Source organism: Pseudomonas capsici (genome assembly GCF_017165765.1).
In the GTDB taxonomy this organism is placed as follows: Bacteria; Pseudomonadota; Gammaproteobacteria; order Pseudomonadales; family Pseudomonadaceae; genus Aquipseudomonas; species Aquipseudomonas capsici.
On sequence record NZ_JAFGZD010000021.1, the window covers coordinates 1 to 55455 of the forward strand.

The following is a 55455-nucleotide window of genomic DNA, read 5'->3' on the forward strand; positions in this document are numbered from 1 at the left end:
CCTTTGCAACTTCAACCACTTGCGCTTCGATCAACTTCGCGCTGCTCGTCAGCGGGAGGCGAATTCTACAGCACCCGAAGGCGGTGTCAAACCCTTTCTCGCACCGCTGTCGATCCAACCGCGACCAAAACCCTTCCAGACTGACTCAACGAACCGTTAAAAACTTGCAAACTATTGATTTACAAGTACTTTTCAGCTCCGTCTGCGCCGGAAGTGGGGCGAATTATAGAGAGATTAAATCGCCCGTCAACCGTTAATTTGAACTTTCTTCCAAAACCAGGGTAATGCGCCCGAAAGCCTTCTTACCCGCCTGGCAGACATGAGTCGCTCCGACCTTGAATACAAAGGCGCGATCCACAACCTCACCATCTATACGCACGCCGCCGGAAGCCAGCAGATCACGAGCGACCGCAGAGTTCTTCACCAGACCTGCCTTATTAAGGACGGCCGCGATGGGCATATCTTCAGGAGCACCGACCGAAATTTCCGGCAAATCGTCCGGCAGCTCGCCATCCTTCATACGGTTACCCGCCGAACGATGTGCAGTTGCAGCCGCTTCTTCACCATGGAAACGAGCAACGATCTCTTCGGCAAGCTTGATCTTGATGTCACGCGGATTGGCACCCGCCTCACACGCCGCCTTGAATTCATTGATCTCTTCCATGGAGCGGAAGCTCAACAGTTCGAAGTAGCGCCACATCAAGGCATCGGGAATCGAAACCAGCTTGCTATAGATGACACCAGGAGCTTCCTGGATACCCACATAGTTACCCAGCGACTTGGACATCTTCTTGACGCCGTCCAGACCTTCCAGCAAAGGCATGGTCAGAATGCATTGCGCTTCCTGGCCATATGAACGTTGCAGCTCACGCCCCATCAGCAGGTTGAATTTCTGGTCAGTGCCGCCAAGTTCGACATCCGCACGCAGCGCGACCGAGTCATAGCCTTGCACCAGCGGGTACAGGAACTCATGAATGGCGATTGGCTGGCTGCCTTTATAGCGCTTGTCGAAATCATCACGCTCCAGCATCCGCGCAACGGTGTACTGCGAAGACAGGCGAATGAAGTCTGCCGGGCTGAGCTTGTCCATCCAGGTGGAGTTGAATGCAACTTCGGTCTTGGCCGGATCGAGAATCTTGAAGACCTGAGCCTTGTAAGTTTCGGCGTAATCCAGAACCTGCTCGCGCGTCAGCGGAGGACGAGTTGCGCTCTTGCCGCTCGGGTCGCCGATCATTCCGGTGAAGTCGCCGATCAGGAAAATGACCTGATGCCCCAGATCCTGGAACTGACGAAGCTTGTTAATAAGGACGGTGTGTCCCAGATGCAGGTCCGGCGCAGTTGGATCGAAACCCGCCTTGATACGCAGCGGCTGACCGCGCTTGAGTTTGGCGACCAGTTCGGCCTCGACCAGGAGTTCATCCGCGCCACGCTTGATAAGCGCGAGCTGCTCTTCAACCGACTTCATATCAGCCCCCAATTTAAAGGGAACCAACCATACAAGATCAGAGCCCAATTACAAGTTTTTGCCCGGCACACGCCCACGAATCTGACACCGATACGTCAGCAGGGTTGCTTCGAGCCGGTTTTGGTTATATTTTATACAGTTATTTCATCTTCATCATGTCATTCATCTTTTCCATTTCACCTTTTTCAAAGTCAAATTACCTATGATCGACACGCCACCGCCTAAAGCGCCTCCGCTTTATCCGAAGAGTCACCTGCTCGCTGCCAGCGGCATCGCCGCCCTGCTGAGCCTGGCACTCCTGGTATTTCCTTCCAGCGAAGTTGAAGCAAAACGGACAAACCTGGTTCTCGATCTGGAAGCACCCGATCAGAACGCACAGAATCAAGACGCTCAGCAAGCCGTTCAAGCCACACCTGACAGCACTGTTTCTCCATTTGCCCAGATCGACAACGGCGAAGATCAGACTCAGGAAAACGCATCAGCTCAGCAAACCCCGGCGACCGATATAAAGAGCCCGTATCACAAGGAAGTTGTGGTCTCGAAGGGCGACACCCTGTCGACACTGTTTGAAAAGGTAGGACTGCCTGCCACGACCGTGCATGAGGTCATGGCCAGCGACAAACAGGCCAAGCAGTTCAGCAAGTTGCAGGACGGCCAGGTTCTACAGTTCGAACTGACCCCTGACGGCCAGCTCAAGCAACTGCACAGCAAACTCAGCGAACTGGAGACCATCAGCCTCTCCAGGACGGACGCCGGTTTCACGTTCGGCCGTGAAGTCAGCAAGCCTACCGTACGTGAAACCTATGCTCACGCCGTCATAAACAGCTCCCTGTCCCAGTCGGCACAGCGTGCAGGCCTCTCCCACAGCATGACCATGGACATGGCCAATATCTTTGGCTACGACATCGACTTCGCTCAGGACATCCGCAAGGGCGACGAATTCGATGTGGTTTATGAGCAGAAAGTCATCAATGGCAAGACCGTAGGCACCGGCAATATCCTGTCCGCACGCTTCACCAACCGCGGCAAGACCTACACCGCCATTCGCTACACCAACAAGCAAGGCAATACCAATTATTACACCGCTGACGGCAACAGCATGCGCAAGGCCTTCATCCGCACTCCGGTGGACTTCGCACGTATCAGCTCGATGTTTTCCCTGGGCCGCAAGCACCCGATCCTGAACAAGATCCGTGCTCACAAGGGCGTCGACTATGCTGCGCCACGCGGTACACCCATCAAGGCAACCGGTGACGGCAAGGTCATCCTGGCCGGGCGGCGCGGCGGATACGGCAACACCGTCATCATTCAGCACGGCGAGACTTACCGTACGCTGTACGGACACATGCAAGGCTTCGCCAAAGGCGTACAAACCGGCGGCAGCGTCAAGCAAGGTCAGGTGATCGGCTATATTGGAACAACCGGCTTGTCGACAGGCCCGCACTTGCACTATGAATTCCAGGTCAATGGCGTGCACGTCGATCCACTGGGTCAGAAACTTCCGATGGCGGACCCGATCGCCAAATCCGAAAAACAGCGGTTCATGCAGCAAAGCCAACCGTTGATGGCGCGCATGGACCATGACAAGGCCACCACGCTGGCCTCCAATAAAAGGTAATCCATGGCCTTCTTCTATATAGGTGTGATGTCCGGCAGCAGCCTCGATGGGATAGATATCGCCCTATTGGAGCAGGATGACCGTCCAAGGCTTCTGGCAACTCATTACATTCCGATGCCGGAAGATCTGTATACCGAACTGCTCGGCCTGTGCTCCAGCGGCGCAGATGAACTGGCACGTGCCGCCATTGCCGAGCAGAAGTGGGTAAAGCTGGTAGCACAAGGCGTAGCGACCCTGCTGCAAGAGCAGAACATGGTTGCAGGTCAGATACGTGCCATCGGCAGTCACGGGCAGACCATCCGTCATGAGCCGGGACGTGGCTTCAGCATTCAGATCGGCAACCCTGCCCTGCTTGCCGAGCTGACCGAAATTACCGTGGTCAGCGACTTCCGTCGTCGCGATATCGCAGCAGGCGGCCAGGGTGCGCCACTGGTGCCGGCGTTCCATGAAGCGCTGTTCGACGACAACAAGGACCGTCGTGCCGTGTTGAACATCGGCGGCTTCAGCAACCTGAGCATCATCGAATCGGACCGCCCTGTTTCCGGCTTCGATTGTGGACCGGGCAACGTGCTGCTGGATGCCTGGATTCAGTCGCAGCGTCATCAGAGTTTCGACAGGGATGGCGCATGGGCTGCCAGTGGCCAGGTCGATCCTGCGCTGCTCAAGGGATTGCTGAGCGATCAGTTCTTCCTGACCAAAGGTCCGAAGAGCACCGGTCGTGAAGTCTTCAACCTGGGCTGGCTGCATCATCACCTGTTCCAGTTGCCAACCATCGCGCCGGAGAACGTACAGGCCACCCTGCTTGAGCTGACCGCATTGACGATTACAGAATCTCTGCAAGCGGCGCAATCAAGCACTACAGAGCTTCTGGTGTGCGGCGGCGGAGCCCATAACGTGGCGCTGATGGACAGACTGGCAGCGCTGTTGCCTGAAACGAAAGTCAGCAGCACGGCAAAATTCGGTGTAGACCCGGACTGGGTCGAAGCGATGGCGTTTGCCTGGCTGGCGCATTGCTGCCTGGAAAGCGTACCGGCCAACCGGCCAACCGTGACCGGGGCCAGAGGGCTGCGAGTCCTGGGCGCCATCTATCCCGCCTGACCTGAGCCACAACGAAAAACGCCGCGCATATGCGCGGCGTTTTCGTATGGAGCACGATCAGATGGAGAACGAAGAACCGCAACCACAGGTGGTAGAAGCGTTCGGGTTCTTGATCACGAAACGCGAACCTTCGAGACCTTCCTGATAGTCCACTTCCGCGCCCGCCAGATACTGGAAGCTCATCGGATCGACAACCAGGCTGACGCCTTCGCGCTCGACGACGGTGTCGTCATCCGCCACATCTTCATCGAAAGTGAAACCGTACTGGAAACCGGAGCAACCACCGCCGGTTACGAAAACCCGCAGTTTCAGGCGATCATTGCCTTCTTCATCGACCAGGGTTTTCACCTTGTGCGCGGCTCCTGGGGTGAACTCCAGAGCTGTAGGAGTAAAGGATTCGACGCTCATGTCAGATATCTCCCGGCGTTAAGCCGTCATAATGCGTAATGACGGACATTATCCGCTTCTCCTAGAAAACTGGTCAACTATTGAAGTGAAGAGCAGCGGCAAGCGGTCAAGCTACAAGCCGCAAGTGCTTGTAGCTTGTAGCTTGTAGCTTGTAGCTTGTAGCTCAAGGCATCATGCCGGCATGCGACAGGCCGGCACGTTCGTCCAGACCGAACATGATGTTCAGGTTCTGTACTGCCTGACCCGACGCGCCCTTGACCAGGTTGTCGATAACCGACAGCACAACGACAAGATCGCCACCCTGCGGACGATGCACCGCAATACGGCAGACGTTCGCACCACGCACGCTGCGGGTTTCCGGATGGCTGCCGGCCGGCATGACATCCACGAAAGGTTCGTCGGCATAGCGCTTCTCGAACAGGGCCTGCAGGTCTACCGATTTGTCGGCAACGGTTGCGTACAGCGTGGAGTGGATGCCGCGAATCATCGGTGTCAGGTGCGGCACGAAGGTCAGGCCGACATCGCCGCCTGCTGCACGACGCAGCCCCTGGCTGATTTCCGGCAGGTGACGATGGCCTTTGACTGCATAAGCCTTGAAGCTTTCATTGGCTTCGGAGTACAGCGAACCCAGGCTCAGACCGCGACCGGCGCCACTGACACCCGACTTGCAGTCGGCAATCAGGCGGGAGTTATCGGCAAGACCTGCTTCCAGCAAAGGCAGGAAACCCAGCTGAGTTGCGGTTGGGTAACAACCCGGCACCGCAATCAGGCGGGCATTTCTGATTTGCTCGCGGTTGACCTCAGGCAAACCGTATACGGCATCCTTGAGCAACTCAGGCGCGCCGTGAGGCTGACCGTACCACTTGGCCCATTCAACCGGATCCTGGAGGCGGAAGTCTGCGGAGAGGTCGATAACCCGGGTGCCTGCAGCGAGCAGCTCGCCCGCCAGAGCATGAGCGACACCGTGAGGCGTGGCGAAGAACACGACGTCGCATGCGCCGAGCGTCTTGACGTCCGGCACGCTGAAAGCCAGACCATCGTAATGGCCTCGCAGGTTGGGGTACATGTCGGCTACTGCAAGGCCGGCCTCCGAGCGAGAGGTAATAACGACCACTTCTGCTTGCGGATGCTGTGCCAACAGACGCAGCAGCTCGACCCCGGTGTAACCCGTGCCGCCGACGATACCGACCTTGACCATAACCTGCCCTCAACGAAACAACTGGAAAGCCGTCGATGATATGAGCCTATGGCCTCTGCGACAACCGACAACGTGACGTATGACCGCGCAACCCACTACTATTTGTCCACCGTGAACCTGGGGATAACCGAAAATGCTCTTTTTATGGGTCAAAGCGCTTCACATCGTATCGATGGTCTGCTGGTTTGCAGGTCTGTTCTATCTGCCGAGGCTGTTCGTCTACCACTCACTGAGCGAAGACACGATCAGCAAGGAACGCTTCAGCGTGATGGAGCGCAAGCTGTACCGAGGCATCATGGGGCCTGCCATGATTGCCACACTGATTTTCGGTGGCTGGCTGGTCAGCTTCAGTCCGTCAGGGTATTTCAGCCAGGGCTGGATGCATGCAAAGCTGACGCTGGTTGTCCTGCTGATCGGTTACCACCACATGTGCGGCGCGCAGGTGAAACGCTTCGCACGAGGTGAAAATGGCCGCAGCCATGTGTTTTACCGCTGGTTCAATGAAGTCCCTGTAGTGATACTGCTGGCTGTTGTCATTCTGGTCGTCGTCAAACCGTTCTGATCCCTATCGGGCAGCCACGCCATGATCCATAGTGACTGCCCGCGCTGCACCTTATACCGAGACAAGGAAGCCCTTGATGGCCGATACCCACTTCAAGATCATGTTTGAAGGGCAATTGCGTAATGGCGTTGAGCTGGAAACAGCAAAACTCAACCTGGCCCAGTTGTTCAAGAGTGAAACCTCGGCAGTAGAGAGACTGTTCAACGGCAATCCTGTATCCCTCAAGCGCGGGCTGACTCAGGCCGATGCCCAGAGATATATCCAGGCGCTCAATGACGCTGGCGTCGAAGCACGCATTGAGCCCGACCCGGCAATCAGCCTGAGTCTGGATGAAGTCAGCGAGTCCAGACCCTATCGCACGCCTGCAGAGCCCGAGCCAGCCCCCTCGCCCTATGCGCCTCCCAAGGCAGCCGTCACACCCGACCTGCCCGCCTATTCGCCGCTCAAGGTGTTCAGCGTTGAAGGCCGCATAGGTCGCTTGCGCTATCTGGCCTGGAGCCTGGTGCTGGTAGTCGCGGGCCTTGCGACCATGGGTGTCTGCGTTGCGGTGATGAGCGTTTCACTGGTGGGCGGTGGACTGTTGAGCACTGTAGCCGTCGCTGCATTCTTTGTCCTGAGCGTGCAGATGGGGGTTCAACGCCTGCACGATGCAGGCTGGAGCGGCTGGCTCCTGCTGCTTAACCTGGCTCCCTTCATAGGCGGTATCTTTCCCTTCCTGATGATGATCGTACCGGGTACTGGAGGCCCCAATAAATATGGTGCGCCACCGCCTCCGAATTCGAGGTCCGTGAAAGTGCTGGCCTGCCTATGGATTGTCTTCATCAGCCTGATCCTCTCGATCGTGCTCAACAATGGTCTCGATATCGTGAAAAACGAACTCGAAACCACGGCCAGCGAATACGAACAGTCCCTGCCCTATGATGACGATTCATACAGCGATGAAGCCCAGCCTGCCCCATCGGTATCCGGACAAAGGCTTTAAACAGCCAGTCAGCAATACGTTGCTCATGAGCCGGTCCGCGAAATACCGGTTGCAATACGTTCAATGGAGAAATGCATGACCCGTTACGCCCTGATAACAGGCGCTTCCAGCGGTATCGGCCTGGCCATGGCCGAAGCCCTGGCTCGTCGCGGGCACAATCTGCTGCTGGTTGCCCGCCATCGCGACCGCCTGGAAAGCATCGCTATCGAGCTGACCCAACGCTTTGGTGTGGAGGTACTGTTTCGTGCGTGCGATCTGGGTGAGCCGCTGCGTCTTTCGGGCTTCCTTCTGGAGCTGGAAGATGGCGACCATCAGATTGACCTGCTGGTCAATTGCGCCGGCATCGGGACGTGCGGCCCGTTTCTGGCCCAGGAATGGGCTGCCGAGCAAGACCTCATCGACCTGAATATTCTCGCCCTCACTCGCCTGTGCCATACCGTTGGCAACCTGATGGCGCTGCAGGGCGGCGGGCAGATTCTCAATGTAGCCTCGGTGGCTGCCTTCCAGCCCGGGCCATGGATGAGCACTTATTACGCAAGCAAGGCTTACGTGCTGCACTTTTCCGAAGGCTTGCGCGAAGAGGTAAGGAAAAACGGGGTAAAAGTATCGGTCCTGTGTCCCGGTCCGACCCGTACGCCGTTCTTTCGCACGGCTCAGCTCAAGGTGAATGACGAGAAGATGATGACCCCCGAAGAGGTGGCACTGTATACCGTGCGCGCGCTGGCAAAAAACAAGGCTGTTATCATCCCCCGGCTGCGCAACCGGTTATGGGCCTTCAGCCCGCGACTGGGCTCGCGCTGGCTGGTTCGTCAAATCAGCGGCTATATCAACAAGGCCTGCTGCCCACGCTGAGTGACAAATAATTATCGCTCGGTAAACTCGACCTCATTGGTACCGGCCAGTCGACCGGCCATGACCCATCCACCCAAAAGGAGCAAACGGCTGTGGATACTTTGTTTACCAGGATCATCAACCGGGAAATCCCGGCCAATATCATCTACGAAGACGATCAGGTACTGGCTTTCCACGATATCGCCCCTCAGGCGCCCGTACACTTTCTGGTCATCCCGAAAAAGCCCATTCGCACCCTCAATGACCTGACCGAAGAAGACAAGGGGCTGGCTGGCCATATTCTTTTCACGGCCCAGCGTCTGGCAAGGGAACAGGGCTGCGAAGAAGGTTTCCGCGTCGTCATGAACTGCAATGAGCTGGGTGGACAGACCGTCTATCACATTCACATGCATGTTCTGGGCAAGCGCCAGATGAACTGGCCGCCGGGCTGAGTCCGTATTTTCAATAGCTTGCATCCTGTCGGGGCCGCGAGTGCTCTGTTCAGGGGGTTCGACAGGATGATGCAGCTCAAGCCTGGCCGCTCCGATTGGGGTAAACTGGCCAGCATGGACCTATCCGGAGGTGCCCATGGCTACCGAACGTCACTACTCTCCCCTTGATCGTCTTCTGTTGCAGGCCGACAGCGCAATGCGCACGTTGCTGCCTTCCAGCGGGCATTCTCATCGGCCTTCGCCCGCCATCCTGCGCCCCGAACACAAGATGAACGATGTCGACACTCGTCATGTAGCAGGTCTGATGCGCATCAACCACACCGGCGAAGTCTGCGCACAGGCGCTGTATCAGGGCCAGGCCTTGACCGCCAGGCTGCCCAAGGTACGCAAGGCCATGGAGCATGCCGCCGAAGAAGAAATCGATCATCTGGTCTGGTGCGAACAACGCATTCATCAACTGGGCAGTCATACCAGCGTGCTCAACCCGCTGTTCTATGGCTTGTCCTTCGGCATTGGCGCAGCGGCCGGTCTGATCAGCGACAAGGTCAGCCTGGGTTTCGTGGCCGCGACCGAAGATCAGGTCTGCAAGCACCTGAACGAACACCTGGACCAGATACCTGCCGAGGATCAAAAGTCCCGGGCGATTCTGGAGCAGATGCGCATAGACGAAGAACAGCACGCCGAAACCGCACTGGACGCCGGAGGCTTTCGCTTTCCGGCACCGGTCAAGTTCGGCATGAGCATCCTGGCCAAGGTCATGACCAAGAGCACGTACCGGATCTGACTTTCAGCCACGCACAAAAAAGGCGCCTTGATCGGCGCCTTTCTTGTTTGCAGTGAAATCAGACAGCCACGTTGCGGCCGTAGAAGATTTCCAGCATTTCGTGCTTCACCTTGGCGGTGACCTGTGCACGCTGTTCAGCGGACAGGTTGCTGGTCGCGTCGCCGAACAGGTAGTTATCCAGTTCGAACTCCTTGAGCAGCATCTTGGTGTGGAACAGGTTCTCCTGATACACGTTCACGTCGGTCATCTGGTAACCGTTGCGAGTATCTTCGGAGAGGTAGTTCTGGATCGAGTTGATCTCGTGATCGATGAAGTGCTTCTTGCCTTCTACATCGCGGGTGAAACCACGCACGCGATAGTCGACCGTCACGATGTCGGACTCGAACTTGTGGATCAGGTAGTTCAGCGCCTTGAGCGGTGAAATCACGCCACAGGTCGACACATCGATGTCCACGCGGAAAGTCGCGATCCCATCGACCGGGTGAATTTCCGGATAGGTGTGAACCGTGATGTGGCTCTTGTCCAGGTGGGCCAGAATGGTTTCCGGCAGTGGACCTGGCGACTCTTCGATCTGGCTTTCGGTAGGCGTTACCGGCTGCTCGGAGATCAGAATGGTCACACTGGCACCCTGCGGATCGTAATCCTGACGGGCGATGTTCAGGATATTGGCACCAATGATATCGACAACATCGGTCAGAATCCGCGTCAGACGTTCGGCGTCGTACACACTGTTGATGTACTCGACGTAGGCCTGCTGGTCTTGCGGGGTTTCCGCATAGCAGATGTCATAGATATTGAAGCTCAAGGTCTTTGTCAGGTTATTGAACCCGTGGAGCTTGAGTTTGCTTTTCACCGTTAAAAACTCTCTATATGTGTGCGGCGCCAGCCGCGTGATCAAGCATGCCCGTCAGATGAGCGGCGCTCAGCTGCGTAGGACGGTTAACACCTCTTCGCGTTGGCGATTTTGGTTGTCTGTTCTGGCGCAGCAGCAGAAAACCAATGCATGCCGCGCCTGAAAAAGTCGCGCATTATGCAGACGTCGGAAGCCGTCTGCCAGAGTGTGCGCCGTTTTTATGATCGTTGGATGTCTATATCAGCCCAGTTCGACAATTTCATAGTCGTGGGTGATCTCTACACCGGCATTACCCAGCATGATCGATGCTGAACAATACTTCTCGGCCGAAAGCTCGATGGCACGCTTGACCTGGGCTTCTTTCAGACCGCGGCCCTTGACGACGAAGTGCAGGTGGATCTTTGTGAAAACCTTGGGGTCTTCGCTTGCACGCTCGGCCTCGAGGAAGGCTTCGCAGCTTTCGACAGGCTGGCGGGACTTCTTGAGAATGCTGACGACATCGAAGTTGCTGCAACCGCCCAGACCGATCAGCACCATCTCCATCGGGCGTACGCCCAGATTGCGACCGCCGCTTTCAGGCGGGCCGTCCATTACCACCACATGACCGCTACCGGACTCGCCGAGGAACATGGCTTCGCCAGCCCATTGGATGCGTGCCTTCATCACCAGACTCCACTGCTAAAAAAGGGAGCCAGCTTAGCACAGGCCCGGGAATCCGCTGGAGAGGCCTCAGAAAATGCTTTTTGCGGCCAAGATGTAGGAAAGGTCGCAAATGTTCTCAAACCCTCGTCGAAAAGCTGGCGAGAATGCCAGTGCAGCCGATACCTATAAAAGTGCCATTTGGCGAAGGGTCTTTTTTCGGAATACACGCATGGTCGCAATCACAGTGACACCCAAAATAAAGAGTCTCGAAAAGCTTCTCCCTCATGCACAACGCCGTCGCTGCGCCGCCAAGAGCAATATCATCTGCGCTGGCGAGAAATCCGAGTCGTTGTTCATCATTCTCAAGGGTTCGGTAACGATCCTGATCGAGGACGATGAGGGTCGGGAAATGATCGTCGCGTATCTCAACAGCGGGGATTTCTTCGGCGAACTGGGCCTGTTCGAACAGGCAGGCCATGAAACCGTGCGCAGTGCGTGGGTTCGCGCCAAGACCGAATGCGAAGTGGCCGAGATCTCTTATTGCAAGTTTCGCGAGCTGACGCACCAGGAGCCGGAAATTCTCTATGCCCTGGGCGCCCAGATGGCTGATCGCCTGCGCAATACGACGCGCAAGGTCGGAGACCTGGCATTCCTCGACGTGACCGGAAGAGTGGCCCGCACGTTGCTGGATCTGTGTCGGCAACCGGATGCCATGACGCACCCCGACGGCATGCAGATCAAGGTGACCCGTCAGGAAATCGGACGTATCGTGGGCTGTTCGAGGGAAATGGTCGGGCGCGTGCTCAAGTCTCTGGAAGAGCAGCAACTGGTCGACGTCAAAGGCAAGACCATGGTGGTGTTCGGAACCCGCTGACGCCGGTGCTGCTCAGAGCCTGGCCAGCATCTGCCGATAAGACTGGTTCAAGCGTTCGAGCACATCGAAGCCGCCTTCGGGAAAGGCTTCATACAAGGCAATATGGCTTTGGGCTCGTACTCGCGCTTCCAGCTCGCACAATTCGTTGAAGCGATTGACCGCAGCCACCATCTGCTGACGTTCGTTATCCAGCAACAAGGCGCCATGAGCCAGCACCACAGGACGTGTTCCACCCTGGCTTTGACGCCAGCGCTGGGCGGTGCCGACCATCTTGCGGCCATCGAGGTTGACGTTGAAACGGCCGTCGCAGAATGCGCCGTCCACGTCCCCCAGAGAAGCCTGGCCACCCAGTTCGGTCAGCAGATCCAGAATCGGCTGGCACAAACGTCGGTAGGCGTTTTCTATTCTGTCACGGTCGGCATCCGTGCCGGGCTGTGCGTAAACCAGAGCAATGTTCACGGTTGCAGAAGACTGCGGCACCGGTTCACCGCCCGTTTCACGCAGCAGGACAGGCCAGCCGCTGTCTGCAAGGGTTTCACTGGCTTCGGTAAAACCCGGCAGGCGACTCATCCGGCGTGGCATGACCAGCGCCCGATCATTCGGGCGCCAGAACAGCAGCCCATGATCCGCGTCACCGGCACACACCGAAGCCAGCAGGTCCTGTTCGGCCTGCAGGCCTTTTTCGATGCAGATGTCGACGACCGTCATGGTCTACGACTCAATCAAGAGCCGAGCCAGTGACCGGCACGCCACGCTCCGGGAAGAACAGACGCTGCAATTCCGCTCCCGGCTGCTCGGCGCGCATGAAGGCCTCGCCCACCAGGAAGGAATACACATCGCTGATTTCCATCAGCTCAACATCGGCCCGGTTGAGGATGCCGCTCTCGGTAATGACCAGACGATCGCGAGGAATGCGCGGCAGCAGATCCAGCGTGGTTTCCAGGCTCACCTCGAAGGTATGCAGGTTGCGGTTGTTGACACCCACCAGCGGCGTATCGAGGGTTTTCAGGGCGCGCTCCAGCTCATCGCCATCATGCACTTCAACCAGAACGTCCAGACCGACACCCTTGGCAACCGCTGCCAGTTCGGCCATTTTCACGTCATCCAGCGCCGCCACGATCAACAGGATGCAGTCGGCACCCAGAGCCCGGGCTTCGACGACCTGATACGGGTCGATCATGAAGTCCTTGCGGATCACCGGCAACTTGCAGGCCGCACGGGCTTCCTGCAGATAGGCATCGGCGCCCTGGAAGAAATCGATATCGGTCAGGACCGACAGGCAGGTCGCACCGCCAGCCTGATAGCTTTTGGCAATCTCGGCAGGCTGGAAGTTTTCCCGGATCACGCCCTTGCTCGGCGAGGCCTTCTTGATTTCGGCAATCACCGCCGGCTGCTTGCTTCTGGCCTGCTCGATCAAGGCATTGGCAAAACCGCGAGGCGCATCGGCCCCCGCGGCCTGCCGCTCCAGCTCCGCCAGAGTCACAATGGCACGACGAGCAGCCACTTCCTCGGCTTTACGGGCGAGAATCTTTTCCAGTACGGTTGGCACACTCATCCTTCATTCTCCTGCTTGAATACCGCCGTGAAAGCACCCAATTCGTCCAGCTTTTCCCGGGCCAGGCCGGTGTGCAGGGAATCGTGTGCCAGTTCTACGCCTTCTTTGAGGCTGGAGGCATGATCAGCAGCATAGAGTGCCGCACCGGCGTTAAGCACGATCATTTCCGCGGCCTTCTGGCCATGTTCCGTCTTGCGACGCCCAAGAGCGTCCCGAATCAGCTCAAGAGAGGCAGCCGGGCTTTCGACCGCCAGACCATACAGGCTCTGGCTTTTCATGCCCAGATCTTCGGGTTGTACCGAGTATTCGGTGATTTCGCCGTTTTTCAGTTCGGCGACAAAGGTCGGTGCCGCGAGGCTGAACTCGTCCAGACCGTCCTGAGAGTGCACCACCAGCACATGCTTGCTGCCCAGGCGCGACAGGACTTCCGCCAGCGGGCGACACAACGCCTGGTTGAACACACCCACCACTTGATGGCGAACGCCAGCCGGATTCGTAAGCGGGCCGAGCATATTGAACAGGGTGCGCAGCCCCAGGTCGCGACGCGGACCGGCGGCATGTTTCATGGCGCTGTGGTGGGACTGGGCGAACATGAAGCCGATGCCCACGCTGTCGATGCAACGCGCCACCTGGACCGGATCGAGGTTCAGGTACACGCCCGCCGCTTCCAGCAGGTCGGCACTGCCGCTCTTGCCTGACACCGCACGGTTGCCGTGCTTGGCGACCGTGCAACCGGCAGCCGAGATCACGAACGCCGAAGCCGTGGAGACGTTGAAGATGTTGGCACCATCACCACCGGTGCCGACGATATCCACAACCTTGTCCAGCGATTGCAGCTCGACCTTGTTTGCCAGCTCACGCATGACCGAGACGGCACCGACGATTTCATCGATGCTCTCGCTTTTCATCCGCATGCCCATCAGAAAGGCACCGATCTGCGCTTCGCTGCATTGGCCCGTCATGATTTCACGCATGACATCGCGCATCTCGTCGGTGCTCAAGTCCAGATGATTGACGACGCGGTTGAGCGCCGTCTTGATAGTCATTGGCGAACTCATGAGAAGTTCTCCTGACGAGTGCCGCCGGTCTGTTTGAGGAAGTTGGCGAACAGCTCGTGCCCCTGCTCGGTTAGGATCGACTCGGGGTGAAACTGCACCCCTTCGATATTCAGCGTCTTGTGGCGAAGCCCCATGATCTCGTCCATCGAACCATCTTCCAGCGCGGTCCAGGCGGTGACTTCCAGGCAATCAGGCAGGGTGTCGAGCTTGACCACCAGCGAATGGTAACGAGTCACGACCAGAGGATGGTTCAAGCCATTGAACACGCCCTTGTCCTCATGAACGACAGGACTGGTCTTGCCGTGCATGACCTGACGGGCGCGCACCACATCACCACCGAACGCCTGGCCAATGGACTGGTGCCCCAGGCAGACACCCAGAATCGGCAGTTTGCCCGCGAAGTGAGTGATCACCTCAAGCGAGACACCGGCTTCGTTGGGTGTGCAAGGGCCGGGCGAAACGACAATGCGCTCCGGGTTCAAGGCTTCGATCTGAGCAATGGTCAACTCATCGTTACGAATCACTTTAACGTCGGCACCCAGTTCACCGAGGTACTGCACGACGTTATAGGTAAAGGAGTCGTAGTTATCGATCATCAGCAGCATGTTGCTATCAACCTTTTGAATTTACTGACTTTATTCGGCCTTCCGAGTCGAGCCCGCTTGCGTATCCACCAAAGGTCCGGCATGTGACCTGGCGAAATACATCAGGGGAGCGAAGGCATACAGGTACAGGTCCGGGCAGGCCGGAAAAGAAATAGTCAGGCGCGCCAACGCCAACGGGCGTGGGCCTTGATAACGCGCATCAAGAGTTTGCTGACAATCGTCACGGGAGGCGTCTCATCTATACGTTTCGGGACATTAACTTACCGAATCACACGGCGCAATATGATTGTGCCGGGGAAAACAGGTCATGTATCCGGTCAGATGAGCTTTCAGGTGGCAGATCAGTGTCTGCCGGGAGGAAGCCGATACTGCTGACGCAGTCTCGGCATTGGGGAAGGGAGTTCAGCGGGAGATTTCACGGACATAAGCCTGACAGGCCTTGAGAGCAATCAGTCCCTGGTCTCCGTCGTCGGTGATGGCGACAATTCGTTGAGCAGCCGCCGGGTCAAGTTCGGCTCGCGTGATTCCATGAACCAGGCTGCCGGAGGAGGCAGTGGCGGGCTCTCCAGCACCGCTGGCGGGAGCGGCGAGGAGGACTGACAGCCGCAAATCAGAAGTAGCCAGACGACTACGCAAGCGAGCCTGAAGTTTCTGTGCATCGCTCAATTCCTTGTAGTGAGTTGCATCGCTGGTTTGCAGACGGGCCTCCATGTCCCGTCGCAGTTTCTGTTGAGCTTCCTGCCAGGCAATGACGGCCCTGGAAGCAAGCTCACGTTCTTGCAGATGAATCTGTGCCTGCTCGGCCAATTGCTGGCCATAGCTGCTGGCCTGCCATTGCCATGCCGCCCAGGCTCCCACCCCCAATCCCGACAACAGCGCCAGAGCCACTGCGCGCAGATCCAGAACCTTCATGACAACACCTGCAAAGCGCGTTGATAAAAAGCTTCTCGTTCGGCAAGTCCATTGGTGCCGCCATTGATGCGCCTGGTAATCAACAGGAAGTTTCCTTGATCGGCCAAGGCATTCAGCCTTGCCCGATCCCAGAACCAGCCCGCGGACATGGCGGCATGCTCCGGCAGCTCGAGCAACTCGGGATGATTGAGCAGATCCAGCCCCAGTGCTTCCCCGCACGCCACATAGTTCGCCCGGCCCGTGACCTGAATAAGCCCCCGTCCACGATAGAACTGACCGTCACCATCGTCTTCGGGGGTATTACCCAGGCGCAAGGCCAGTTGGCCTGTGTCATAGCGCTTCAGGTAGTCGTCACTTCCCAGTTCACGGACATAGCGCAACTGACCGGATTCGTGACCGATCTGCGCGATGAACGCTGCCACCTGCAAGCGGGTAACGATGCTGTAGCGGGTCATGGCGGCGTTGAGCGCGGAAACGAAAACGCCGGCTTTAGGGCCGGCGTTGGGGAGGATTTGCTGGAGTTGTTGCTGGGTTATGGGCATGTTGCCTCCATACAAAAAAAGCCCCTTGGGGCTATTCGTTTTTCTGGATGTCATTCAGGCCTGTCACTGCACCGCCTTGAACGGTTCACCAGCATTTCCGGCAGTCAGTTCCCTGATCAGATCAATCACGGTGACGACAACCGCCTTCGCCTGCTCGTGCTCACCAGCAGCCACCAGGGCACGCACGCTCTCCTTGGCCGCAAGACGTGCCTCACGGATCTGATAAAGCATGTCGGCGGTATCCGCCGATGCCTGCAGAATCGCCTCCGCCGACTCCTGGGGCGTTCGGCCATTGATGGCATAGGCCGCCACGGCACGAGGAACGGCGTCGGCCGGGTAGCCGGCAGCCTTGAAGGCTTGCGCCTCGGAGACGGCCAGGCTGTACTCAAGAACCCGCAAGGCCTCGAGCGTGCCAACCAGGCGCACCGCGTCGATCTGCTCGCACAACTCGTCGGCAGTCGCAACGATCTGAACGGGGTCGATCAGAATCGGCAAGCCCCACTCATCGTGCGAACGCACTTTGCCCGCTGGCGGGTTGGCGATCACGGACGTGTAGATTTCCTCGGATATCTCCACGGCATCCACAGGGATCTGGCTGCCATGGATTGATGGCAGATATGTGCAGCCGGTGCTTGAACTGTAAAAACGTTGCATGATGCCTCCTTGAATGATTAATAGCCCACACCGAACCAATAGAACCCATAAGGGGGTTCTACCCCGCCGACATAGTTCTGGATGTAGCAGGAAAGGCTCGTAGACGAAAAGCCGACGACCTGAGGTCCGGAGTCGATGTAGCCGTTTGAAGTCGGGTTACTGGCTTGAGCAAGTGCGCACAGGCACGTGGTAGGAAATCGGAGTGGGAAGCTTGTGGTATGCGTGATGTCGAACCCTGCGACAGTTGTATGCCCCCACTGCAAAATCAGCCCTCCAAGCCAACTTGGCAAAGCGATATACCCATTCGCTCCCAGGCTGATCGCAAATCCCTTGCGAAGTTTTCTGGGGGTAACAGCTGTGGCGTCATCCGCCCCTGCATCGACCTCGGCCTGAGTGGCTATCCTCGCCAATCCCCAATTGATTTCTGTGGCCTGTACCGCAAGCGCCTTTAGTGCAGCGATATCGATATTTCCCTGATTAGTCGGCGCGCTCCAGGCTTTGATACACCACATGACTGCCAGGTTGCGTGGACGAGTTTCCGTACCGCCCGTGCTCCCGGAAAACAAACCGGCAATGGATCCGCCAAGTGAACCAGACGACGTTTCCAAATAAGCCTTTGCAGTTGTCGAAGAGGAGCCACCATAAACCTTGCCGAAAAAAGTAGCAGGGGATGCTGTGCTACCGGTCACACCACTGGCACCTGAGCCAGCTCCGACGTTGTCGACAAAACCTGTCTCTTTATGGGCATGAGCTGCCAGTAAGTGATCCTGAAAGGTTCCGAGCTCACGCCCGCCATCAATACCACGACCATGATCCCATCCACGCAGAAACTCACCACGTGACTCAGGAAGACGGAAGTAACCTGCAGGATCACCCGCCTTGTTGTAGCTGGTCCCCAGATAAGCAGCCAGGTCAGGGTAAGCAGCAATACTCTGCAAACTGCCATCGACTTCAAGATACCCGGGCGGAATGGCAGCTTTTGGAAACGGCACCATCATGCCAATCGGTACCACATTGTTGCTTTTCAACAAGGCATCCATTTCTTCCTTGTTGTAAACCCGCCCCTTGGTATAGGCATCGTTCTGGACGATATAGTGGATAGCTTCCAGCAACTGATCCAGATCTTCCTCCTTCGGGTTAATCTGGGCTGCGCGGATAACGGCCAGTAACTCATCGGTAACGGCATTGCCCCAACTTGCAGGAATCAAAGACCCTACCGTTCCATTTGTAACATCCTCATCAACAAACTTCCCATTCACCAGTCCAATACCGGCAACACTTTTTGGATAGTCCACAATTTACTCCTGATAAAGTTAATAAAAACGGCGTCATACGCCGACATTGCCGAGTGAGGCGCACTTCTGCACGCCTCACCAGAACTCATTTACCTCTCATGTACAACTGAACTGCTCAGCGCCAAATAGAGGGGACCAACTCTATCGCCCATGGCAGAACAGACACACAGAGCCATATCGGTTTACATGAACATTTAGAGGTGCGACCAAAACAATCTGCAGACACGTGACAGTCGTCAACTTGCAGCAAGACCTTAAGCCCATCGATTACACACGACAGCTGCGAGTAAACGAGGTCCTGAGTGAGGGGGCGTGTCAATTGTAGAAAGAAAACATTCCGTCAGTGCGGTGTGCTCAATTACTTTCAAGTCCGGCTGGAGCTACGGGACGAAACAGCATGTCGGGAAACTCCGGGGTCTGTGGCCAATCGCGCAAGGCCTGGATATAAATCAAGATCGCGGTAAATTGCTCGGTATCCAAAGTCGTCGACAGGTTCAACTCCAGTTGATCCTTGTGACGATCTCTTACGCCAGACGCAGCCAAAAGCGCTCGATCTCGCCACACCCGTTCCTTCGATTCCAACTGTTCAAAGGTCAAACCTGGGGCCTCAATTGCAACAGGAAAACCATCTGCATTCGCGTGGATGATCTTTCCTGCCGAGTTTGCAGCTCGAAGCTCAACATGCTGCTTATCAGTGATTTCCTTACACTCTTTTCCGTCAGGTTGCATACCAGGCAAATAGAAACCGCCCGTCTCAGCGCAGTAAAAAATAGACATGATTATTTTCCTATCCCGATAATGAAAATATCCCGAAGCCCTGAATAAACCAAACCATTATCCTGGCGATCAAGAATAACGCTGGTCTTTGTAAGATTCCGATACTGCGGAGTGATGTCATCATCCACACGTTCTAATGAAGAATGCACCGCGCCGGTAATTGCATAACACGCATCAGGCCACGTCAGAGGCCACGTAAGCGTAGAAAAGGTATCGGGAGCCAAAGTTGCCCGGCCATACTGAATCAGCAGGCCACCCAACCAGGTAGGAAACAGAACATACCCGCTAGCATTAGTGAAGCTCATCGCAAAACCGAAGCGCATTTTTCTGGGTGTTACAGCTGTTGTGTCATCCACTCCTGCACTCGCCTCGGCCTGAGTGGATAATTTGATTAGTCCCCGGTTTATTTCCGTAGCCTGAACCGCAAGAGCTTGCAGGGCTGCAATATCGATATGTCCCTGGTTGGTCGGATTACTCCATGCCTTGATGCACCACATGACTGCAATGTTTCGACCACGCGTTTCGGAACCTACCCGGGGTGTTCCGTTCACGCCATCAGTTACAAAGGCACCGGTCAGGTTTCGCGGACGGGCCCCCTGTGTTGCTGTACCCATTGCAAAACCCAGCCCAGTGGCACCGCTTCCTCCATCGTCGTTCCCCAGATTTCCGTTCATATGTCTCATTGATTCCTGTCGGAACCCCTGAAGACTGTCAGCCTGATAACTACCTAACTCTCGTCCACCATCTACACCACGACCATGATCCCATCCACGCAGGAACTCGCCACGCGACTCAGGAAGACGGAAGTAACCCGCAGGGTCACCGGCCCGGTTGTAAGAGGTTCCCAGATAAGCCGCCAGATCAGGATAAGCCGCAATACTCTGCAGGCTGCCATCGACTTCAAGATACCCGGGCGGAATGGCGGCTTTTGGAAACGGCACCATCATGCCAATCGGCACCACATTATTGTTTTTCAATAAGGCATCGATTTCTTCCTTGTTGTAAACCCGCCCCTTGGTATAGGCATCGTTCTGAACGATGTAACGGATGGCTTCCAGCAACTGGTCCAGATCATCCTCTTTCGGGGTTATTTGAGCAGCCCGAATAACGGCCAGTAACTCATCCGTTACCGCGTTACCCCAACTGGCAGAAATCAATGATCCCGGTGCACCGGAAACAGTGTTCTCATCAACAAACTTCCCATTTACCAGCCCGACGCTGGGGACGCTTTTTGGATAGTCCACGGTGTTACTCCTCAGTTGAAATTGACAAACTCTAAGGTGTGGGCAGGTGCCGCACGACGGATCAAACACTCGATAGCCGTTCCGGGATTCACGCCAAAACGCTCCCCCCAGTAACTTGCGCCAAAGCGGCGCCCCTGGCGCTTGCGACCGCCTGTATTCAGGACCCACATGAATTGCGCATTCCAGGTACCGAAATGCGCCTTGCCGAAACGAGAACGCCCCATACGGGGCGCTCGGTATTCGGTGACGGTGGCATCGGAATAGCCCTGGCTGATGGCAATGTCGACGTAGAAAGCGGGGTTCTGCCCTCCTACGGCCACCAGCCGTTGTCTCACCGACAAGCGTCGGTCCTCGAACAAAGGGGTCAGGCCAAGGCAGGGATCGGGCAGGTTCATCACCCGTTCCCAGTCTGGAACCAGTTCGCTGACGCTGGCCGGGTCCATTTCGTTGAGCAGAGCAAAAGCACGCCCGTCGATTCGGGCGAACTCCCGGGACAGGCCGGTGATCACCTGTTGCAACTCGGGCACCCGCTCAGGGTCCCAGGCCGGCCCCGAAGGCAGCAGTGCCCGCAGTTGCTCGGCGTACTGACTGGCAGTTCTCAGGACGACCATACAATCCCCCCGAATACCAGTAACTGATTGGGATTGGCCTGCACGTTGGCGACGGGCGAGATCAACACATGATCGGTTTCGCCAGCCGCGCCGCTGATGGACTCGGCGATATGCGTCAGCAACAGCGTCTCGCCAAGCCCTGCTTCACGGTTGTGCAGATCCATCAGTTGCGCCTGGACAGCGGCACGCACGGCTGAGGTATCCGGCATCAGCTTGATCGTATAGACGACGCGCCTCTGTATCGGAGCCAGCACGTACACCTCGGCCGTCACCGGCCTTAACGGCTCGATATAGGCGGCCACTTGGGCAAGCTCCTCAGCATCGGGCACAGGAGTCGCATCATTGTCGCGCATGACAAAAACCGCCACGGTGCCCGGCCCCATAAAACGCCGGACACACCATGCGCGGGTCACCCCTGGCACTTCCATCGCCCAGGTCACGTAGTCATCCTGATTGCCACCATGAGGGATGACCCGGTAGGAACGGATGACTCGGGCGCGCAACGACTCGATGCTTTCCTGGGCGGTACCACCGCTCAGGCCGTCAGCCAGCACAGTGAAGCTGCTGTCAATCCCTTCAATGGGCTGTACGGCGGTCATGACCAGACCGGCATCGGCGTTACCCAGAATGCCCGCTTCCACCGCCTCGACGGTGGTCACGTTATTGCCTGCCACCGTGGTCAGGCCCTGGGTAACGCGATAGGCACGACCATCGCTGAATTGCAGTACGGTGTCGGCATCCAGCACCGCACCCGCTGCCGCCGTGAAACGCACCGAGCCGCTGGCCGGTTGCGCAGCATTGCGCGGTTGCCGGAGCCTGAGGATGGCCTGCCGCTCCAGGGTTTCGTCATCGGCCGTGTCGGGCAGAATCTGGTCGGCGATCCAGCGCTGATAGCCATAAAGCCCATAGGCTGCACCACTGTGGGCACGCGATAACACACGTGCATCGGATTGCCGCAGCGCTTCATCAGCCATGTCGACCTGTATACGGCTGACCAGCGCAGGCAATGTAGGAGTTTCAAACGGCATAGATCACCTGCCACTGTTCGGATGGGTTGAAGCGCACGGTCTGCCCGTTGGAAACGACCAGCACGACGCCGAGATTCAAGCGGTGGTTGTCAACCCGCTCGGTGAGGATTTCGATGTCCTGCACATGGCCGTCTTCGATCAGCCAGAGAAGCGCTTCGCGAGCGTAGAACTCGGCATCCCGTTGCGTCTGAGCGGTGAGTTTCACTCGCCGCAACAGCCACAGACGCGAGCCGATACGATCATCCGTCACCGCCGGATAGGTATCGCCCCACCAGCCATAACGTTCGTCATCGTCGATCTGGTCATCCGGCCCGGCGCGACGCCAGGTGAAGAGGCTGATGATGACCGAGCGCAGCAATGAAGCTTCCAGAGAGCCTGCGATAATCATCAGGCACCTCCCACGGGTGGCCCGCTCTGGCCGTTGCCGCCTTGTACGCCACCGTGCGTATGGCTGATCTGGCTGATGCCGCCCGCAACCTGATCGCCCCGGGAAACGATCTTGCCGGTCTGGGTGATCTGCGGCGTATCAAAGTTCACCGCCACGGCGGCCTTGACGTTCAGGGTGTTGGTTTCGATGTCGATGACCTTGCCGCGCTTGAGGTGAATCCTGTCCCCCTCGTCGGTGTAGATCGCCACCTCCCCCGACTGCAGGGCATTCAGGCGGTAGCGGCGATCCGCAACCACCAGCAGCAGTCCGTGGGACCGGTCACCGCCGATAAACGCTGCAATGCCTTCGGCGCCAGGCAAAGGGTTGCTAGTGAAACCGTAGGGCTCGAAGTGCTCCATATCATCCTTGATTTCACCTGCAGTCAGATGCATTTGCAGTGCCTGCATCTTGCTGCTGGCTCTGGCGAGCACAACCGTGCCACGCGCCAGCATGCGATTGAGTATGCTCATTGGGATTTTCCTTTTCGGGGAGGGCAACGTTGCGTTGCCGCTCTCTACTTTTTGCCAGTCTTGTGCGGGTCGTCGGGTTCGGCGTCGAACATTTCAGGAGGGCCGACCACAAGGGTCGTCAGCGTTCCTTTCTCGTCGAGGCTGTACGTGATTTGCGAGATCAACATGTCCTGATCGAACCCGATCACCCGATCCACGACTCGCACCAGCGTGTTGTGTCGCCAGAGATCGCCATTGGACTGACGCCAGCCTTGTACCTTGTAGGTCGTGACCTGCGCCTTGCCCATGCGATTGCTGCGCTCCCAGTTCGCCCGGCTCTGGGCCAGCTCGGGGGTCACAGGTGACGACTCATGGATGACCAGAACGCGCTTGCGACTGACCCTGGCATCGAGAGCCTGCGCCGACACCTCGCTGGCTTGCTTGCCGAACGTCTTGTCATTGCCTGCGCGTTGCCCGATCACCCGGTACTCGGAAAAAGTGCCGGAGAAATCGAGAGGCGCCGACGCAGAAAGGATGTTCTGACCAAGCTCCAGCCGATCCACTGCCCGCCCCTTGCTGCCTGGCCTGGCCAGTACCAGACGCCCCCACTCATCGTCGGTAGAGAAAATGCGAAACTTCGTCAGGATCCGGTCGATGGACTTGAACACCGTTTCAGCAGGTTCAATGGTGTGGTCGGCAATCTTGCCGGTTTCGGCGATTTCACTCACCACGCCCACCTCGTAAGGAGCCACAAGCGCCTGAATGATGCTGAGCGCCCCTTGGCCCTTCCACTGACCGGGTTTGTTGATCACCGTGCAATCGACAAGATCGGCCGTCAGAGAGCGCCCGGAAATACTCAGGGTGATCGTCTTGTCGTCATAGCTGATGGGGGTCGCAAAGACCCAGCCCGTCAGGATCAGATCACCCCCGATACGAACCTCGCATTTGTCGCCTTGCCCGATCGGCCGGGTGATGTTCTGTCCAGGCCACTGCCAGGTAATGCCCATCGTGAAACTGCGGGCCTGACGCTCGATGCCGGCAGAGATCGAGATGGTTTTCCAGCCACCGTAATCCATACCGCCCACCGACAAGGTGACAGCATTTTCCTTATCCATCGAGTTACTCCTGCGCGACTTTCAGAGTGCCTGGCGGCAGGAAGCCTGGATGCTGGACACGGTTACGCTGCACGACCTCGGTCAGGCGGGTAGCATCGCCGAAGCGGCGATAAGCCAGAACCAGCGCAGGCAGCGGCTCGGCCACCTTGATGTCGACCAGTCGTACCCCGGAAGCAGCCACCGCGTTCAGATGACGGATCAAGGCCTGGCGCAAAGTGTTGAGCACCAGGTAATGCTCCGGGTCAGCTTTCAGCGAAGCCTCCCAGATGGCCGAACTGAGCGTGTCCCGCAACTCGATCACGTCATCGGCGACAGGCACCTGAGCACGATCGACCGGCATTACCACTTGATGCTCCAGTGACGGCGTGGCAATGATCGGCACCGCAGCAGTGGCAACCGGCATGCTCGCCACCACCCTGGCAACCTTGACCAGCAAAGCATCCTGAACCAGATTGGCAGTCGCCTGAGCCGTGGAGCCGGTATCGAGACCGCCGCCCTGATTGACCTGATTGATACTGGCAATGGACTCGGCCTGCTGCGTGGCATCGGAAATCGTCGCCCTGTAATTGACGGACGAACTGTTGCCGCTCGCGCTCGCGCTGGTAGCTGTTCCGGCATTTGTGCCAGTGCCTGAACCTGCCCCCGTGCTCGCATTGAAACTGGCACTTGAGCTGGTACTGGTACTGCTACTGCTGCTGTCCCCATCAAAGCTGGCAAAGAAACTGGAGAACATGGTGCTCAACGCCAGGGGCGCATTGACCAGCGAATGAACCAGGCTGGTCACATCCGAGTAGATCGTCATGAAGGGGGTAAACTGCCGCTGAATCACGGCAAAGATCCCCGACAACGTACTGCGCAGCGCCTGGATATTGATGCGCGCTGCGTCGACCACAGACATGACCGCCTTGTAACGCTTGAGCGCCGAAGCCAGCAAGCCGTCAGAAGCCTGTACGAGCTGACGCCTGGTATTGACCGTTGACGTCGGAAAGCGCAGCGGCTGATCCGGATAGAACTTCAACGACAGCCTGACGACGCCACCTTCAGCCCGGTTGTGCTTCAGGATGCAACCGCCCACCTGCACCTGCATGCGTCCCAACCACGGATGAACAAGCTCGCCTGCCCCCCTGGCTTCAAGAGCCTCCAGCAATCTGTCACGACGCTCGAAACAGTCATCGCCAACCAGGAAGGCCTCCATCGTATAGATTTGGGATTCCTTGCCCAGCGACTCGAAATAAGGCTCGTCGCGTTGTGGAAACTCGTGAAGCTGCCCTTTGCGACCGACCGGAACAGAATCCGTATCGACAAAGAAACCAATACCCCGGAAAGAAGCGGGCATCAGCCTGTCACGCCATGTAGTCATATCCTGCTCCTCCGATTGTTCGGTAGCCAACGCTTGGCGAGATCGTCAAGCCTGGCTGATTGGTCCTCACCTCTTCCGGGCGCATGCCCGCCGGTGCATTGTCAAAACGGATGTTGAGCTCACCTTCAAGACGCCGATTAGCAGCTGCTCCTTGCAGAAGCAGACTGCCGGGTTCAGGCAGCCCTGGAGGAGCCAGCAGTTGGCTGGTCGATGGCACGCCCGTCGCAGCGTTGAGACGTTGTTGATTCCGCTGACTGGTGTCGACGGCATCTGCCATCAGCAACGCGCCAGTACCGCCACCAGGCCCCGCATTGCGCAGCCTTTGTGCTTCGGCAAACTCATTGAGTTTCTTGCTGGTGCCTTTGAGAATCCCCTCCTCCCCGACGCCGAAAAAGCTCAATACCGAGTCGATGCCCGACCGCACATCCGTCCACAGGTCCGTGAACCAGCTTCTGATCGGCTCCCAATGCTTGATGATGATCCCCAGGGGTGACCACTCGAACATGGTTTTCAGCACATCGCCGATGACAAGCGCTGCGGCCTTGATCCCATCCCACAGGCCGCCGTAAAACTCGCTGACCGGTTGCCAGTTCACTGCAATCAACCTCAACGGCGACCAGTCGAACAGGTTTTGCAATACGTCGAAAAACAGCGCTGCGGAGGCCTTGATCCCCTCCCACACACCACCGAAAAACTCGGTGATCGGTTGCCAGTGCGCAACGATCAGCCCCAATGGCGACCAGTCGAACAGGGTTTTCAAGAACTCCAGAACCGGCGTGGATAACGCCACAATCACGCCCCAGAGCGCTGAAAAAACATCGGCCAGTGGCTGCCAGTTGGCCACGATCATGCCCAGAGGCGTCCAGTCGAACGCAGCCTTGAGCCAGTCCCAGGCCACACTGGCAGCCCCTTTGATCGACTCCCAGATGGCCGCAAAAAACGGTGCGACAGAAGACCAGTTGGCAATAAGCGCGCCCGCAGCCAGGGCAATAGCGCGCACGGCGATTCCCACCGGCGACAAACCGATCACCATGCTGAACAGACGAGCAGCATTGGTCGCGGCCAGTACGGCCACTTGCAACACGCCAAAGCCAATCGCAGCGCCTACAACGCCTTTGATGACCTCGGGGTGTTCGGCCGCCAATGCAGCGACCATGGAAATCATGGGACCGATGACGGCCAGCGCATCGTTTATCGCGGGCAGGAAAATGCCACCGACATTGATGCCCAGTCGATCCATGCGGTTTTGCATCTGCTGAATGGCAACTGCCGTATTGAGCGAGTTATCGGCAAACTCCTGCTCGATGGAGCCTGCGGACCTGGCACCCTCTGCCACCTTGGCAAAGTTGGCCTTCAGTCCGTCAAGATTCTTCAGCAACGGTGTTATGGCACCCTGCGATTCGGCTCCGAACAGACTCGAAATCACATCGCCCTGCTTGGCGGGATCAACTTTGGATATGGCACTCAGAACGCTTTCGATAGTTCCGGAAGGGTCCGTCTGCATGCCCTGGCTCAGTTGATCGATATCAAGCTGCAATTCCTTGAAAGCCCCGGCTTTCGCTGGACCGCCTTCGGTCAGCGTTTTCATGAGGCTCTTGACGCCCGTGGTCGCCACATCGGCCGGCACATCCATGCCTGCCAGCGTGGCCCCCATGGCCGCGACTTCCCGGGAGGCCTTTCCTGCAACAGCACCCAGCGGCGCCATTGCAGTAACCATGGTTGCAATTTCTTTCTCCAGATCATTACCGCCCAGGGTGTTGATCTGCTCGGCAAGCTTCTGGACTTCAGGCTGCGTAAGGCTGAGCGAAGACCGCCATTTAGCCATCATTTCGCCCGACTCGGCCCCCGTCTGACCGAAAGCAACGCCCATTTTCACCGCATCGCTTGCAAAGCCTTTCAACTCCTCACGCGGCACGCTGGCTTTGGCGCCCATTGCCACAATGGCCGCAATTCCATTGGCGGTTTCCGGGAGCTGTTCGCTCAGGTCCAGAATATCGGTGCCCATCTGCTGGAATTGCTGCGGTGTCTCAAAAGCCACGACCTTTTTCACATTGGCCATGGATGTTTCAAAACCGATTGCTGCCTTTACTCCGGCAATCAAGGGGCCCGTAAAGGCGTTCCCCTCGATTACACCTGCAAGGTTGATGTTTCCCAGACCGGACCCTTCGAGCCCGGTTCTGAAAGAATCGACATTCTTGCGCATGTTAGCCAGAGCAGGAGACAGCTCATCGACGCCTTTGAAAAGCGTTTCAAGCTTGAGTGGATTTGCCATCACTCCCCCTGCAGGATCTGATTGATACGCTGCGACTGCAAAATCGACTCGGTGATGATGTCCAGATCCCTGGACATCATCAGTTCGGGGTCAATTTTCCAGAAGTACGCGAGGTCGTAGACGACGGCTATCAGGCCTTCGAGGTCTCTGATGCCGCTGCCATGAAAAAACTCGCGACCTTCCAGCTCAGCTTGTTGATATCGGAAAGGTCCAGTTGATCGACCGAGGACGGAGGAATGCCTGCGCAGACCGCGATGTATTTCGCAGCGACGTCAAGATCGAGTGACACCTCTTCGTGCTTGTCGATCTTGTAAGGCAGCGCCTTGATCGCACGCGCTTCCTGCGCCGTAGGGCGACGGAAAGTCAGTTGCGAAAGGGATTCCCCGTGAGCCTCGACCGGGCTCGCCAGTACGAAGACTTCACTCATTGCCAGCTCCCCTGATTACCGTCGAATTTCAGTTCGATGGTGCCTTCTTCGCCCTTGCTGCCCGGCTCATCGACCAGGTACGCGCCCGACAGGACGTAGACCTTGCCGTTCTTGAATTCACAGGTGATGGTCATGTCCACACCGGTGGTGAGCGCTTTCAAGGGAAAGTCCGGGGTGTGGAGCGCAGTGAGTTTCAACCACGGTGCCTTGTCGGTTTCCTTGAAATAACCCGGCAAGACGGTCTCGCGCTTGATGTTCATCAGGGGGGCTTCAACGCCGCCGCTGATGGTCAATTGAGTGCCGTCGACCTTGATGTAGCAAGTACCAGCTACTTTCTGACCCATGTTTTCTATCTCCAGAATGAAAAAACCCGCACAAGGCGGGTTTGAATGTTGAGGTTGAATTTAAGCCGCAGTGTCGTACTGCAGGCGGAACTGATTGAGCAGGGCGAACACGCGCAGACCGTTGATGTAGTCCGGTGGGAACATCACGTTGATACGGCTCGGGTCCTGGCTGTCGCGTTCGACGATCAGATATTCTGCGAACAGTTCTGCGTTTTCCACATGGCCTTCTTCTTCGAGCCTGGCGTACTGAGCGATCAGCTCACCACGAATGGTGACTGGCGTGACGATCGGCTGGCCGGCGCCGAAACGGGTACCGTCGTTGGCCAGCTTGTGGCGGCCATACTTGCTGGTGATCACGCTCTGCAGACGACGAATGATAAATGCCGACTGGTGCAGGGTTTCGCTGTCCAGGTACGAGTTGTCCGCCTGACCGTAGGCGTTCTTCTGGTACGTGGTGATCGAACGCTGAATGCGCACGTAGCCGCCTTCGTAGTAAGCGGTAGCGATGCCATAACGCAGCAGCGACTCGCGCTCGGTGAGCGTGAAGCGCGCACTGGCAGGCGCAGGGTCCAGGCCAGGCAAGGTGCCGGTCTGGGTCGGACGGCTGGCATCAGCAGAAATGAACACGGCAGTACGCGCAGCCAGCGCTGCAGCCTGCACCCACACCGGCTGTGGAACGCCGACTTCGACGCCCTGGATCGTGACATGCTGATCGTTGCGCAACTGACCTGCGGCGACCAGCGTACCGACCGTGCCGCGCTTGGCGCTGTAGACATGGCCATAGAGTTGCTTGGCCCAGCTCCAGCGACCGGTGCTGTCATCCATTGCCGACTTCCAGGCATCCAGCGTGGTGGTATCGGTCCATGGCACGCACAGGAACTCGAAAGGCTCATCGCCCAGCGCGGCCAGTGCAGCCACCTGATCCGGAGTGCCGACACCGCCGGTCAGAGCAGTGGCAACTACGGTCAGACCGGCCGGAGTCACCTCGCCATTGGTTTTACCCAGGCGATTGAAGGCCAACTGGATGTCGTTGCCGCTTTCACCCGTCCATTTGACGGACAGGGTCACGACACCCGCCTCGACCTCGGCCTTGATCGGCAGATCCGGCGTAGCGTTGATTTTCACCGACAACGCGCTGGCTGCCTGGGCAGCGGTCGCGCCATTGACGACAGTGGCCTGCACTCGCACGCCACCGACATACAGGCTCAGAACACCGGACTCGGTGGCAGTGCCTGTAACCGTGATGGTGGCGCTGGCCTTGGAACCGACCGTGTTGAGCAGCGGCAGGCACCAGACTTCACCAGTCGGATCGGCCTTGCGCCAGGTCTCGTACATCGAGGCCAGCATGGAACCCTGGCCGCCAATGTTCTTGGCCAGCGATACGCTGGGCACCAGTACCAGCGAACCGATTTCAGGACCGCTTGCATCGTCATTGACCTGGGCAACGATCAGGCGACGCATGCTCGCCGACGCGCTGTTGGCTGCAGAGTTGTCCATTTCCGCATAGAACAGCGGAACACGAACATCGGATGGAATGTTATTGAAACTGATAGCCATTGTTTGGCTTCCTCTTGATTACGCCGTGACGGCTTTGGTGGTTGGTTGCTCGGTTGCAGTGGTGATGTCGCCGTCGTTGTAACGGCGCTGCCACCATGCGTTGAATCGGACTTCACGACCTTCGGCCGGCAGCAGGTCGCCAGCCTCCGGATCGGGTACAACACGGCCTGGGGCCGGAATCACAGTGATGCGTTGAGTCATGGTGTTACGTCTCCTGAGAACTTCACTTCGATACGCCCATCGGGTCCGGGAGATTTCAGGTTCGGATCTGCCGGATCGATGCAATCCATCTCGAAGGTCGCGCCGGTGAAACCCGGCAGACCATCCAGAAAAGCCTCGTGCCAGGTTTCGGCAGGCTGATCGGATGTATTGCGGCCCAGTTGGAACTGCGCCGCGAAACCAAAGCGCCAGGCCACTTGCGAAGTACTGGCCTGGAGCAGCGCGCCGCCGGTGTACTCCAGCGGCTCGTAATCGCTGCCGACGTTCCAGCCGACCAGCGCACGCCAGAGTTCCGCACGCACGGCATGCAGTTGTTCGCTCGCCACCTGGCCGCCTTCGTCGTTACCGGCGAGCACCACGACCACGTCAATCCGGTCGGTGATGTTCTGGCGGACCGCGTTGGCCAGGTCATTGGCCGTTGCCGAATCGCCCGTGGCGATCACGTAGGCCGAGGGGTAACCGGACGTCGTGCCGTTCAGCGCAGCGTTCCAATAGATACCGGGGCTGATTCGTCCGGCAAAGGTCGGGCATGTCGCCTGCAGATGAGCAACAATCGGGGTGATTTTCATGAGTAAATCCAGAGATGTCGGATATCGAAGGGTTACTGTCTGGCCTTGCTAAGCGCCGCATCGGCCTTGTCAGCCGCACGGCTGGCGGTATTGGCCGCTTCGGTCGCCGCCGATGCGGCACTTTCGGCCTTGTCTACCGCCTGAGTTGCGCTCTGCGCCAGCTTGACCAGGCTGATATCCCGCTTGCCCATGGCCGCGTCGTATGCCTGACGTACTTCGGCCAGTTGCTTGGTGTGCTCGGAGTTGGCCGACCATTGCCCGGCCTGAAACCCCAGCGTCAGGCTGCCCGCCGCCAGCAAGGCGGCGATCACCCAGATCTCCACCCGACGCCACCAGTGGCGGGCTATGAAGTTAATTGCGCATCTGTCCATCCGTGGAACCTCCTAATTGAGAACGCAGCCGGGCAATTTCGGCGCTTTGCGTCGTCACCTTTTCAGTGAGCTGGGAAATCTGGCTGGTCAGGACTTCAACCTTGCCTTCCATCCGGCCCACCGCAGCAGCCAGTTCGTTACGCTCCCTGGCAAACTGGTCAGCCCGGGCTTCAGCCTCCTTGCGAGCCTCACGCTCGGAATCGAGCAATTCATTCAGACGCCGGACAGTGCCGATATCGGCGTTGTCCATTGCCCGGTCGGCGGCGTCTCTGGAAAGAAACTTGCGCAGCCATAAAAAACCACCAAGCAGGATGGTGCCGGTCCCGCCCAGCCAGGTAGCTGTGCCTGGGCCTAGGTCAGTAGGGTCCATCGGTACTCCGTGAATAAAATGCGTGAAATAAAAGGCCGCACAAAGGCGGCCATAGGGAGCAGGGTTGAAAAAAGAGAGTTTCCGAGCGCAATGATTTATTGCTCAGGAATGTTTGATGCCAAACAAGCCAGACCGAAGAAACAGCATGCAAAGGCCCCAGCAGAAGCCAGGGCCTGCTGCACTAATATTGCGTCAGACTGCAAAGTCCCAAGTCAGCGCAATAGCTGCTCCTGCAATATTGGACATGGTCCAGAGGCCATAGCCGGCGGGAATGAACAGCGGATAAGCCAACTGATACTGCAAGTTGTTACTGCCAGCCATGCCACCAAAAATGGTTGCCACCGAAGGATCCCCAAGTCTGGTTGGCGCAGTACGGCTGGTGTAAAGACTAATAGTTCCGCCGCCTGTAATCAGAGTCGCCGTTCGGAGATACACCCCCGCCGTGTTCGCTGCGGGATCAACAACCTGAGTCATCCGGGTTGGATAAACGGTAGTGAAATTTTCTCCTACTTTTACTGCTTCCATATGTCACCTTTCATTAAGTCAAATGAGTAATCGCGGAAAACTCCGCATACATGTCGCTCAACGGCGATGACTCGAGGCTCGTGGCTTTCACATGATTCAATGTTCCGCATCGGGAACACTTGATCTGGAGTTCGGTGTACTCACCCATTCGGGCAAGCAGTCTTTTGCATTTACCGCATCTGAAGTCTTTCAACATCGGCATGAGTCTCTGAAGCTGGCCTTTGCAGAAAAAGAAAACCCCGCCGAAGCGGGGTTGGATGCAAGACCAGAACCTGACAATAGGTTGTTTTGAAGTACGTTCCAGGTTGCTGCCCCCAGACGCAAATCGCATATCGTGGTGCCTTTGTACCCCCCGCCGGAAAGGATGAAAAGGGCCTTTTTGGGGGTGGGACGAGTTCGACCAGACTTCAACCGGAGTTCAGCCAGACTTCGACAATTGCCCCGGATAAACGGTATTTCGCTGGACCTTTCGTGGGTCGATCAACACCTATCGAACAAGGCACAACACCGGTCCGCACAGGAGCGAATTCATTCGCGAGAGGTGTGTACATTCAAAGAATCTCCCACACAGTCTGCACAAATGCGGGACGGGGAGGTTGATAGAAGGAGAAGAAGCGAGGGAGCAGCGTCCCTCTTATAGAACACGGCTCAGAAATGGCCGTGAAGTACATCTACGTTCGCCAGTGCACAAGGCAATTCTGGCAAGCAGGTTCAAAGCAACACTTAACCCGCCTTGCGGCCTGACACCTCGCTAGCCTGAACCTTGTCCTTTCCACCACGACTTGCACTGCGAGCCGCCAGAATCGACAACACCTGCCGGTGCAGCTTGTCCACCCAGTTGCGATAGGTCCTGTCGGCACCCTCATTGATGCCGAGCAGGCGCATCTGCTCACGGGCAGGCAACAAATCCACGTAACGGTATTGCGCCAGCTTTGCCAACTCGGGGCCTCTGCTCTTGGCCGAGCCACGTGCCAACTCCGCCACGGCAGCCTCGACTTCGCTACCGATGTAATCCATGCCGCTGCCATTACCGATCAAGGCTCGTGAGCCCGGCGTGCGACGCGGAATATAAGCGCCCCATTCCATGATGCCTGCCATCGGGCTGCTCAGCCCCCCACCCAGGCCAACCCGCATCCGCTGCTCGCCCCAATTCACCATTACCGCTTCGACTTCATCAATCATCTTGATCACTCGCCATTAAACAGATTGTTTATTTTGCGAGTAAAATACATTTTGTATTTTAAATCCAGAAAAACACACTACACTGTGTCGATTGTCGAACCCCATACAGGCTGTAGTATTTCGCGCATGAAGAAATGGTATGAAATCGCCAGGCAAGCCATGGACAACCAGTCAATCAGCCAGGAAGAAATGGCTGAGCGAATGGGTGTGACACCGGGTGCCGTAGGGCATTGGCTGAACGGAAAGCGTGAACCGAAGATCGATGTGATCAACCGGTTTTTGAGCGAGCTGGGGCTACCCATTCTTGCAACGTCGCTCCCTTCCCATGAGCAGGGGCAACAGAACGTTGCGCCTACCGTTCAACCCTCGCGCTTTTATCGGTACCCGGTGATCAGCTGGGTAGAAGCAGGCGGCTGGAATGAAGCCGTCGAGCCTTACCCGGCGGGCTACTCCGATACCTTTGAACTCACTGACTACAAGGCCAAGGGCCGTGCCTTCTGGCTGGTGGTGCGCGGCGACTCCATGACCGCTACGGCAGGTCAGAGCATTCCGGAAGGAATGTTGATTCTGGTCGACACCGGACTTGAGCCAACCCCTGGCAAGCTGGTGATTGCCAAGCTGCCCGAGAGTAACGAGGCCACATTCAAGAAGCTGGTGGAGGATGCCGGTCGCTATTTCCTCAAACCCCTCAACCCAGCCTATCCAACGATCCCCATCACGGAAGACTGCAAGCTGATCGGCGTCATCAGACAGATGACGATGCGGCTCTAGCTCAAGCTTTCCAGACCAAAGCCCCGAATCTTCGGGGCTTTTCTGTTTTCGTCATTTGCATTCTTTCTGCGCCTTGCAGGCAGGACACATTTCGCTGTTGCGTAGGAAAAACTCCTGAATTACTGTATGCACATACAGTATAAAAAGGAATTGAAACATGTCTTCCCGGACACCTGATATCGCGCAGCAAGATGCTTATCTGGCGTTGGTGCAGCGTATTCAAGCACTCATCACCAGTCCCCAGGCTCAGATCGAACACCAGATTCGTCTGCACAGGGAACCCGGCGAGTCGCTTCTGCACTGGGAGCAGATCGCCGAGCAACTCATGGAAGCCGAAGGCGTCACCGTCACCCGAGACAGTGCAAACGACACCCTGCATCTCGCCTGGTATGTGGAATACGAAGACGACAGCCAATACAGATCGTAGATTTAAAATACAAAACGTATTGCGCACCTACAATACATATCGTATTGTTGTCTCACGTCTCTCATCGCAGATGACCGAGCCATCCAGGCAACACTTGAAGACACGATGGCCCGTGGGAAAGAGACGAAACATGACTCAGACTTTTACCCACAGGGAGTAATCGACCATGACCAACACACTGGATCTGCTTCGCAAAGAGTTCGCCACCCCATGCCCAACCTTGAGCGCAGTCAGGGAGCGGTATTTCTCGCACATCTCGAACGACCGCAATCTGCTGCGCAAGATCAACGCCGGGCGTATCGCCTTGAAAGTCAACCGCACCGGCGGCACACGTCAGGGCCATCCCTTCGTGTACCTGCACGAACTAGCCGCCTACCTGGATGCAATCGCACACGAACAGGCAGCGTGATGTGAATGGAAATGCCAGTAAGCCGGGTTTGGTGATAAAGCCAAACCCGCTGCGATTTGGAGTGACGGTACATCTGTATATACGGATATCAGGCAGCTCTATAGTCATGTCACGCCTTCGCAATTCATGCTTTCAATATCCGCTTTCCCACACCAGAACCGTGGAAACCTGGGAGTACTGAACAGCACTTCCAAATCTCAAAGGTGTTGCAAGGTTATGGATAATTTCTCGAAAAAATCTGTACGTACGCCACCAGCCTCCCCTGTACATAAAGCATCGCCGGGCAGCTCACAGACGCGGCCTCAAGCACATCATCTGCGTGAGCCGCAGCGATGTGATTTCTGTAAACCTTCGGAAACACCCCCTTCAGGATTTTCGATCCGTTCCAGCACCACTGGGCGGTAAGTCCTTTCAGTTCTGGAAGTGGCGAGGATGCTTGCTAGGGTCCCTACAGTGACAAAACAATAAAAAGGGCTTTTCCATGACCGGAATATCACTGCGCATGCCCCTGGCGGCATGTTTATTCACCCTGGCCTGCACTTCGACATTTGCAGCCCCCATGCCTTACTCCACGATGGTCGTGTTTGGCGACAGCCTGGCCGATGCCGGACAGTTTCCGGATCAGGATGGGCCGGCAGGCGCAACGTTGCGCTTTACCAACCGGGTCGGGCCGACCTATCAGGACGGCAGCGGCGAGATCATCGGGCTGAACTCCTCGACGATACTGGGTACGCTGCTCAACATACCTGGCCGTGACCTGAACGCCTCCACGTCTGCGGTCAATGCGGCGCTGGGGATACCGGACGGCAATAACTGGGCGGTGGGCGGAGACCGCACGGATCAGATCTTCGACGCCATAACCTCTCAATCCAGTGTGGTCGATCCCAACAGCGGCACCGTGCTACGAACCCGGACCGGTTATCTGCCAGGCCTCAACTTTCAAGCAGACCCGAACGCGCTGTATTACCTGACGGGAGGCGGCAATGACTTCCTGCAAAGCCGGGTGCTGAGCAGCAGTGATGCAGCGGATGCCGCCGACAATCTGGCCGACAGCGTCCAGGCCCTGCAACAGGCCGGGGCGCGCTACATCATGGTCTGGCTGCTGCCGGACATCGGCCAGACCCCCGCCCTGAGTGGCACCATCCTGCAACCGATCACCTCGGCCCTCAGCGCCGACTTCAACGAGCAACTGATCAGTCGCCTGCAGCAGATCGATGCCCAGATCATCCCGCTCAACGTACCGCTGTTTATCAGTGAAACCCTGGCCAACCCGGCACGCTTCGGCTTCGCAGCGGATCAGGACCTGGTAGGCACCTGCTTCAATGGCTCAGGCTGCGACGAAAACAGTACTTATGGCCTGAACAGCGCCACGCCGGACCCGGACCGGCTGTTCTTCAACGATCGCGTGCACCCCACCACCGCCGCCCAGCGCCTGCTGGCCGACTACGCCTATTCGCTATTGGCCGCGCCCTGGGAAGCCACGCTGCTGCCGGAAATGGCCCTCGGCACCTTGCGCACCCAACAGGATGAACTTCGTTCCCAGTGGCTCGGCGATCTGGGCAATTGGCAGGGCGTTGGCCAGTGGCGCAGCATCCTTGCTGCCGGTGGACAGAAGATCGACTTCGATGCTCAGGACACCTCCGCACAAGCCGATGGCCGTGGCTATAACCTGACGGTCGGCGGCAGCTACCGGTTCGCCGAAAACTGGCGGGCCGGGCTGGTGGGCGGAGCGTATCGGCAAAGTCTGGAGGCCGGCGCACAAGACTCGGAATACCGGCTCAACAGCTACATCGCCACAGCCTTTGTGCAGTATCAGGCCAACCACTGGTGGGGCGATCTGTCCGCATCCGGCGGGCATCTGGATTACGACAAGGCCGAGCGCAAGTTCGCGCTGGGCGCTGGCGAGGGACAGGAAAAGGGCGATACCGATGGCAAGCTCTGGGCCGCAAGCGCACGACTCGGTTTTGATATTGCGGGGTCGGCGAGCCGCTGGCACCTGTCACCTTTTGTCAGCGCCGATTATGCGCACATCGACGTAGACGGCTACTCGGAGCAGAGCAGCCGTTCGACAGCCCTGACCTTCAGCGATCAGACCCGCAAATCCCGGCGCGCGGGCGTGGGGTTGCAGACCGCGTTCGAGCTGACTTCCTCGACCCGGATATGGGGCGAGTTCGCGCATGAACGGGAATTTGAAAAAGATCGGCAGAACGTGACCATGGCACTCAACAGCGTGCCCGGTCTTGATTTCACCCTTGAAGGCTACACGCCACAACGCAATCTGAACCGTGCCACCCTTGGCGTAAGCCAGCAACTGAGCCGCGACCTGACACTGCGCGCTGGCTACAACTGGCGCAAGAATGATGACACGACTCAACAAGGCGTCAGCGTGGCACTGAGCCTCGACTTCTGAAACCTGCCCCATCGCGAGCAGAGCGCTCGCGATGGGGCCTGTGTCAGCGCTCCAGAATCGCGGTAACGCCCTGCCCGCCTGCGGCACAGATCGATATCAGGCCACGGCCTTGCCCTGCAACGGCCAACAACTTGGCCAGGTTGGCAACGATTCGGCCACCTGTTGCAGCAAAGGGATGTCCGGCCGCCAGTGAACTGCCCTTGATATTGAGCTTGTTACGATCAATGGACCCCAGAGGCGCCTCAAGCCCCAGACGAGTCTTGCAGTATTCGGGATCCTCCCAGGCCTTGAGAGTACACAGCACCTGGGCCGCGAAAGCTTCGTGGATCTCGTAATAGTCGAAATCCTGCAACGTCAAACCGTTGCGCGCCAGCAGGCGCGGCACGGCATAGGCCGGGGCCATCAGCAGACCTTCTTCGCCATTGACGAAGTTGACGGCGGCCGTCTCACCGTCGCGCAAATAGGCCAGCACGGGCAAGCCACGCTCTTTGGCCCATTCCTCACTGGCCAACAGCACCAGCGAGGCGCCATCGGTCAGCGGCGTAGAGTTACCGGCTGTCAAAGTGCCCTTGGCACTGCGCTCGAATGCAGATTTGAGACTCGCCAGTTTTTCCAGAGTCAGATCAGGGCGAAGATTGTTGTCGCGGGTCAGGCCCAGATAAGGCGTCATCAGATCGTTCTGCCAGCCCTCGGCATAAGAGGCTGCCATTTTCAGATGGCTCTCCAGTGCCAGTTGATCCTGAGCCTCGCGCTCGATCCCCCAATGCTGCGCCATCAATTCGCAATGCTGGCCCATGGACAAGCCTGTGCGGGGCTCGCCATTGCGAGGCAGTTCCGGTTTGAGGTGCTGAGGACGCAATTGCAGGAGAGCCTTGAGCTTGTCGGCACCGGTCTTGCTGCGATTGATCTGCAACAGGATATTACGTAACTCCTCATTGACGCCGATAGGCGCATCGGACGTCGTGTCCACACCGCCAGCGATACCGCACTCGATCTGCCCCAGAGCAATCTTGTTGGCCACCAGCAGGGTCGCCTCAAGGCCGGTGCCGCAGGCCTGCTGCAAATCGTAAGCCGGTGTTTGTGCCGACAGACGCGAGCCCAGCACGCATTCACGGGTCAGGTTGAAATCACGGGAGTGCTTGAGCACTGCACCGGCAACCACTTCGCCCAGACGCAGGCCATGCAGGTTGAAGCGCTCGATCAAGCCCTCCAGCGCGGCCGTCAGCATGTCCTGGTTACTCGCAGTGGCATATGCGCCGCTGGAACGGGCAAATGGAATCCGGTTGCCACCGATGATGGCGACACGACGTAGCTGCGTCATGAAAAACTCCCTTTTCTTCAAACGTTGTCTGGGCAGGTGATGAACAGCGTGCTGAAACAAGAACAAATCTCGCTTCAGTGTGGTCCATGTCTTTGAACCCCGATTCAAGGAGAGTGTTCCATGTCGTCAGATCGCTACATCAATTTCGCCAATTCCGACGTGGGTCGGCGCTTGGTGAAAGCCGTAGGTCTTCCGAACCCGACGCACCTGGAGCGCTGGCAAGCCGGACGCTTGCGGCCTGTAGACGGCACACTGCTGATCAGCGCAGGACCGCTGGCCGATCACATCAGACTCTTCGCCCAGCGCCTGACCGATTCACTCTACAGCTTTGGCAGTGATATCCCCGGCGCAAGTACCTGGGTCGCCGAACAGAGCCCTAAACTCAAGGCCGTGGTGTTTGACGCAAGTCCCTTCACTCGTGCCGGGCAACTCACGCAGTTGCGCGATTTCTTCAAGCCACTGCTGCGCAATCTGGATCAATGCGCTCACGTGGTCATTCTCGGCCGTGCTCCCGGAACGCTCGATGATCCTCTGGCTGCCAGCACCCAACAGGCCGTCGAAGGCTTCAGCCGCTCGCTGGCCAAGGAGATGCGCAACGGCGGCACCCTGCAACTGTTGCAGGTAGACGAAGGAGCGGAAGATCAACTGGAAGGTGCGCTGCGGTTTTTCCTGTCGCCCAAGAGTGCCTTCATTTCCGGTCAGGTCATCCGCCTGAGCCCGGCCACGGCACAGGTGCACGACTGGAGCCGCCCGCTGGCCGGAGGCAAGGCTCTGGTCACAGGCGCAGCACGAGGCATCGGTGCCGCGATTGCAGAGACCCTCACTCGCGATGGTGCCGATGTCGTGCTGCTGGATGTGCCACAGGCCCGTCAGGATCTGGAAGCCCTGGCGGCGCGGCTGGGTGGTCAGGCACTGGTTCTGGATATCTGCAGCCCGGATGCCGCCGCACGTTTGCTGGAACACCTGCAGGGCAGCATCGACATTCTCATACACAACGCCGGTATTACCCGGGACAAGACCCTGGCCAACATGCCCGAGGATTTCTGGGATTCGGTGATGGCAGTCAACCTCGAAGCGCCACAGACGCTGACCCAGGCGTTACTGGATAACGGAGCCTTGAACGACAACGCTCGAGTGGTATTGATGTCCTCCACCAGCGGCCTGGCAGGCAATCGCGGACAGACCAACTACGGTGCCAGCAAGGCTGGCCTGGTGGGTTTCGCCAGAGCCATGGCTCCGTCACTGCGCCAGCGCGGTATCAGCATCAACGCCGTGGCCCCCGGCTTTATCGAAACACACATGACTGCAGCGATGCCTTTCACCTTGCGTGAAGCGGGTCGACGCATGAACTCGCTGGGTCAGGGCGGTCTGCCCCAGGACGTCGCCGAAGCCGTTGCATGGTTGAGCCAGCCCGGCAGCGGTGCAGTGACCGGCCAGGTCTTGCGTGTCTGTGGCCAAAGTCTGATTGGGGCATGAGCCCGCATTCGTTATTAAAGGAGATGGATAATGACTGCTCACTGGCGCTACCTGGACTCCCTTCAACCTCTGTCCAACCTGTTCATCCAGGCGGCATTGCGACGCAAGGTCACCGGGACCCAGTTGCCTGACCTCGGCCTGCGCAGCTGGATGTCGGTGGATGCCGACAAGCTGGCGGCCTATCGAAGTGTCTGTGGTTTCAAGGAGAGCAGCCTCCTGCCGCCGACCTACCCACACATACTCGCCTTCCCGCTGCAGATGCAGTTGATGACTTCCCGGGAGTTTCCGTTCCCGTTGCTGGGCCTGATCCACATTGCCAACCGCATCCGGATTCATCGCCCTCTGGGCGGCATCAGTCAGTTGTATATCAGTGTCCAGGCCGACAACCTGCAACCCCACGCCAAAGGGGCGACATTCAGCCTGATCACTCAGGTCGAAGATGGCCTGGGGCTGCTCTGGGAAGAAGAAAGCACCATGCTCTGCAAGGGTGTGAAACTGGAAGGCGAGGTCAGCGGCGATTTCGAGCCTGCTCCACTGGCGATGAGCGAACTGGCCCACTGGCAGGCGCCGTCGCATATCGGCAGGCAGTACGCCAGGGTTTCCGGCGATTACAACCCGATCCACCTGAGCGCGCCCAGTGCCAAGCTGTTCGGTTTCCCCAGGGCCATCGCCCATGGCATGTGGCTCAAGGCCCAGACACTGGCGACCCTGGACGATCACTTGCCGGCTTCCAACGTTGAAATCAGCGTGCAGTTCCAGAAGCCGGTCCGCCTGCCGGCCGAGGTCGTGTTGTCGGCCAGCGAGGCCGGCTCCCATGGTCAACTACGTGTAGAAGGTCAACAAGGCATCGTGCACATGATCGGAAGCTGGCAGCCGCTGTAACGATTTCATCTGTGAATGACTTGCCTGAAGTCCGGTTCCCCCTGAAGCTATGCGCCTTCAGGAGAGCATCATGAACATCGACGAGTTGACCCGGCGTCTGCACAGCATTCGCGATCAGAACGACTGGAAACAGTTTCACAGCCCCAAGAACCTGGCCATGGCCGCCAGCGTGGAAATGGCCGAGCTGGTGGAAATCTTCCAGTGGCTGCGCGAGGATCAGTCCCGCGAACTGCCACCGGAAAAGCTGGCCCATGCAGGTCAGGAAGTCGGCGATATCGTGCTGTATCTGCTGCTTCTGTGCAGCGAACTCGGGCTGGACATGGAAGAGGTCGTGCGCAGCAAGCTGGCTGACAGCGAACGGAGATTCGCCAAGTGAGTGATCGTCATTTCGACCAGTTGGCCACTCGTTTTGCAGAAAAGATCTACGGCGGCGCCAAGGGTGCCATCCGCCTTGCCGTGTTGCAGGCCGACCTTGCCGAAGCGCTGCCCGAGCGTCCGTTGCGCGTGCTGGATATCGGTGCAGGGCTTGGGCACATGTCGTTGTGGCTGGCCGAGCGCGGCCATGAAGTCACCCTGGCCGAACCGGCAGAACCGATGCTCGAAGGCGCACGCCAGCGCTTTGCCGAAGCCGGACAGAACGCGACCTTCATTCAGGCACCCTGGCAGGATCTGCCGGGGCTGCTGACCGAGCGTTACGACCTGGTGCTGTGCCATGCCGTGCTGGAGTGGCTGGCCGAACCCCATGCCATCCTGCCGGTGCTGCATCGTTTGACCAAGGCCGATGGCTGGTTGTCGCTGGCATTCTATAACCGGGATGCGCTGATCTATCGCAACTTGCTCAAAGGGCACTTTCGCAAGATGCGCAAGAACGATATGGCAGGCGAAAAGCAGAGCCTGACGCCACAGCAGCCCCTCGACCCTCGGGAACTGGCAACGCAACTCGAAGGCCTGTGGCAGGTCGAAACCCGCAGTGGCGTACGAGTGTTCCACGATTACATGCCGGTCGAATTCCAGGCGCGGGCCGAACTGCAAGACCTGCTGGAGATGGAACTGGCCCATCGACGCCATCCGGGCTTTGCAGGTCTGGGTCGTTACCTGCACTGGATATGCCGTCCGGTCTGAAACCACGCGGAGACCATCATGAAACGCCGCCTCGCCCTGATCGCCATCTGCCTGAGCGTGAGTGCCTGCCAAAGCAACAACCCGTATGTCGCCAGTTCAGCGCCTATACCGCCTGCCCCACCGCAAGCGGCCAGGACCCTGGACATGAGCGCCTATCCGGCAGCACCGCGCGATTACGGCCGCTATCGAAACTGGGCCTGGCTCGACGGTCATCTGCCGCCGGGCACGGCGTGGATGGATTCGGCGCAGATCGCCGATGCCGTCAGCAATGGCCTGGACCAGCGCGGGCTGCGCCCCAATCGCAACGGTCAACCGGCAGACGTGTATGTCAGCGCATCGATTCGTCAGGAAACCCGACTGAGGCAAGTGCGCGAAGACTATTCCGACCCGTACTATGGCGGCGTGGGTTATGGCCGCTACAACGGTTATCGCAATGGCTATGGCGGTTACGCCAGCGTCCCGGTAGTACGCACCTATCAGGTAAACGTGATGGTGGTGCAGATCAACATGTTCGATGCCCGCACCGGTCAGCCGGTATGGAGCGCCAGCGCCGACACCGGCAGCGGTGGCGATGAAGCGTCGCGCAGCAAAGCCTTGCGTCAGGCGGTACAACAAGCCTTGACGGCGTATCCCCCTTCGTAACCTTTTCGGAGAACTGCCATGTTTCGCCGCCTAGCCTTGCTGTCACTGGTCATGCTGCTCAGCGCCTGCCAGACCAGTCAGATCAACCGTGACTTCGATGCCCAGCGGGATTTCGGCGGCTATCGCAGCTGGAGCTGGAAAGAGCCCGGCGTGCAGTATCAGCCCGAAGATCCTCGCATCAGGAGTGACCTGACCGAACAACGCATTCGCCAGGCGATCGGCGACCAGCTGGACCAGCGCGGCCTGCGCATGGCCCCGAGTGGAACCAACGCCGACCTGCGGGTGCAAGCCTGGCTGATCGTCGAGAACCGTCAGCAACTGGTCAGCACCAACAACAATGCAGGCTGGGGCCCCTGGGGCAGTTATGGCTACTGGGGCGGCCCGTTCCCCACTGAAACCCGTAGCGTGGATTACAAGGTCACGACCTTGCAGATCGACCTGTTCGACGGCAAGGACGGCAAACTGGTCTGGCGCGGCAGCACCGAACGTATCCTGAGCGATAACGCAGCAAACCCGGGAGCCCGGGACACTGCCGTGCGCAATACCGTGGCCAGAATTCTGGAGCAGTATCCGCCGCGCTGAGCCGTTTTCGCGGATGAATCCGCTCCCACGCATCGGGCAGCCTGACCAGGCCTTGTCTACACTCCTTTGCACACAGGCGAGTAAGCGACGGCTTGGCCGAAGGAGTGCTGATGTCTCCCCTGAATCGTTATGCCGGGCTACCGATACGGCAACGTGGTGCCATTAGCTTGCTGGCTGCACTGACCCTGGGTTTTGCCCTGTTGTGCACGTTGCTGGTCATCGACAGTGGCAGGCTGTATCTGGAGAAGCGCTCGCTGCAACGTATAGCGGACATGGCCGCACTGGAAGCGGCTGGCCGCAAGGGCACCTGCAGCCCGGGAAGCAGTGCCTCCACTTTCGCCAACCAGAGTTCTACCCGAAACAGTTTCGTGGCGGGCACCGACAGTCGCACGCTGACGATCAACTGCGGCACACTGACCCTGGATGCAGACAGCCGGCGCACCTTTACCGCCGACGCCACCAAGTCGGAAGCCATCAGGGTCGTCGCCACACATGCAGTGCCCAGAAGCATCGCGGCAGGCATTGCGGCGCTTTTCGACAGCACCCCGACTCCGTCAAACATTCAACTCAGTGCCACAGCGGTCGCGGCAGGTACACCGCCACTGGCAGCTCTGACCATCCGCAGCGCCGCGATGACCATCGACAGCACCAAGGCCGCGCTTCTCAACCCCGTGATCGGCAGCCTGCTGGGCGGCACCCTGAACCTCAGTGTCGCCAACTGGCAAGGCATCGCGAGTACCGACCTGAGCGTGCTCAATTATCTGGACCGGCTCAAGACCGACCTGAACATCAACGCCGTAGGCTACACCGACGTGCTGAACAGCAATGTCGCAGTCAGCCAGTTGATCCAGACCGCGATCAATGTGCTGGACCCTGCCGGAACCCTGAGCGCCACCGCCACCATTGCCGGGCTGAGAGCCTTGAAGGTCGCCGCTGGCGCGACCACGGTACTGCTGGGGGATTTGCTGTCGGTACAAGGCAGCACGAATATCGCGGCACTCAATACCAGCCTGCGCCTGATCGACCTGGTGCAAGGCCTTGCGCAACTGGCCAATGACAAGAACGGCGTGTCGGCAGCGGCACAGATCAATCTTGCCGGGCTGGCGCAGGTCACCACCAGGATTCAGGTCGTCGAGCCACCGCAACTGTCAGCGGTTGGCGACCCCAGCAAGATCGACCCTCTCAACCCCAAAACCGGCGCTAACAGACTTTATGTGCGCACCGCGCAAATGCGTGCCCTGGTGTCGATCAACTTGCCGGTGCTCGGAGCGATTACCCCACTGGTCAATACCGCTACCTCGCTGGTCAGCAGCCTCACCCCGGTCCTCAACAGTGCCCTGAGCCTTAACCTGGCCGGACTGCTGGGTTCGACCACTTGCGCCATCGGCCTGACCAGTTGCATGGTTTCGGACATCAAGCTGCTGACGTCGAGTTCATCCTCGAGCGCCGGCCCCAGAATCGATCTGAGTATTTCACTGGCCAGTGCCGACACTTACGTCACCGGCTATACCTGCACCAGCAACACCAGCAAGACACTGAGCATTCACACCGATACCGCGCTGCTCAGCACCCGGATCGGCCTGATCGACAGCGCAGGAGCCTTTCCGGCCAGCACCGATCCTTCTGCCATTACCGCCCTTCCCATTCCGGTGATCGATATCGGGACCCAGACCTGCCAGAAGATTCTGGGCCTGCTGGGTAACTGCAGTGCACGTGTCCCCTTTGGCGGTGGAGGCGTAGGAATCAGCTTTGATCCTGTCAATCAGTCGCCAGTGGGAGGAAGTTCTTCTTCGACCAACAGTAGCTTCAGCTCACCCAATCTTCCGGAGGTCAGCAGCTCCCCCTACTTCCCCCTGGACCCCGCAGCTGCGGTCATGCCCAGCGCATTGCTCGACGGCGTCATCTCCAGCGCCAGGGTCAGTGTCTACAGACCTTCGACCACCAGCCCCAACGGCCTGGGCAATGTGATCACCGGTGCCGCCTCCTTGCTGGGAGCAATTACCACCAGCCTGGACGGCATTGTCGCCAGCACCCTCAGGCCACTGCTGACATCGGTAGTAGACCCGCTGATCGACGCGCTGGGCCTGACCCTGTCGCCAGCCGAGGTGGGCGGCAACCTCAGCTGTAATTTCGGTCAGGCCACGCTGGTCATTTAGTCGTGCTTGAAAATCGGCAGCTCGATCTGGAACCTTGCGCCCTCATCGACGTTGCTGACGCTCAACTGCCCGCCCATCTGATCGACAATGCCATAGCTGACGGATAATCCCAGGCCGGTGCCGACGCCCACCGGCTTGGTGGTGAAGAACGGCTCGAAAATCCGCTCCAGCAGACGAGGATCGATGCCGCCGCCGTTGTCCTGAACCGAGAGGCGAATGATGTTCTCGTCTTCCTCCACTCCCAGGCTGATCCAGGGCTCGAAGTCGCGGTCCTTTTCCCGGCGCGAGAGCAAGGCGTCCCGGGCGTTGACCATCAGGTTGATCAGCACTTGCTCTAACTGATCCACATGCCCGCGCACCTGCACTGTGGCGCACATTTCTCCGATGCGGATCTGCACGCCCTTGCCTTTCATGCCCTCGGCGAGCATCGAGATCGTCCCTTCCACGGCCTGGATCGGGTTGAACAATTGCTCTTCGATCTCCGAGCGACGACCGAACACCCGCATATGGTCCACCACACGCGCCGCACGCTGAACCTGGGTATCGATGCGATTGAGTTTCTCAGTGAGGTATTCGATATCGATATCGCCCTTGCCCAGACGCTTGAGCACGTTGACCACCGCCATGCGCATGACATTGAGCGGCTGGTTGATCTCATGGGCCAGACCGGTCGCCATCTCGCCCAGGGTCGCCATTTTCGCGCTCTGATTCAGCTGCATCCGCGAGCGGCGCACATCAGTGTTATCGCGTCCTACCGCCTGAATTTCGATCAGCTTGCCGTCCTCGTCGAAGACGCCACGATCGGCCCATACCCACCAGGCATACTCACGGCCAGGCAGTTCGATGCAGATTTCCTCGGTGCTCATGGGCGCTTCGGGCGTCAGCAGGCCAATACGCTTCTTGAAGGCCTCGCGCTGCTCATCGGAAAGCCAGTCGCCCAGATTGATGCCTGTCAGTTGCTCCGGCGTGCACTCCATGTAATTGGCCAGCGGACGGTTGCCGAAGCTGAGCACCAGATCCGGTGTGTAACGGCAGATCATTGCAGGCGAGTCTTCCACCAGAATCCGGTAGCGTTCCTCGCTCTTGCGCACCTGCTCGGCCGCCAGGGTCGCGTCGGTCACATCCAGCCAGAGGCCCACGGCCTCCACCGGCATGCCCAGGTCGTCACGCAGCAGGCGCGCTTCATCCAGCAACCAATGATAGTCGCCCTTCTTGTCCCGCAGCCGGTAACGACGACTGACAAAGCCTTCGCGCAACAACTGCCGGTTGCGATCGAACCAGATGTCCTGATCGTCTGGGTGGATGTACCCGGCCAGTTGCCCGTCGACACAATCGGCCAGTGTCCAGCCCAGCAAAGGCGTGAGGCTGTCGCTGAAGAAACTGGGTTCGAGGTTGCCATGGTCATAGCGCTGGACGTAGATCACCGCTGGCGAACTGGCAATCAGGTTGTCCAGCCGTGCATGGGCGGCAGCCGCTTCGGTTTCCTGGTTCTTGATATCGCTCACGTCGAGCATGAACCCCAGTACCCGCTGCACCTGACCGCTGATCAAGGCCTGCCCCTGAATACGGAACCAGATATTTTCCTGCGCCGGGTCTGCCTGCAACAGGCGCACACAGAGCAGCATCGGCGTGCCTTTGTCACGCAACTGGACAAGGCGTGTAGACAGTTCCTGACGGTCGGCGGGGTGAATCATCGCCAGCCAGTCCTGACGGGGCAAACGGTCGACCCTGTCGCTCAGGCGCAAGCTGCGCGCCAGTTGCGGGGCCAGCAGAATCTCGTCGCTCCCCGGCAACAACTCCCACCAGCCGGTCCCCAGCAAATCCTGAAGCACCGCCAGCCGTTCGACATGATGCCGGTTGTGCTGCTCCGACAAACGGAACAGCACCGGGCCGGCAAGAGCCGAACACAGATTCAGCCATTCGCGCTCACCCAGATCCGGCGCCTGCTGCTGTGCATTGTAGAAACCGAACATCAGCCAGGCCTTGGCCACGCGCTCACGGCTGTGAGGCATGACAAAACCGTCGGCATTGCCGAAAGCGCTTTGCAGTTGCGCAAACCCCGTACCGGGTCCAAACGCCAGTTGATGGCTGATGTTGGCATCCAGCCTGTCCAGTTCCACACCCAGGCGCTGACCGACCTGCCATAACTCCGGCGCGGTATGGGCGTGATACTGGGCATAGACTCGCCAGCCGACACCATTGATCTCCGGCAGCGCCAGAGCCACGCAGGGGATGTGCCAGAGCTGCGCCAGTTCCTCAAGCTGTTCGGTCACTACGGCAGCCAGTCGCTCGATATTGCAGACCCGTATCTTTTCGGCAATCTGCCCGGCCAGGCGCAGGCACTGCTGACGAATGCGGGCGGCACTGGCCTCCTCCATCAGGTCGCTGATATCCAGCAACTGCAACAGCCAGCCCTTGCCATGGGCCTGAACCCAGCCGCGTGCATGCAGGGTATGGGCATCGGCACTCTTGAAGTCCAGATCCAGCATATGTCCCACCCACTCCGACGGCACACCCTCGATCACCAGGGCGCTGTTGGGCAGCAGCAGATGCATCAGGCGCTGCATCAATACATTCTGTGCCGAGATTCCCAGGCGCGAGAGCAGATGCTGGCTGACGTCCTGCACGCGCCCCTCGCCATCGAGCAGCAGATAGAGATCGGCGCCAATCGGTTCGGGTTCGACTGTCGCTGGCACGGGTGGTGGGGCGGTCGGCGCATCGGAGCGCCCCAGCCAACGACTCAAACGTGTTTTATCAAGGGACAAGTTGCAGACTCGCTCGGGCAGAAAGGTTGGTCGGCAGGTTCGGTACTTCGCCGATTCCTGGCAGGGTCAACACCGGCAGAATTCTGGTCAGTTTGCTCTTGGGGTAGTGAATGCTCACCGTCAGGACGCCCGCTGTGTAACTCACCGTCATGTCGGAGGCAGTGAAATTCAGCCCGGCAGGCATCCAGGCCAGTTGGCTGGTCAGGACGGTACGGGCCTGGGTAACCAGCAAGGTGTCGTAATTGGCCACGGTCGGGCTCAGCGCGACACTACGGCGCACGGCCTCACTGGCGGCAGCATTGAAAGACTGCACCATCAGCAAGGGCAGGCTGTAGCTGACCACGCCATAGAAAACAGCGAAGAACGCAACGAACACCACGGCAAACTCTATTGCAGCGGCACCCTTCTGCTTTCGCCGAGAGAATTTACGAAAGGTTGTTGGCATGTCGACGTTCATCCTGACATTTACTACCTTTTAGACAGCATAGGATCTTTCAGAAAAACAGGATGTTTTTTATACAATGGAATTAATTTTCCTACTCATCTGGCTCGCCATATGTGCAGAACAAGACGCTCGCCAACGACAGATATCCAACTGGCTGACGTTGGGCGGCTTTGTCTTGGCGCTGATTTATCTACTGTATAGCGGCCATACCTGGCTGGGATCCGAATCCGCCGACGCCGGCTGGGCATTTTTACTGGCGGTAGTGCTGACGCTGCCCGGCTATGCCATGGGCAGACTGGGCGCAGGCGATGTAAAGCTGCTGTCAGCGCTGGCTCTGGCAAGCGGCAGCCTGCTCTTGCTGGGCACTTTCATCGGTGCGGCACTGGCCATGCTGATATGGCTGGCCATTCGTCAAAAAGTCTGGCCCCTTTTGGGACAACGGTTTACACAACGCTATTTCTACATGAATGCCGAAACGACAAATAAACAGCCCTTCTCGCCTTTTCTGTTTGTCGGCTTCTTGTTGGCAGCACTGTGCATCCACTAGTCGAATGGCAGACTAACGCTATGTACATAGTTGGAAAGTACGACTACGGTAAATTGTAAATCGTGTTTTGCTGATATGGACCGGCCTCGGTCAGTAGTTGAGGCCCGCCAGCATGGAGTAGCGCGTGAACATGTATTCAGCCGTCAAAGTGCTGGTTGTCGACGACCAGCCCCTTATCGTTGAAGAACTGAGCGACTTCCTCGAAAACAACAGCTATCACTGTATTCCGTGCCACTCAGGGGCCGAAGCCGTCGAACAGTTCTGCAATGACGACAGCATCGGCATCGTACTGTGCGATCTGGACATGCCGGACATGAACGGCATCGAGATGGTCGAAGCCATGAAGCTGGCAGGCGGCAAGAAACACCTGTTCGAGGCCATCATGCTGACCGGGCTTGCAGAGAAGAAAGACGTCATCAAGGCACTGCGCGCCGGTATCGCCGACTACTACCAGAAACCCGTCGATCTCAACGAACTGCTGCAGGGCATCCAGACCCAGGAACTGGCATTGCTGGAACGGCAAAAAAATCTGCAGCAGCTAGGGCTGCTCAACGAAAAACTCCAGTACCTGGCGGCATCCATCGATGATCTCTACAAGAATCTGGATAAAAAACAGGACGCCCGGGAGCCACACGGCAGCGACGCCGAGAACAAGCTGTTCGCCCAGCTATCGCCCAGGCAACTTGCCGTCGCCCGGCTGGTGAGCAAAGGCCAGACCAATTACCAGATCGCCTGCGAACTGGGCATCACGGAAAACACCGTCAAATTGTATGTTTCGCAAGTCCTGCGCCTGACCCATATGCATAACCGCACTCAGCTGGCGCTGGCCCTGTCGCCCAATCGACAACACCAGTCAACGCTGTGATTTACGACAGGGCCGTGAAACCGATCATTTTCCGCCCGACGAAATACTCCCTCCTTCCTTCTGTTCATAAAACTCCGGAATCTCGTGCTTGTAGCTATTGATCCAGCGCTGCAGGCTCAGGTCACGCTCGGCGGGGGTAACGGTTTGCGGCGTGGGCGAAGCCGCATCACCACGGGCCTGAAGTTGCAGCCAGGCCTCGGTCTGTTTCTGCGCTTTCGATGAAGGACCTTCGTCGATGGCCCATGCATCGCCGCACAGACCAAAAACCAGAATGCCGCTGAAGATGATGCGCTTCATGGATGTGCTCCCTCTGCTTGACGACTGGACGCAACCTGGTCATTCGGGGTCCCCTGCCTGGCGACAGGCGTCTTCAGTTTTTCGGCCCTGACCTGAGCGTCACTGACCTGCCGTGCCGTCAGCCCGGCGCGGGAAGCCAGCTCTGCGGCCTGGGTCCAGTTATCCTGATAGATCAGCAGCGTGACCAGATTGGCCGCCGCCAATGTGTCGGACTGCCGAAGCTCGATGGCGGTCAGAAACTCGAAGCGGGCCTGCTCCAGCTTCAACTGATTGAGATAGACCACCCCGAGATCATTACGAATCTTTTCATCGGTGGGAGCCAGTTTGCTGGCTCGCATCAAATGCTGCTGGGCCTGGACGTTGTCGCCACGGGACGCCGCCAGTTGCCCCAACCCATGTTCGCCCTGGGCCGCCCGACAAGTACCCAGCAGGCTGCGATACAAAGGCTCGGCTTCGCGACTGCCCAGCAGACGCAATACCCGCGCCTTGCGCAAGCGTACTTCCTCGAGGTTGTCCGGCAGTGTTTCGAGATTGGCCAGGCTGGCATGCAGACGTCCTTCATCGGCCATGTTCTGGGCCATATTCAGCGTGAACTCCTGATCCGAGGTCGGCTTGGGACAACTCGCTGCCGACTGCATCCAGGGCGTGGCACCGTGACTGGCACATCCGCCCAGCATCAAGAGCCCCAAGAGGGTTATCGCTGCTTTCATTGCATCCCTTCCTTCATCCATGCACGTTTCACCGGCCGCTCAAGGCATGACCGATGGCGGTAAATCCCGGTCCGGCCAGCACGATCAATAGCGCGGGAAACAAAAACACCATCATCACCACCGACATCTTGGCCGACAGTTTGGAAATGTATTCCTGTAAGCGCGTCAGGCGGCGGTCGTCGAGCAATTGCTTGAGGGCCAGCAAGGAACGCAGGGCTCCCCCGCCCTGATGGATCAATTGATTGAGGATCACGCAGGTGTCACTGAACTCGTCCACTGCCAGCAGGGCAGCGCTCTTTCTCAGCTCTTCCCCCAGCTCCAGCCCGGAGTCGACCCGTACCAGAATCACGCGGATTTCCTCGGACAGCACCGGCAGCAAGTCCTTGCCCTCGTTGCTCAGCACCCGCAGCGCCTGCTCCACAGCCATGCCGGACTCGAAGAGGATGCGCAGCAGCGGAATGAAGGTCGAGATCTCCACCACCACCTGCTTCTGGCGATACTTGGCATAGGCAGCCAGCGCTCTTTTGGGGATCAGATAACCTATGCCCAACGCAAATACCGGCGCGATAAAGGGCTGCTCGATGGAATTGAAAAACAGCACCTGAAGCAGGATCACCAGCGTGAAAAGTCCGATGGGTACGCCAATCTGGCAAGCCGCGTACAGCGAGCGCTTGCTGGCTCGACGCCAGCCGATACGGTTGAGCAGCACCTGGGTTTCGGTATCCAGGCTGATCGAGCGCTGCCCCAGGCGCGTGTCGCCCAACAGTCGCAGCCAACTGCCGATTCGGCTTTCGCGCACGATCTGCCCCTTGAGCCGCACAGCGACCTGGCGCTCGTTGCGACGCTGGCGAGCCAGATTGGACAACAGCAACAAAGCGGCCGCCACAAACATCACTGCACTGATGGTCAGGCCCATTTCATACACTCCGCAACATGCGCCACAACGTCAGGCACCCCATCACCTGAAAGGCAAACGCGACGATCAGCATTCGCTGCCCGCCACTGTCTTGCCACATGTGCATCAGATAATCGGGATTGGTCAGCATGAAATAACCGACCATCGCGATGGGCAGCAGCGCCAGCACGATAGCGGTCATTCGTGTTTCACCGGTCATGGCCCGCAACTGACGGCTTGCCTGCTCGCGCTCGCGGATCAGCTTGATCAGGTTCTCCATCAGTTCGCTGGCATTGCCGCCATAGCGATGATTGACCTTCAGCCCAAGGGCGAACAGATGAAATTCGTCGCGCTCGTACAGCTCGGCAAAATCCCGCGCAGCATCGGGCAGGCTGACGCCCATCTGCACGTTGCGCTCGATGCGCAGCATACCGTCGCGCAATGGCTGGTCTGCCGCCTCGATGCCATGCAGCACCGCATCGGCCAGGGTGCGGCCGGATTTGAGACTGCGCACGGTGTGATCGAGCATCTGCGGCAATTGCTCGATCATGCGCCGCACCCGCTTGCGATAACGCCAGGAAATAAACAGGCGCAGCATCAAGGGAGCGGCGACCAGCCCGACCCCGAAGCCGAACCAATCGCCCATGAAGTAGCCCAGCAGCATCGAGATCAGCCACAAGGTAATCGCCAGACCGATCCGCTCGGTGGGCCTGCCCAGCCCGGCGCGCAGAAAGGCGCGCTCCAGCCACTCGATACCGGGCTTTTCTTTCACCGCTATCGGCTGCCCGACCTGCAAGCGCTGCATCACTCGCTCGCTGGCACCACGATTGAGCGCCAGATAGAACATGTAGAGCGCAGCGCCCAGCAACAGTACAAAAATGATCGCCAGCACCAGTGATGCTTTCATGGGCAGCCTCCCTGCTCGCGTCAGTAAGAAGGTCGCAGTTTGTCACCGGCGGCATGCACGGCTTCGCGCAGAAAGCCGATGCCGGTACGCCGATCCAGGCGGAACAGGGTGTTGGTGACATAGATGTCGTCGCGGATACCCACTACCTCGACCACTTCACTGACGCAACGACGCCCGTCGGGCAGGCGGGCCAGCTGGATGATGACATCCAGTGCCGCACAGATCATTTGCCGCAGGGTCCGCTCGGGGATCTGCCGACCGGTCAGGCCGACCAGGGTTTCCAGACGCAACAAGGCATCCTGAGCGTTGTTGGCGTGTACCGTGCTCATGGAACCATCGTGGCCGGTGTTCATGGCGGTCAGTACATCCAGCACTTCCACACCACGAATCTCCCCCAGGATGATGCGGTCCGGGCGCATCCGCAAAGAGTTGCGGATCAGGTCGCTGGCGCGCACTTCACCATGGCCTTCGGCGTTGGGTGGCCGGGTTTCCAGGCGCACCACATGGGGGTGAATCAGTTGCAGCTCGGCAACGTCTTCGATGGTTACCAGCCGCTGTTGCGTGTCGATCATCTGACTGAGCACGTTGAGCATGGTGGTCTTGCCGGTGCCGGTACCGCCGCTGACCAATACATTGCAACGCTTGCCCACCGCCTCATGGAAGAAATCGAAGATCGACTGATCGATGGTCTGCATCGCCACCAGGTCGGTGCTCTTGAGCATGTCCTTGCGAAATTTCCGGATCGACAGACAGGGGCCATCCAGGGCAATCGGCGGGATGATTGCATTGACCCGGCTGCCGTCGGGCAATCGCGCATCCACCATGGGCGAGGACTCGTCCAGTCGACGACCAAGAGGTGCCAGAATGCGCTGCATGACCCGCTCGACGTGGTGCGAGTCGATGAAGCGCAGGTCGGTGTGGTGCAAGATACCGTCACGCTCCACAAAAACCTTGCCCGGTCCGTTGACCAGAATCTCCGTCACCGCGGTATCGCGCAGCAGCACTTCCAGCGGGCCGAAGCCGGTCAGCTCGTCGACCAGCTCTTCGGCAAGGCGCTCCATTTCATAACGCGAAATGGCCAGCCGCAGTCGGGCGACATATTCGGCCACCTTGTCGAACACGAACTGCGCCAGCACCGGGCGCGAGCCTTCAAGCAGGTTCTTGCCGCTCTCCTCGATGCCATCGATGATGTAGCGATGCAGCACCAGCTTGAGCCCCTGCCCGTCATCCGTGCTGCCCTGGGTACGCGAAGCGACACCAAACAATTTCTCCGCCATCATTTATTCCCCCATAGCCGAGCGAAGAAGCCTTCACTGGGTTTCTCATAAGCATCGGAATGGCGAACCAGGTGATCGCCCAGACGACGCAAGCCCGTACACAGCGACTCCCTCGGTGCCAGGTCGAACAGCGAAATGCCCTGATTCTTCGCGTTGAGTCGCAGCTCAGGGCTCAGCGGCAAAACCGAAAACACCGGCAGCCCGAAGGTCTTGCCCAGGGTTTCCGAATTGGGTGCCACCGCACGCAGATAGCCGTCGATCAACAGCCCGGCGTGCTGCATCTTCATGCCCTTGTCCCGCCAGAGATTGAGTACCGCCAGATTGCGCCGGCACTCGATCACACTCTGGTCGGCGTACCACAGCAGCTGGTCACAGTGAGTTACAAAGGTGCGCAGGGCTTCGCTGTCCGGCTGCCCCACCAGATTCACGATGACATGCTGGAAATGCTGGCGCAGGGCACTGAGCAACATGTACAACTCGGCCGCACTGGACTGTTCCAGATGATCGTCGGCTTCGGTGTAGGCCAGAATGCGCAAACCGTTCTCGAACGTTGTAAAAGCGCTGTCGATAAGGGTCGCGTCCAGCCTGCGCAAATGGCGCAGCGCATCACCGAAGCTGAAAGTCGACTCAAGACCGAGCATCGACAGGCTGTCGCCACGGGGCAAGCCCAGATCCAGCAGCAAAGTGCGTTGCCCGGACTTCTGCACCACCATCGCCAGATGGGAGGCGATCAAGGCTCCGTCGCCATCGCATTGAGCCCCATACAGCACCGACAGACCGCTCATGTTGGGGTTGGGCGTTACCGCAGGCAGGCGCTTGCTCAAGCGCCGCACCAGACCGGCAACCTCACTGGAGCGCGAGCCATAAGCCACGAAATCCCTGGCTCCGGCGCGCATGGCATTGAGTACCAGCTGGTTATCCATACCATCGCCCAGTGCGACAATCGCCAGCATCGGCTTGGCTTCCAGAGCGCCTTCGATCAACGCGCTCTGGTTCATCAGGTGCTCACGATCAAGCCCCACGAACACCACGCTGGCGAAGGTCACATCCACCAGCGCCAGCAAATCGTCCAGGCTGCCGCTGCCGGCGCTCACCACCTGGCCCAACGAGCCCAGGGCGCCCTGCAACCATTCAAGATCGGTGGGATTGCGGGTAATCGCCAGGAACGTCTGGCTCAGGCTCTGACTCATTGGGATAACCCGCTGCGGCGCTCGAAATCGCCGTTCTCCAGGAAATACATACGGAAAAAGTTCGGGTCGTAATTGCGCAGGCCTTCGCCGGGCAGCGTAGGCAACTTGGCATTGACCGCCAGAG

64 protein-coding genes (1 of these 64 only partly in view) are annotated in these 55455 nt (G+C 58.4%); 22 read left to right on the forward strand and 42 right to left on the reverse strand.

From position 1 onward, the window contains the following. Positions 1-253: 253 nt before the first annotated feature. Entirely contained in the window at positions 254-1465 is a 1212-nt protein-coding gene (gene tyrS, locus JSY17_RS21350; protein ID WP_117167714.1) for a tyrosine--tRNA ligase, read from the reverse strand. Between the two features lie 202 nt (positions 1466-1667). On the opposite strand from tyrS, the gene JSY17_RS21355 reads away from it, so the two are divergent. Both JSY17_RS21355 and JSY17_RS21360 read left to right on the forward strand, forming a co-directional pair. After that, positions 1668-3083 (forward strand): peptidoglycan DD-metalloendopeptidase family protein, encoded by a 1416-nt coding sequence (locus tag JSY17_RS21355; protein WP_206402946.1) that lies wholly within the window; start codon positions 1668-1670, stop codon positions 3081-3083. Positions 3084-3086: 3 nt separating this feature from the next. Then, positions 3087-4181 (forward strand): anhydro-N-acetylmuramic acid kinase, encoded by a 1095-nt coding sequence (locus JSY17_RS21360; protein ID WP_117167716.1) that lies wholly within the window; start codon positions 3087-3089, stop codon positions 4179-4181. Positions 4182-4238: 57 nt separating this feature from the next. On the opposite strand, the gene erpA is transcribed toward JSY17_RS21360, so the two are convergent. Continuing rightward, a complete protein-coding gene (gene erpA, locus JSY17_RS21365) occupies positions 4239-4589 on the reverse strand; it encodes an iron-sulfur cluster insertion protein ErpA (RefSeq protein WP_025262070.1) in 351 nt (116 codons plus the stop codon). Between the two features lie 163 nt (positions 4590-4752). Further along, on the reverse strand, positions 4753-5787 hold the full coding sequence (argC, locus tag JSY17_RS21370) for an N-acetyl-gamma-glutamyl-phosphate reductase (protein ID WP_117167717.1): 1035 nt from the start codon (positions 5785-5787) through the stop codon (positions 4753-4755). Between the two features lie 133 nt (positions 5788-5920). Here argC and hemJ point away from each other — a divergent pair, with 133 nt between their 5' ends. The 5 genes from hemJ (at position 5921) to coq7 (ending at position 9398) form a co-directional block, all read left to right on the forward strand. Continuing rightward, positions 5921-6349, forward strand: coding sequence for a protoporphyrinogen oxidase HemJ (hemJ, locus tag JSY17_RS21375; protein WP_206402944.1), 429 nt, complete (start codon positions 5921-5923; stop codon positions 6347-6349). A 76-nt stretch (positions 6350-6425) separates the two neighbouring features. Continuing rightward, positions 6426-7331, forward strand: coding sequence for a DUF805 domain-containing protein (locus JSY17_RS21380; RefSeq protein ID WP_206402942.1), 906 nt, complete (start codon positions 6426-6428; stop codon positions 7329-7331). A gap of 75 nt (positions 7332-7406) precedes the next feature. Further along, positions 7407-8183, forward strand: coding sequence for an SDR family NAD(P)-dependent oxidoreductase (locus tag JSY17_RS21385; RefSeq protein ID WP_117167720.1), 777 nt, complete (start codon positions 7407-7409; stop codon positions 8181-8183). A gap of 92 nt (positions 8184-8275) precedes the next feature. Further along, positions 8276-8614: a histidine triad nucleotide-binding protein gene (locus tag JSY17_RS21390; RefSeq protein ID WP_025262075.1), complete on the forward strand. Its 339-nt coding sequence runs from the start codon at positions 8276-8278 to the stop codon at positions 8612-8614. 136 nt (positions 8615-8750) lie between these two features. Continuing rightward, entirely contained in the window at positions 8751-9398 is a 648-nt protein-coding gene (coq7, locus tag JSY17_RS21395; protein ID WP_117183307.1) for a 2-polyprenyl-3-methyl-6-methoxy-1,4-benzoquinone monooxygenase, read from the forward strand. A gap of 58 nt (positions 9399-9456) precedes the next feature. On the opposite strand, the gene speD is transcribed toward coq7, so the two are convergent. Together speD and JSY17_RS21405 are read right to left on the reverse strand one after the other, a co-directional pair. Next, positions 9457-10251, reverse strand: a complete 795-nt coding sequence (gene speD / locus JSY17_RS21400; RefSeq protein WP_025262077.1) for an adenosylmethionine decarboxylase — start codon at positions 10249-10251, stop codon at positions 9457-9459. A 240-nt stretch (positions 10252-10491) separates the two neighbouring features. Further along, complete coding sequence (locus JSY17_RS21405) at positions 10492-10914, reverse strand: OsmC family protein (protein WP_025262078.1); 423 nt, start codon at positions 10912-10914, stop codon at positions 10492-10494. A gap of 208 nt (positions 10915-11122) precedes the next feature. On the opposite strand from JSY17_RS21405, the gene crp reads away from it, so the two are divergent. Continuing rightward, positions 11123-11767: a cAMP-activated global transcriptional regulator CRP gene (crp, locus tag JSY17_RS21410; protein WP_117167722.1), complete on the forward strand. Its 645-nt coding sequence runs from the start codon at positions 11123-11125 to the stop codon at positions 11765-11767. A 12-nt stretch (positions 11768-11779) separates the two neighbouring features. Here crp and JSY17_RS21415 read toward each other — a convergent pair whose 3' ends face one another. The 26 genes from JSY17_RS21415 to JSY17_RS21540 form a co-directional block, all read right to left on the reverse strand. Continuing rightward, positions 11780-12475: a lipoate--protein ligase family protein gene (locus tag JSY17_RS21415; RefSeq protein WP_206402941.1), complete on the reverse strand. Its 696-nt coding sequence runs from the start codon at positions 12473-12475 to the stop codon at positions 11780-11782. Between the two features lie 10 nt (positions 12476-12485). Continuing rightward, entirely contained in the window at positions 12486-13322 is an 837-nt protein-coding gene (gene trpC / locus JSY17_RS21420) for an indole-3-glycerol phosphate synthase TrpC (protein ID WP_206402940.1), read from the reverse strand. After that, entirely contained in the window at positions 13319-14368 is a 1050-nt protein-coding gene (trpD, locus tag JSY17_RS21425; protein ID WP_117167725.1) for an anthranilate phosphoribosyltransferase, read from the reverse strand. Before trpD ends, trpC begins: the two co-directional genes overlap by 4 nt. An 8-nt stretch (positions 14369-14376) precedes the next feature. Further along, a complete protein-coding gene (locus tag JSY17_RS21430; RefSeq protein ID WP_117167726.1) occupies positions 14377-14985 on the reverse strand; it encodes an aminodeoxychorismate/anthranilate synthase component II in 609 nt (202 codons plus the stop codon). Between the two features lie 402 nt (positions 14986-15387). Next, a complete protein-coding gene (locus JSY17_RS21435) occupies positions 15388-15897 on the reverse strand; it encodes a lysis system i-spanin subunit Rz (protein ID WP_206402939.1) in 510 nt (169 codons plus the stop codon). After that, positions 15894-16439, reverse strand: coding sequence for a glycoside hydrolase family 19 protein (locus JSY17_RS21440; RefSeq protein ID WP_117185406.1), 546 nt, complete (start codon positions 16437-16439; stop codon positions 15894-15896). Before JSY17_RS21440 ends, JSY17_RS21435 begins: the two co-directional genes overlap by 4 nt. Positions 16440-16502: 63 nt before the next feature. Further along, on the reverse strand, positions 16503-17093 hold the full coding sequence (locus JSY17_RS21445; RefSeq protein WP_206402938.1) for a hypothetical protein: 591 nt from the start codon (positions 17091-17093) through the stop codon (positions 16503-16505). Between the two features lie 17 nt (positions 17094-17110). Further along, a complete protein-coding gene (locus JSY17_RS21450; protein WP_240331888.1) occupies positions 17111-18388 on the reverse strand; it encodes a phage tail protein in 1278 nt (425 codons plus the stop codon). Between the two features lie 354 nt (positions 18389-18742). After that, positions 18743-19165 carry a phage tail assembly chaperone gene (locus JSY17_RS21455; protein WP_117183313.1) on the reverse strand — a complete coding sequence of 141 codons (423 nt, stop codon included), beginning with the start codon at positions 19163-19165 and terminating at the stop codon, positions 18743-18745. Between the two features lie 2 nt (positions 19166-19167). Then, positions 19168-20409, reverse strand: coding sequence for a phage tail protein (locus JSY17_RS21460; protein ID WP_117185404.1), 1242 nt, complete (start codon positions 20407-20409; stop codon positions 19168-19170). Positions 20410-20420: 11 nt separating this feature from the next. Further along, complete coding sequence (locus tag JSY17_RS21465) at positions 20421-21020, reverse strand: YmfQ family protein (RefSeq protein WP_117183315.1); 600 nt, start codon at positions 21018-21020, stop codon at positions 20421-20423. Further along, positions 21008-22048, reverse strand: a complete 1041-nt coding sequence (locus JSY17_RS21470; protein WP_206402937.1) for a baseplate J/gp47 family protein — start codon at positions 22046-22048, stop codon at positions 21008-21010. Before JSY17_RS21470 ends, JSY17_RS21465 begins: the two co-directional genes overlap by 13 nt. Then, positions 22038-22436, reverse strand: a complete 399-nt coding sequence (locus tag JSY17_RS21475; RefSeq protein ID WP_117183317.1) for a phage GP46 family protein — start codon at positions 22434-22436, stop codon at positions 22038-22040. The genes JSY17_RS21470 and JSY17_RS21475 overlap by 11 nt, the downstream gene beginning before the upstream one ends. Beyond that, positions 22436-22945 (reverse strand): phage baseplate assembly protein V, encoded by a 510-nt coding sequence (locus JSY17_RS21480; RefSeq protein ID WP_117183318.1) that lies wholly within the window; start codon positions 22943-22945, stop codon positions 22436-22438. The genes JSY17_RS21475 and JSY17_RS21480 overlap by 1 nt, the downstream gene beginning before the upstream one ends. 44 nt (positions 22946-22989) lie before the next feature. Next, positions 22990-24039, reverse strand: coding sequence for a phage baseplate assembly protein (locus tag JSY17_RS21485; protein ID WP_206402936.1), 1050 nt, complete (start codon positions 24037-24039; stop codon positions 22990-22992). Between the two features lie 4 nt (positions 24040-24043). Further along, positions 24044-25399, reverse strand: a complete 1356-nt coding sequence (locus tag JSY17_RS21490; RefSeq protein WP_206402935.1) for a DNA circularization protein — start codon at positions 25397-25399, stop codon at positions 24044-24046. After that, complete coding sequence (locus JSY17_RS21495; protein ID WP_206402933.1) at positions 25383-27671, reverse strand: phage tail tape measure protein; 2289 nt, start codon at positions 27669-27671, stop codon at positions 25383-25385. Before JSY17_RS21495 ends, JSY17_RS21490 begins: the two co-directional genes overlap by 17 nt. 130 nt (positions 27672-27801) lie before the next feature. Then, positions 27802-28098: a phage tail assembly protein gene (locus JSY17_RS21500; RefSeq protein WP_117167738.1), complete on the reverse strand. Its 297-nt coding sequence runs from the start codon at positions 28096-28098 to the stop codon at positions 27802-27804. After that, positions 28095-28442 carry a phage tail tube protein gene (locus JSY17_RS21505; RefSeq protein ID WP_025262096.1) on the reverse strand — a complete coding sequence of 116 codons (348 nt, stop codon included), beginning with the start codon at positions 28440-28442 and terminating at the stop codon, positions 28095-28097. The genes JSY17_RS21500 and JSY17_RS21505 overlap by 4 nt, the downstream gene beginning before the upstream one ends. Positions 28443-28502: 60 nt before the next feature. Next, the gene (locus JSY17_RS21510) at positions 28503-29999 is read right to left on the reverse strand and encodes a phage tail sheath subtilisin-like domain-containing protein (RefSeq protein WP_206402932.1); all 1497 of its coding nucleotides are present in this window, start codon (positions 29997-29999) and stop codon (positions 28503-28505) included. Positions 30000-30017: 18 nt separating this feature from the next. After that, complete coding sequence (locus JSY17_RS21515) at positions 30018-30200, reverse strand: DUF2635 domain-containing protein (protein ID WP_117167741.1); 183 nt, start codon at positions 30198-30200, stop codon at positions 30018-30020. Continuing rightward, positions 30197-30787, reverse strand: a complete 591-nt coding sequence (locus JSY17_RS21520) for a phage tail terminator protein (protein ID WP_200998675.1) — start codon at positions 30785-30787, stop codon at positions 30197-30199. Before JSY17_RS21520 ends, JSY17_RS21515 begins: the two co-directional genes overlap by 4 nt. A gap of 32 nt (positions 30788-30819) precedes the next feature. Continuing rightward, positions 30820-31158, reverse strand: a complete 339-nt coding sequence (locus tag JSY17_RS21525; protein ID WP_117167743.1) for a hypothetical protein — start codon at positions 31156-31158, stop codon at positions 30820-30822. Further along, positions 31139-31528: a chemotaxis protein gene (locus JSY17_RS21530; protein ID WP_117167744.1), complete on the reverse strand. Its 390-nt coding sequence runs from the start codon at positions 31526-31528 to the stop codon at positions 31139-31141. Before JSY17_RS21530 ends, JSY17_RS21525 begins: the two co-directional genes overlap by 20 nt. Before the next feature lie 192 nt (positions 31529-31720). Further along, positions 31721-32053, reverse strand: coding sequence for a hypothetical protein (locus JSY17_RS21535; RefSeq protein WP_117167745.1), 333 nt, complete (start codon positions 32051-32053; stop codon positions 31721-31723). A 13-nt stretch (positions 32054-32066) separates the two neighbouring features. Next, positions 32067-32201, reverse strand: coding sequence for a Com family DNA-binding transcriptional regulator (locus JSY17_RS21540; protein WP_232849585.1), 135 nt, complete (start codon positions 32199-32201; stop codon positions 32067-32069). Between JSY17_RS21540 and JSY17_RS25760 the strand changes: the two genes are divergently transcribed. Next, positions 32145-32345 (forward strand): hypothetical protein, encoded by a 201-nt coding sequence (locus tag JSY17_RS25760; protein ID WP_232849596.1) that lies wholly within the window; start codon positions 32145-32147, stop codon positions 32343-32345. The genes JSY17_RS21540 and JSY17_RS25760 overlap by 57 nt on opposite strands. 431 nt (positions 32346-32776) lie before the next feature. On the opposite strand, the gene JSY17_RS21545 is transcribed toward JSY17_RS25760, so the two are convergent. Continuing rightward, the gene (locus tag JSY17_RS21545; RefSeq protein WP_206402930.1) at positions 32777-33235 is read right to left on the reverse strand and encodes a hypothetical protein; all 459 of its coding nucleotides are present in this window, start codon (positions 33233-33235) and stop codon (positions 32777-32779) included. A 159-nt stretch (positions 33236-33394) separates the two neighbouring features. On the opposite strand from JSY17_RS21545, the gene JSY17_RS21550 reads away from it, so the two are divergent. The 4 genes from JSY17_RS21550 to estP all read left to right on the forward strand — a co-directional run bounded on the left by JSY17_RS21550 (position 33395) and on the right by estP (position 37252). Next, on the forward strand, positions 33395-34006 hold the full coding sequence (locus JSY17_RS21550; protein WP_183134036.1) for a LexA family protein: 612 nt from the start codon (positions 33395-33397) through the stop codon (positions 34004-34006). 157 nt (positions 34007-34163) lie between these two features. After that, positions 34164-34433, forward strand: coding sequence for a DUF1654 domain-containing protein (locus JSY17_RS21555; protein WP_117167747.1), 270 nt, complete (start codon positions 34164-34166; stop codon positions 34431-34433). Between the two features lie 166 nt (positions 34434-34599). Continuing rightward, the gene (locus JSY17_RS21560; RefSeq protein WP_025262105.1) at positions 34600-34842 is read left to right on the forward strand and encodes a pyocin activator PrtN family protein; all 243 of its coding nucleotides are present in this window, start codon (positions 34600-34602) and stop codon (positions 34840-34842) included. Between the two features lie 481 nt (positions 34843-35323). Continuing rightward, on the forward strand, positions 35324-37252 hold the full coding sequence (estP, locus tag JSY17_RS21565; protein WP_206402928.1) for an esterase EstP: 1929 nt from the start codon (positions 35324-35326) through the stop codon (positions 37250-37252). 43 nt (positions 37253-37295) lie between these two features. Here the strand turns inward: estP and JSY17_RS21570 are convergent, their stop codons facing one another. Then, entirely contained in the window at positions 37296-38573 is a 1278-nt protein-coding gene (locus JSY17_RS21570) for an acetyl-CoA C-acetyltransferase (RefSeq protein WP_200978561.1), read from the reverse strand. A 120-nt stretch (positions 38574-38693) separates the two neighbouring features. Here JSY17_RS21570 and JSY17_RS21575 point away from each other — a divergent pair, with 120 nt between their 5' ends. The 7 genes from JSY17_RS21575 (at position 38694) to JSY17_RS21605 (ending at position 45433) form a co-directional block, all read left to right on the forward strand. Then, complete coding sequence (locus JSY17_RS21575) at positions 38694-40049, forward strand: 3-oxoacyl-ACP reductase (RefSeq protein ID WP_206402927.1); 1356 nt, start codon at positions 38694-38696, stop codon at positions 40047-40049. Between the two features lie 30 nt (positions 40050-40079). After that, entirely contained in the window at positions 40080-40931 is an 852-nt protein-coding gene (locus JSY17_RS21580; protein ID WP_206402925.1) for a MaoC family dehydratase, read from the forward strand. 70 nt (positions 40932-41001) lie between these two features. After that, positions 41002-41307 (forward strand): MazG-like family protein, encoded by a 306-nt coding sequence (locus tag JSY17_RS21585; RefSeq protein WP_117167753.1) that lies wholly within the window; start codon positions 41002-41004, stop codon positions 41305-41307. After that, positions 41304-42053 (forward strand): methyltransferase domain-containing protein, encoded by a 750-nt coding sequence (locus JSY17_RS21590; protein WP_117167754.1) that lies wholly within the window; start codon positions 41304-41306, stop codon positions 42051-42053. The genes JSY17_RS21585 and JSY17_RS21590 overlap by 4 nt, the downstream gene beginning before the upstream one ends. A gap of 18 nt (positions 42054-42071) precedes the next feature. Then, positions 42072-42695 (forward strand): DUF4136 domain-containing protein, encoded by a 624-nt coding sequence (locus tag JSY17_RS21595; RefSeq protein WP_117185394.1) that lies wholly within the window; start codon positions 42072-42074, stop codon positions 42693-42695. Between the two features lie 18 nt (positions 42696-42713). Then, positions 42714-43277 carry a DUF4136 domain-containing protein gene (locus tag JSY17_RS21600; RefSeq protein ID WP_122372150.1) on the forward strand — a complete coding sequence of 188 codons (564 nt, stop codon included), beginning with the start codon at positions 42714-42716 and terminating at the stop codon, positions 43275-43277. Between the two features lie 110 nt (positions 43278-43387). Next, positions 43388-45433, forward strand: a complete 2046-nt coding sequence (locus JSY17_RS21605) for a TadG family pilus assembly protein (RefSeq protein ID WP_200978570.1) — start codon at positions 43388-43390, stop codon at positions 45431-45433. Here the strand turns inward: JSY17_RS21605 and JSY17_RS21610 are convergent. Together JSY17_RS21610 and JSY17_RS21615 are read right to left on the reverse strand one after the other, a co-directional pair. Next, positions 45430-48198: a PAS domain-containing sensor histidine kinase gene (locus JSY17_RS21610; RefSeq protein WP_200998681.1), complete on the reverse strand. Its 2769-nt coding sequence runs from the start codon at positions 48196-48198 to the stop codon at positions 45430-45432. The two genes, JSY17_RS21605 and JSY17_RS21610, sit on opposite strands and share 4 nt — an antisense overlap. Continuing rightward, positions 48188-48643, reverse strand: coding sequence for a TadE/TadG family type IV pilus assembly protein (locus JSY17_RS21615; protein WP_117183401.1), 456 nt, complete (start codon positions 48641-48643; stop codon positions 48188-48190). Before JSY17_RS21615 ends, JSY17_RS21610 begins: the two co-directional genes overlap by 11 nt. 76 nt (positions 48644-48719) lie before the next feature. Between JSY17_RS21615 and JSY17_RS21620 the strand changes: the two genes are divergently transcribed. Further along, positions 48720-49190 (forward strand): prepilin peptidase, encoded by a 471-nt coding sequence (locus tag JSY17_RS21620; RefSeq protein ID WP_206402924.1) that lies wholly within the window; start codon positions 48720-48722, stop codon positions 49188-49190. Between the two features lie 124 nt (positions 49191-49314). Then, the gene (locus JSY17_RS21625) at positions 49315-50055 is read left to right on the forward strand and encodes a response regulator transcription factor (protein ID WP_404823364.1); all 741 of its coding nucleotides are present in this window, start codon (positions 49315-49317) and stop codon (positions 50053-50055) included. 24 nt (positions 50056-50079) lie between these two features. Here the strand turns inward: JSY17_RS21625 and JSY17_RS21630 are convergent, their stop codons facing one another. The 7 genes in view from JSY17_RS21630 to JSY17_RS21660 are tightly spaced (at most 28 nt apart) and all read right to left on the reverse strand, a layout consistent with a single transcriptional unit that may run on beyond the window. Next, a complete protein-coding gene (locus JSY17_RS21630) occupies positions 50080-50352 on the reverse strand; it encodes a DUF3613 domain-containing protein (protein WP_117183338.1) in 273 nt (90 codons plus the stop codon). After that, positions 50349-51062 carry a tetratricopeptide repeat protein gene (locus tag JSY17_RS21635; RefSeq protein ID WP_232849586.1) on the reverse strand — a complete coding sequence of 238 codons (714 nt, stop codon included), beginning with the start codon at positions 51060-51062 and terminating at the stop codon, positions 50349-50351. Before JSY17_RS21635 ends, JSY17_RS21630 begins: the two co-directional genes overlap by 4 nt. Before the next feature lie 28 nt (positions 51063-51090). Then, positions 51091-51978 (reverse strand): type II secretion system F family protein, encoded by an 888-nt coding sequence (locus tag JSY17_RS21640; protein WP_206402922.1) that lies wholly within the window; start codon positions 51976-51978, stop codon positions 51091-51093. A gap of 1 nt (position 51979) precedes the next feature. Next, on the reverse strand, positions 51980-52864 hold the full coding sequence (locus JSY17_RS21645; protein WP_117167763.1) for a type II secretion system F family protein: 885 nt from the start codon (positions 52862-52864) through the stop codon (positions 51980-51982). A gap of 20 nt (positions 52865-52884) precedes the next feature. Then, positions 52885-54141, reverse strand: coding sequence for a CpaF family protein (locus JSY17_RS21650; protein ID WP_025262123.1), 1257 nt, complete (start codon positions 54139-54141; stop codon positions 52885-52887). Further along, on the reverse strand, positions 54141-55331 hold the full coding sequence (locus tag JSY17_RS21655) for a pilus assembly protein (protein WP_117183341.1): 1191 nt from the start codon (positions 55329-55331) through the stop codon (positions 54141-54143). Before JSY17_RS21655 ends, JSY17_RS21650 begins: the two co-directional genes overlap by 1 nt. Further along, on the reverse strand, positions 55328-55455 hold the end of the coding sequence (locus JSY17_RS21660) for a type II and III secretion system protein family protein (protein WP_117185388.1). It continues 1144 nt past the right edge of the window; 128 of the gene's 1272 nt are visible here — the last part of the coding sequence; its start codon lies beyond the right edge, outside the window; the stop codon is at positions 55328-55330. Before JSY17_RS21660 ends, JSY17_RS21655 begins: the two co-directional genes overlap by 4 nt.

Excerpts from the sequence above, each read along its gene's own strand:
- JSY17_RS21435 (WP_206402939.1), bottom strand. The coding sequence starts at position 15,897 with ATGAAGGTTCTGGATCTGCGCGCAGTGGCTCTGGCGCTGTTGTCGGGA.
- JSY17_RS21430 (WP_117167726.1), bottom strand. The coding sequence starts at position 14,985 with ATGCTGCTGATGATCGATAACTACGACTCCTTTACCTATAACGTCGTG.
- JSY17_RS21555 (WP_117167747.1), top strand. The coding sequence starts at position 34,164 with ATGTCTTCCCGGACACCTGATATCGCGCAGCAAGATGCTTATCTGGCG.
- JSY17_RS21515 (WP_117167741.1), bottom strand. The coding sequence starts at position 30,200 with ATGACTCAACGCATCACTGTGATTCCGGCCCCAGGCCGTGTTGTACCC.
- tyrS (WP_117167714.1), bottom strand. The coding sequence starts at position 1,465 with ATGAAGTCGGTTGAAGAGCAGCTCGCGCTTATCAAGCGTGGCGCGGAT.
- JSY17_RS21605 (WP_200978570.1), top strand. The coding sequence starts at position 43,388 with ATGTCTCCCCTGAATCGTTATGCCGGGCTACCGATACGGCAACGTGGT.
- JSY17_RS21530 (WP_117167744.1), bottom strand. The coding sequence starts at position 31,528 with ATGGACCCTACTGACCTAGGCCCAGGCACAGCTACCTGGCTGGGCGGG.
- JSY17_RS21500 (WP_117167738.1), bottom strand. The coding sequence starts at position 28,098 with ATGAGTGAAGTCTTCGTACTGGCGAGCCCGGTCGAGGCTCACGGGGAA.
- JSY17_RS21550 (WP_183134036.1), top strand. The coding sequence starts at position 33,395 with ATGGACAACCAGTCAATCAGCCAGGAAGAAATGGCTGAGCGAATGGGT.
- JSY17_RS21560 (WP_025262105.1), top strand. The coding sequence starts at position 34,600 with ATGACCAACACACTGGATCTGCTTCGCAAAGAGTTCGCCACCCCATGC.
- JSY17_RS21480 (WP_117183318.1), bottom strand. The coding sequence starts at position 22,945 with ATGAGCATACTCAATCGCATGCTGGCGCGTGGCACGGTTGTGCTCGCC.
- JSY17_RS21580 (WP_206402925.1), top strand. The coding sequence starts at position 40,080 with ATGACTGCTCACTGGCGCTACCTGGACTCCCTTCAACCTCTGTCCAAC.
- JSY17_RS25760 (WP_232849596.1), top strand. The coding sequence starts at position 32,145 with ATGATTCAATGTTCCGCATCGGGAACACTTGATCTGGAGTTCGGTGTA.
- JSY17_RS21615 (WP_117183401.1), bottom strand. The coding sequence starts at position 48,643 with ATGCCAACAACCTTTCGTAAATTCTCTCGGCGAAAGCAGAAGGGTGCC.
- JSY17_RS21385 (WP_117167720.1), top strand. The coding sequence starts at position 7,407 with ATGACCCGTTACGCCCTGATAACAGGCGCTTCCAGCGGTATCGGCCTG.
- JSY17_RS21540 (WP_232849585.1), bottom strand. The coding sequence starts at position 32,201 with ATGGGTGAGTACACCGAACTCCAGATCAAGTGTTCCCGATGCGGAACA.
- JSY17_RS21465 (WP_117183315.1), bottom strand. The coding sequence starts at position 21,020 with ATGGTCGTCCTGAGAACTGCCAGTCAGTACGCCGAGCAACTGCGGGCA.
- JSY17_RS21360 (WP_117167716.1), top strand. The coding sequence starts at position 3,087 with ATGGCCTTCTTCTATATAGGTGTGATGTCCGGCAGCAGCCTCGATGGG.
- JSY17_RS21445 (WP_206402938.1), bottom strand. The coding sequence starts at position 17,093 with ATGCAACGTTTTTACAGTTCAAGCACCGGCTGCACATATCTGCCATCA.
- JSY17_RS21510 (WP_206402932.1), bottom strand. The coding sequence starts at position 29,999 with ATGGCTATCAGTTTCAATAACATTCCATCCGATGTTCGTGTTCCGCTG.
- JSY17_RS21650 (WP_025262123.1), bottom strand. The coding sequence starts at position 54,141 with ATGGCGGAGAAATTGTTTGGTGTCGCTTCGCGTACCCAGGGCAGCACG.
- JSY17_RS21415 (WP_206402941.1), bottom strand. The coding sequence starts at position 12,475 with ATGACGGTCGTCGACATCTGCATCGAAAAAGGCCTGCAGGCCGAACAG.
- JSY17_RS21455 (WP_117183313.1), bottom strand. The coding sequence starts at position 19,165 with ATGTCTATTTTTTACTGCGCTGAGACGGGCGGTTTCTATTTGCCTGGT.
- JSY17_RS21635 (WP_232849586.1), bottom strand. The coding sequence starts at position 51,062 with ATGAAAGCAGCGATAACCCTCTTGGGGCTCTTGATGCTGGGCGGATGT.
- JSY17_RS21525 (WP_117167743.1), bottom strand. The coding sequence starts at position 31,158 with ATGGACAGATGCGCAATTAACTTCATAGCCCGCCACTGGTGGCGTCGG.
- JSY17_RS21535 (WP_117167745.1), bottom strand. The coding sequence starts at position 32,053 with ATGGAAGCAGTAAAAGTAGGAGAAAATTTCACTACCGTTTATCCAACC.
- crp (WP_117167722.1), top strand. The coding sequence starts at position 11,123 with ATGGTCGCAATCACAGTGACACCCAAAATAAAGAGTCTCGAAAAGCTT.
- JSY17_RS21475 (WP_117183317.1), bottom strand. The coding sequence starts at position 22,436 with ATGATTATCGCAGGCTCTCTGGAAGCTTCATTGCTGCGCTCGGTCATC.
- JSY17_RS21485 (WP_206402936.1), bottom strand. The coding sequence starts at position 24,039 with ATGGATAAGGAAAATGCTGTCACCTTGTCGGTGGGCGGTATGGATTAC.
- JSY17_RS21645 (WP_117167763.1), bottom strand. The coding sequence starts at position 52,864 with ATGAAAGCATCACTGGTGCTGGCGATCATTTTTGTACTGTTGCTGGGC.
- JSY17_RS21490 (WP_206402935.1), bottom strand. The coding sequence starts at position 25,399 with ATGACTACATGGCGTGACAGGCTGATGCCCGCTTCTTTCCGGGGTATT.
- JSY17_RS21545 (WP_206402930.1), bottom strand. The coding sequence starts at position 33,235 with ATGATTGATGAAGTCGAAGCGGTAATGGTGAATTGGGGCGAGCAGCGG.
- erpA (WP_025262070.1), bottom strand. The coding sequence starts at position 4,589 with ATGAGCGTCGAATCCTTTACTCCTACAGCTCTGGAGTTCACCCCAGGA.
- JSY17_RS21505 (WP_025262096.1), bottom strand. The coding sequence starts at position 28,442 with ATGGGTCAGAAAGTAGCTGGTACTTGCTACATCAAGGTCGACGGCACT.
- hemJ (WP_206402944.1), top strand. The coding sequence starts at position 5,921 with ATGCTCTTTTTATGGGTCAAAGCGCTTCACATCGTATCGATGGTCTGC.
- JSY17_RS21380 (WP_206402942.1), top strand. The coding sequence starts at position 6,426 with ATGGCCGATACCCACTTCAAGATCATGTTTGAAGGGCAATTGCGTAAT.
- JSY17_RS21495 (WP_206402933.1), bottom strand. The coding sequence starts at position 27,671 with ATGGCAAATCCACTCAAGCTTGAAACGCTTTTCAAAGGCGTCGATGAG.
- JSY17_RS21585 (WP_117167753.1), top strand. The coding sequence starts at position 41,002 with ATGAACATCGACGAGTTGACCCGGCGTCTGCACAGCATTCGCGATCAG.
- argC (WP_117167717.1), bottom strand. The coding sequence starts at position 5,787 with ATGGTCAAGGTCGGTATCGTCGGCGGCACGGGTTACACCGGGGTCGAG.
- estP (WP_206402928.1), top strand. The coding sequence starts at position 35,324 with ATGACCGGAATATCACTGCGCATGCCCCTGGCGGCATGTTTATTCACC.
- JSY17_RS21655 (WP_117183341.1), bottom strand. The coding sequence starts at position 55,331 with ATGAGTCAGAGCCTGAGCCAGACGTTCCTGGCGATTACCCGCAATCCC.
- trpD (WP_117167725.1), bottom strand. The coding sequence starts at position 14,368 with ATGACTATCAAGACGGCGCTCAACCGCGTCGTCAATCATCTGGACTTG.
- JSY17_RS21640 (WP_206402922.1), bottom strand. The coding sequence starts at position 51,978 with ATGGGCCTGACCATCAGTGCAGTGATGTTTGTGGCGGCCGCTTTGTTG.
- trpC (WP_206402940.1), bottom strand. The coding sequence starts at position 13,322 with ATGAGTGTGCCAACCGTACTGGAAAAGATTCTCGCCCGTAAAGCCGAG.
- JSY17_RS21630 (WP_117183338.1), bottom strand. The coding sequence starts at position 50,352 with ATGAAGCGCATCATCTTCAGCGGCATTCTGGTTTTTGGTCTGTGCGGC.
- JSY17_RS21570 (WP_200978561.1), bottom strand. The coding sequence starts at position 38,573 with ATGACGCAGCTACGTCGTGTCGCCATCATCGGTGGCAACCGGATTCCA.
- coq7 (WP_117183307.1), top strand. The coding sequence starts at position 8,751 with ATGGCTACCGAACGTCACTACTCTCCCCTTGATCGTCTTCTGTTGCAG.
- JSY17_RS21620 (WP_206402924.1), top strand. The coding sequence starts at position 48,720 with ATGGAATTAATTTTCCTACTCATCTGGCTCGCCATATGTGCAGAACAA.
- JSY17_RS21405 (WP_025262078.1), bottom strand. The coding sequence starts at position 10,914 with ATGAAGGCACGCATCCAATGGGCTGGCGAAGCCATGTTCCTCGGCGAG.
- JSY17_RS21595 (WP_117185394.1), top strand. The coding sequence starts at position 42,072 with ATGAAACGCCGCCTCGCCCTGATCGCCATCTGCCTGAGCGTGAGTGCC.
- JSY17_RS21520 (WP_200998675.1), bottom strand. The coding sequence starts at position 30,787 with ATGAAAATCACCCCGATTGTTGCTCATCTGCAGGCGACATGCCCGACC.
- JSY17_RS21440 (WP_117185406.1), bottom strand. The coding sequence starts at position 16,439 with ATGCCCATAACCCAGCAACAACTCCAGCAAATCCTCCCCAACGCCGGC.
- JSY17_RS21355 (WP_206402946.1), top strand. The coding sequence starts at position 1,668 with ATGATCGACACGCCACCGCCTAAAGCGCCTCCGCTTTATCCGAAGAGT.
- JSY17_RS21600 (WP_122372150.1), top strand. The coding sequence starts at position 42,714 with ATGTTTCGCCGCCTAGCCTTGCTGTCACTGGTCATGCTGCTCAGCGCC.
- JSY17_RS21575 (WP_206402927.1), top strand. The coding sequence starts at position 38,694 with ATGTCGTCAGATCGCTACATCAATTTCGCCAATTCCGACGTGGGTCGG.
- JSY17_RS21470 (WP_206402937.1), bottom strand. The coding sequence starts at position 22,048 with ATGCCGTTTGAAACTCCTACATTGCCTGCGCTGGTCAGCCGTATACAG.